The following is a 47,026-nucleotide window of genomic DNA, read 5'->3' as shown; positions in this document are numbered from 1 at the left end:
TCACCCGCGTCGCCTACGGATTCAAAGACCCTCACGCCCTCATCGCCCTGGCCATGCTCTCCCTCGGCGGCTACCGCCCAGCCCTCCCGGGCCGCTAACCCACGGAAACGTCAGGAGAGCCTCATTTGGGGAAGGGCGGCGTCAGCGCAGTGGCGCCGCCGCGGCCGCGGTGCCGTCCTCGGTGCTGAAGGCAACCAGGACCTCCAGGTCAGCACCGCCGGCATCGCCGTCGAGTGGCACGACGACGCTTGTCTTGCCGCCGGACACCTCGGTGCTCAGCGACCCGACGACGTTCTCGCCGTCCCAGACGAACACGTTCGCCTGGCCCGCGGAACTGGTCCGCAACCGAACCGCCGCTTCGCCGCCCTCGATCGACGCCGACTGGACCCGCAGCGCCTTGTCGCCCAAACCTGGCCCGCCGCCGAGCGGAACGCCGTCCTCAGCAGACTGAGCGATGCTCTGCGGCGAGTTGATGCTCTGGGCCGCCTCGTCGGGCAGGATCGGCTCGACGGGGTCGGGGTCGGACTCGGCCAGGCCCGGCAACGTCAGCAGCCCCCACGCGCCCGGATTGGCCTGGACGCCGCCGAACGTCGACCAGCCGATCCGGGTCTGGCCTGTCTTGTCCTGGGTGTCGGAGTCGTAGACCAGGACGTTGAAGCCCATCCGGTCCGGATCGACGGTGTCGGGCAGGACGTCGTACGGGATCTTCGCCTCGAGCGTGTATCCGTCGTACGGCTCCCGCACGACGGAGGCGACTTCCATGCCCGGCGCGGTGATGTCACCCGGACCCTGGTAGTTGTCGGCGTCGCGCCCGAAGCACGGCGGGTTGCCGTTCTCCGGATCGTCGGTGATCGGGAAGATCCCGGCCTTGAACGCCGTCGAGGCGTTCTCCGATGTGCCGCGCGGATCGATGGTGATCTCCACCGAGTCGGTCCGCCAGTGCCGCTTGCAGTCCTCCTGCGTGAGTTTCGTGCCCAGGGCGTCGTCGGTCACGTCGACATACACGTACAGCGCCTCGTCGGTGAAGCTCACCTTGGCGATCGCCGAGACGTCGTCGGCGCCGACTCGCTGGCCCTCCCAGTGCGTCGAAACGTCGAGCTCCTCGCCGGGGTACTCGCCGTCGCCCGCGACGCCGTCGAGGACTGGCTCGTCGTGAAGGTGCGACGCCTCGCTGGTGGGTACGAGCTCGAGGACGGCGTCCTGGACGTCGGTGGTGTCGCCGACCGTGGTCAGCACTTGGAACGGATAGCCGCCGCCTTCGGCGTTGCTGGAGGTCGGCAGCGAGGTGTCGGTGTTGGTGATCTCGAAGGTGACCGACGTGGTCGCTCCCGCCTCGAGCCCGCTGAAGGTCTGCTCGGCCGGAGTCGCGGCGAAGCCGTCGGCCAGGTCGAGCGTGACCACGCCGCTCACGGCGGCGTCGCTGTTGTTGCTGACATCGACCGTCACCTCGGCGCTACGTCCGGAGCCCACCGAGGTGGTCTGGGTGATGAGATTCTCCAGCCTCGGCAGGTTCTGCTCCTGCGTCCACTCGTTGAACAGCGCGATCTCGGGACGGGCGCTGAGCCGGCCGTTGACCTCGTTGACCGTCTCGACGGCGGTCTCGTTGGTGCCGCTTGCGCCGTCACGGGTGGTGAGAGTGGCGGCGAGGGTGAACCGCCGGCCCACCTCAGCGTCCGAAGCGGGGGTGACGACGACGTCCACCGTCGACTCCTGGCCCGGCTTCAGCGTCTTCGGGGGCTGACCCTGGACGTCCACGGTCCAGCCGTCGGGCGCGTCCACCTGCAGCTGGGACTGGATCAGCGGCTTGCGTGCGGCCTTCATCCGCACCGTGGCATCGAAGGACACGCCCGGCAGCACGGTGAACTCGCCGGTGGTGACGGCCAGCTCGGTGCCGAAGGGCAGGCCACCCTCGATCGGCAGGGCGGCACCCTGCACGGCGGCCGTACTTCCGCTGGCCGGCTCGGGGTACGGCGTGCGGCTGTCGATCAGCGTCATCCAGTCGCAGCCGATCCGCTCCGGGTCGTCGGGCGGCGGCGGGAAGACGGCCCAGCCCTGGCTCACGTACTCCCACTGCGCGCGGCGCTCGAGAAGTGCCCATGTCTCGCCCGCCGCCTCGGAGACCCGGCCCTGCCAGGTGCCGAAGACCCGGTCGGAGGTGTCCCGAGGCTCGTACGGCGTGGTCTCGCACGCCGAACCGAGCACGCCGGAACCGGAGGCTCCGTTCTGCAGGATCCGGCCGGCGGCCCAGGGCTCCAGGCCCTCGTCGGTCAGCTGGTGGGGGAAGGCGTCCGGGTCGGCCGCGGCGTAGTAGGCCTCGACCGCCAGCCGGGCCGCTTCCTGGTGTCCGCCGTGGTTGCCGGGTGTGGGGGAGGGGTTCATCGTGACGATGACCTCCGGGCGGGTGGAACGCACCACCCGGACGACGCGCTCGAGCGTGTCGTCGACGGCCTCGCTGTCCCACGCCATCCGGTGCAGGGGTGAGCTGAGCGTGTAGAAGAGGTCGACCTTGTCGAGGTTGTAGACGTTCTGGATGCCGGCGAATCCGACGGCGCGCCGTTCCTCCGCCTCGCGCAGGAGCCCCAGGTCGGGGCCTTCCTCCAGGCCTACGGCGTTGCCGCCGCCTTCGCCGCGCGTCACGGTGATGACGCCGGTGCGGAGCCCGTCGAACTCGTTCCACTGACCGAACGCGGCGAGAGCGCTCGCCTCGTCGTCCGGGTGGGCGCCGACGAAGAGCACGTCGAGGTCGACGGTGTCGCCGGGGCGCGGCTTGGCGGCGTCGGCGGCGCTGAGCGTGGCGGCAGCCGGGATGGAGGGCGCGCTGAGCGCGGATGTGACGGCGAGCGGCGAGATGAGGAGCGCGGCCGCGGAAGCCGCTGCCAGGCTAGTGGGTAATCGCATGGATCCGTCCTATCGGTGTTGGCTGACGGGGACCTGTGCCTTGCCCGCTGATCATGGGAGGTGCGCCCGTGTCCGGGCCGGTGGGGACGATTTGACCATGATCAACACGCGCGCCGGCGGTCCCCGTGACGTGGCGGCCGCGTGGCTCACTTGACCGCGCCTTCGACCATGCCGCGGATGAAGTGCCGCTGCAGGAACAGGTAGACGATGACGACGGGGAGCGCGACGAGCGTCGCACCCGCGGCCAGCAGGGCCGTCCCCGCGGTGTACTGGCCCTGGAAGAACGCCAGCCCGAGGGGAGCGGTGCGCAGGTTCTCGCTGGTGGCCATCACCAGGGGGATGAGGAACTCGTTCCAGGTCCACATGAAGATCAGCACCAGCATGGTGGTGATCGCCGGACGGCCCATCGGCACCAGCACCCGCCACAGCGTGCGCCAGTGACCGGCGCCGTCCAGCCGGGCGGCCTCCACCACCTCACGGGAGCTCGATCGGAAGTAGGCGCGCATCCAGAACGTCCCGAACGCGACGGACTGCGCCACCTGCGGCATCACGATCGCCACCAGAGTGTTCGTCAGCCCCACCGAGCGCAGGTCGAAGTAGAGGGCGACGACGAGCGCCTCCGCCGGCACCATGATGCCGAGCAGGATCACGTAGAAGATGACTTCGGAACCGCGGAACCGCATGGTGCCGAAGGCGTAGCCGGCCATGATGGAGAACAGCGCGGACAGACCCACCACCAGGACCGCGACTATCGCGCTGGTGCGCATGTAGGAGCCGAACCGGCCCTGCGTCCAGGCGTCGGCGAGGTTGCCGAAGTGCAGGCCGCCGGTGTCGCCGATCCGGTCCGGCGACAGCGCCGTGGAGAGGATGAGCAGCACCGGGTACAGCGCGGCGGCAGCGAACAGGACCAGAATGGCATAGCTGAACAGCCGCTCGGTGCGGGAGATCGTCATCGTTGCCCCCTTTCGGCGCCGATCCGGTTCACCAGGACGGTGACCACGAAGACGATCGCGGTGAGCACCAGCGCCAGCGCTGTGGCCGTGCCGACCTCACCGATCAGGAACGCGTGCCGGTACACCTCGAACGACGGGACGGCAGTCTGCCGGCCCGGGCCACCGCTGGTCATGACGTAGACGAGGTCGAACGTCTTCAGCGCGGCGATGATGGTCAGGGTGAGCGCCACGGCCAGTTCGCCGCGGACCGCGGGCAGGGTGATGGAGAAGAACTCCTGCCGGGCGCGGGCGCCGTCCAGCCGGGCCGCCTCGTAGAGCTCACGCGGGATCTTGGCCATGCCGGCCAGGAACAGTACGAAACACAGGCCGGTGCCGACCCAGGTGCCGACCAGGCCGACGGCCGGCAGCGCCCAGGTGTAGTCGCCCAGCCACGGGCGGGCGAGACCGTCCAGGCCGACCGCACGCAGCACCGAGTTCAGCGGCCCCGTCGGCTCGTAGATCTGGCGCCACGCGATGGCGACGACGACCATCGGGACCACCTGCGGGAGGAAGATCAGAACGCGGAACACACCGAGGCCGCGCATCCGGCCGGCCCGCATCATGGTGGCCGCGAGCATCAGCCCGAGCGACACCGGCACGACGGCGTAGAACACGATCAGGACCAAGGCGTGGATGAACGCGCCGCGCAGTGCCGGATCGCTGAAGACCGCGCTGTAGTTGGACAGGCCCACCCATGTGCTCGATCCCAGCCCGTCCCACTCGTACAGCGAGAAGGTAGCGCTGCGGAACAGGGGCCACCCGATGAACAGGACGAACACCAGGAGCGCTGGCAGGATATACAGATAGGCCAGCTTGCGCGGCTCTCCGGGAGGTCCTCCTCGCCGTTTGGCGGCGCGGCGCCCGGTGGCCGGTTCGCCGTGCGTCTCCCCGGCACCGGCACGGGCCGGCTGCGTGCGCTCCATCACCCTCCTTCATTGCCTGCGTCCTGCAAGGCGAGGACGATGACACTCGCCTTGCAGGACGCAAGAACGTCGATCAGCCGTCGACCTGTGCGGTGTACTCCGACTCCAGGTGCTCGAGGAACTCCTGCGGGCTGCGCTGCTCCGCGAGCAGGTCCTGGATGGCGGCGGTGATCGTGTCGTAGAACGTCTCCGTGGCGTAGTCCAGGTAGGGGACCAGCAGGTTCTCGGCGCCCGCCTGTGCCCAGGCGTCGAAGACCTCGGCCTGCAGACCGTCCACGTCCTGTTGCTCGGCGTCCACCACCGGCAGGTTGCCCGTCTCGGTGATGGTCGCCATCGCGTCGGCGCTGGTGATGAAGTCGATGTAGGCAGCCGCGGCATCCTGGTTCTGGCTGCGCGCCGGGATCGACCAGGGAATGCTGATACCGCCGGTCACCAGGTTCTGTCCGCTCGCCCCGGCGGGAGTCAGAAGGAAGCCCACCTCATCGCCCATCGCGTCGGCGAGGTCGGCGACCAGCCAGGTCCCACCGGTGAAGAACACTCCCTCACCCTGAGCGAAGCTCTGCCAGGCCGAGTCGTAGTCGATGCCGCTGAACCCCTCGACGAAATATCCGGTGTCCACCCAGTCGATGATGGCCTCGGCGGCGGCGACGTTGTCCTCCGAGGTCCACGAGGACCCGGGACGGCCGAAGCCGAGATCGCTGATCGTTTCGGCGTCGACGAACTGGTTCTGCACGAAGCCGTACTGGTGGATTCCCGCCCACGGCTCGGAGTTGCCGAACTGCATGGGCACCTCTCCGGCGTCGAGCGCGGCGTCGAAGGCGGCGATGAGGTCTTCGGTGGTGGCCGGCGGGTCGACGCCGAGTTCGTCCAGCTTGGTCTTGTTGTAGAAGAGCCCGACGATCTCGCCCATCTGCGGCAGGCCGTAGAGATTGCCCTCACCGTAGACGGCACCGTCATCGGAGTACATGGCCAGGGCGCGCACCGATTCGGGGAACCGGTCGAACCAGCCGTATTCCTCGGCGTAGGCGTCCAGGGGCGCCAGCATGCTGGAGGCGACGTACTGCCCCATCTCGGCGCGCCCGTTGTTGGCCTGTACGACGTCCGGGGCGTCGTCGCCGGAGAGGGCGAGCCGCAGCGTCGTGCGCAGGTCGTCGGTGGACCGGGAGACCCGGTCGATGGTGATGTTCGGGTAGGCCTCCTCGAACGCGGCGTTGAGCTCCTCGATCTGCTCCGACTGGCCGCCGCGGACCTCCTGGTCCCACACGGTGAGGACGATGTCACCCATCTCGGCGGGGTCGGTCGCCACGTCCTCGGCGGTGGGCTCCGTGCCGTCGCCGCCGTCGTCCCCGTTGTTGTCGTCGCCCGGCGCGCATGCGGCCAGGACGGCGACGGCGGTGGCGGCCGCGGCGAGCCGGGCCCAGGTTCGTGTCCTTCTCATCTCATGCCCTTTCGTGTAGGTGCTGCGGACTCAGCGTCCGGAGCGGAAACCCAAGGTGGCGATGGCGCGTGACACTTCGGGGACGTCGTAGTCGGGAAGGACATCCTCGAGGAAGGTGTACGCGTCACTCAACGCGGGGTCTCTCGAACCAGTCTCCTTCCACCAGGTGGCGATGTCGCCCCACCCGGGGGCGGCCAGCGCGCCGCCGAAGTGCCGCACCGACAGGGCGGCTCCCAGGTTGGCCAGCCGCAGGCGGTGCTCCACCGGCCAGCCGGCGACACTGCCGGTGATCAGGCCGGCCATGAAGACGTCGCCGGCGCCGGTGGGGTCGAGTGCGTCCACCGGCACCGCGGGCGCGTGGACCATCGAGCCGGTCTCCTGGTCGTGGGCGATGACACCGTCGGAGCCGCAGGTCACGACGGCCAGTGGGACGATCTCGGCCAGTTTGGCGAGTGCGTCCTCGGGCGTGTCGGTACGCGTATAGCTCATCGCCTCCATCGCGTTGGGCGAGAAGGCGTGGCAGCCGTTCAGACTCTCGCGCAGGCGCCCGATGTCCCAGCGGTCCTCCGGGTCCCAGCCGAGGTCGGCGAACAGCAGGCCACCCTGGGCGGCGATCGTGTCCACCCAGGGCTGGCGCTCGTGGCCGAGGTCGATGTACGACGCGCGGGACTGCGGCGCATGGGTGACCAGCCGCGACTGGACCTCGGGGACGTGGCCGTGGGTGACCATGGTCCGGTCCTGCTGGTACACCATGGAGACGGTGACCGGCGAATGCCAGCCGGTGACGTAGCGGGAGTAGGCCAGATCGACGCCCTCCTGGATGCCCAGGGTCTGCCGGCAGTAGTCGCCGTACAGATCTTCGCCGAACGCGGCGGCGAGGCTGGTTCGCAGGCCGAGGCGGGACGCGGCGACGGCCAGATTGGCCACCCCGCCGGGGCCGGAGCCCATGCCGGACGCCCAGACTTCGGTGCCACGCTGGGGCGCCGCTTCGAGCCCGAGGAAGATGATGTCGAAGAAGACGGTTCCGGTGAGGAACACGTCGAACTCAGGATCATCGTCCTTGCGCAGGGCGCTCAGCGGATCGTGCTGCGCGCGGACAGGTGGTCCGGGACGCAACGGGTCTCTCGCGGTGCTGGACACGGTTACCTCGGGTGGGATCAGACATGCCTGTTGTCGTGTTGTAAGAACATAGCGGTCGTGTTCAAAGTTGACAAGAGCTGATCGATGGATACGGCCGTGCACGCTATTCCGGCGTCGTTTTGCGCAGCTTCATTCATCAAGGTGGACAAGTTGAGGAAGTTGATTGATATTGTTCACTCGTGCTCGCACAGCGACGGTATGAGTTGATCATGGAGATCCTTCGCTCCGAAGGTCCCGTGGCGGTCGGTGTCCTTTCCGACCGGCTTGGCGTCAGCCAGGCGACCATCAGGCGCGACCTGAACCGGCTGGAGCGCCTCGAGCTGCTCACCCGGGTGCGCGGGGGAGCGGCCGCCAGCACCTCGCTCGAGGAGCCGTTCGCCGAGGTTGCCACCATTGGACAGGAGGCGCGCGACGCCGTGGCGCGGCGAGCGGCCGGGTTGGTGGAGGACGGCGACGTTCTTCTCCTGGACATCGGTACCACTGTGCATCAGCTCTCCACCCATCTGCACGGACGGTCGGTCACGGTGATGACCGCGAACCTCGCGGTGTACGAGGAGCTGGTGCCCGATCCGGAGATCGAGCTGATCCTCCTGGGCGGTGTCGTGCGCCGCAATTACCGGTCCCTGGTGGGCTTCCTGACCGAGGACTGCCTGCGGCAGGTACGTGCCGGCCGGCTGTTCATGGGCACCAGTGGCGTCCGCCCGGACGGCACGGTCATGGACACCACCGCGATCGAGGTGCCGGTCAAGCGAGCCATGATCAGCTCCGCGGACCAGGTGGTCCTGCTGGCTGACGAATCGAAGTTTCCCGGTGGCGGCTTCGCCACCGTCTGTGCCGCCGACGCGTTGGACGTCGTCGTCACCACCGAGGGTGCCGATTCCGGCACCCTCACGACCTTGCGTGAATCTGGAGTAGAGGTGATCGCCGCATGAGGCTGACGATCCTGGGCGGCGGGGGCTTCCGCGTTCCGCTCGTTCATTCGGCACTGGCCGCCGAGCATTCGGGGGTGGAGTCGATCGTGCTGTACGACACCGACGCCGCCCGGGTGCAGGCCGTGCGGGCGGTGCTCGACGAGACCTCACCGGCCGGCGGGCCACAGGTGATCGTCGAGGACGACCTGGCCGCGGCGTTGAAGGGCACCGACTTCGTGTTCTCCGCGATCCGGGTCGGCGGCCTGCGCGGGCGTACGTGCGACGAGCGGTCGGCGCTGGCCGAAGGCGTCCTCGGGCAGGAGACCACCGGTGCCGGGGGCATCTGCTACGGGCTGCGCACCGTCCCGGTGGCGTTGAACATCGCGGAGACCGTGCGCGAGCACGCGCCCGATGCGTGGGTGATCAACTTCACCAATCCCGCGGGCATGGTGACGGAGGCGATGAGCCGGGTCCTCGGGGACCGGGTGATCGGCATCTGCGACTCGCCCGTGGGACTGTTCCGGCGGGTGGCGCGTGCCCTGAACGTGGAGATGTCCGAGGCGTGGTTCGATTACGCCGGGCTCAATCACCTCGGCTGGCTGCGGCGGGTCCTGGTAGACGGGCGCGACGTGCTGCCGGGCCTTCTCGCCGACGACGACGCCCTGGCCGGCTTCGAGGAGGGGCACCTGTTCGGCGGGCCCTGGCTGCGGACTCTGGGCGCCATCCCGAACGAGTACCTGTATTACTACTACTTCACGCAGGACGCGATCGGCTCCATCCTGGGCGCCCCCGCCACCAGGGGCGAGTTCCTGCTCAAGCAGCAGGAGGGCTTCTACGCGGCCTCCGGCGAGCCCGGCGCGGCAGATCGCTGGAACGAGGTGCGGCGGGAGCGCGAGGCCACGTACATGGCGGAGAGCCGTGAGGCCTCAGGCGCGGGTCACCGGCACGCCGACGACCTCGACGGCGGGGGATACGACCGGGTGGCCCTCGCCTTGATGCGGGCCATCGCCGCTGACGAGCAGGCGACGCTGGTGCTGAACGTGCCGAACCGCTCCGCTGTGCCGGGGTTGGACGCCGACGCTGTGGTCGAGGTCCCGTGCCTGGTGGGACGCAACGGTGCCCACCCCATCGCCGGCAGCGCGCTGGATCCGCACGCGTCCGCTCTGGCGGCCAGCGTGAAGGCCGCCGAACGGGCAGCGATCGAGGCGGCTGTGAGCGGCTCGAAGTCCGGCGCGGTGAAAGCGCTGGCGATCCATCCGCTCGTCGGGTCGGTCAAGACGGCCGAGCGGATCTTGGCGCGAGAACTGGAGGCGCTGCCCGAGCTCCGCTCCGTCCTCACCCACTCCTGACCCGCCCCGCCCCCATGATCATTGACGATCGTGCCCCCGATCGGGGCCACGATCGTCAATGATCATGGGAGTGGGAGTGGGAGTGGGGACGGTCAGGCGAGCCGGTACAGGGTGGGCTGGGCCGAGATCCGGTTGGCGGCGAAGTTGGCCAGCACGAATCGGCGGAACGACGGCCGGAAGGCCATGTTCGGGGCGACGTCGCGCAACCGATCCCAGCGGCAGTGGTTGATGATCCCGTAGTCACGTCGCTCGCCGTCGACGGGCGCCAGCACTCGCGAGTTGTCGAGCCCGGTCTTCACGCTCCACCAGCCCGCCGTGTACTCCCAGACCGGCACCAGCTCGCGTTCGTCCTCACCGAAGAAGAAGTTGAACAGGAAAACGCCCTGCCGGGTGAAGTCGACGTCGCCCATGTTGCGTGGGCTCGCGGCCACGATCTGGAAGGTACGACGCGCGCCCGCGCCGACTCTCTCGGCAAGCTGTGCGTAGCCGGCGTTCTGGCGCAGCTTGGCGGCCGCGTCGGGGGTACTGGTCTCGATCAGGACGACGACGTCGTACCTGGCGCGTTCGAAGCCCGCTGACTCGGCCCGGCGGAGCAACCGGTGGTTCTCCCCGAAGGCCAGGTGGGCGAAGCCGCGGAACACGGTGGCGCGCACTACGTCGTCGTCCCGCTCGAGCGCGGCCGCCAGCGTCTTGGCGTGGGCGATGAGCTGGCGCTGGTTGGCGCTGCCGGGCAGGAACATCGGGCGGCGGTCGATCTCGGCGGCGAGCAGCAGGTAGCCGGACTCGCTCGGCGCCAGCAGGGGAGCCGTCGCCGGGTTCAGGTGTTTGTTGACGATGTGCATCGCGCTTCTCCGTTCTGTGGTGGTTGTCGAATGGGATAGGAGGGCTCAGCGGTAGACGAGTCCAGAGAGCCGGTAGGCCAGCCGACGGCGGAATGCCGGGATGCGCCCCAGCAGGCCGAGGACGACGTTGCGCACGGGCCGTTTCGCGGCACTGGCCGTCGCCAGCTTGGTCAGCCGGTCCGCCAGGCTCACGACCTGCAGCGCCACCGGCCGGCGGGTTGCTCCGTAACTGTCGAGCAGCTCGGGGGAGCCGCCGTCCAGGACCTGACGGAGGGATTCGGCGAGGGAGACCGCGTCGGTGATGCCCGCGTTCATGCCCTGGCCCCCGGCGGGACTGTGCACGTGGGCGGCGTCGCCGGCGAGCAGGATGCGGCCGTTCCGGTAACGGTCGGCGACGCGGTGGTGAACCCGGAACCGCGAACTCCAGACGACCTCGCGCACCTCGGCCCGCTCAGCCTGCGGGCCGCGGGTGTCGAGAAGGTTCTGCACGAAGCTCGCGTCCGGCCGCTGCGGCGCCTCGTCGACAGTTGCGACGACGCGGTGCACACCACCGGGCAGGGGAGCGACCACTACCAGGCCGGCTGGCGAGAAGTACAGGATGACCTCGTCGTCCGGCGCTCCGCCGGTGAGGCGGACGTCAGCCAGGACGAAGGACTCCTGGTAGGTGTCCCCGCTGAATCCGATTCCGGCTTGATCGCGCACGGTGCTGTGCATGCCGTCGGCACCGACGACGTACTGTGCCCGGATCTGCTCTCCGGTGGTGAACGTGACCGTGACGCCGTCGTCGTCCTGCGTGACTGAGCTGGCGGAATACGGGCGCCGGACGGTGACACCAAGGTCCGTGAGGCGGTCAAGCAACGCCGCCTCTGTCTGGGCCTGCGAGATCATCAGCGTGTACGGATACGGGGTGGGCAGCCCGTCGAACGGCACCGGCACCAGGACGCGGTCCCGGTCCCGGATGGTGAATCGGGGTGCGTGGATTCCCTCGGCCACCAGCCGGCCAGTCACGCCGTAGGGTGCGAGCGTCTCCAGGGTGTGGGAGTGGACCACTGCGGCGCGGGATGTGTTGTCACCTTGCCCTTGATTGTCCACGACGGTGACGCTCTGACCTGCCTGGGCGAGTGCGACGGCCGTGGTGAGCCCGGCGGGGCCGGCCCCGATGACGACGACGTCCGATGTGGTGGGGAACATGGCATCCTCCAAGTCAACAGTTGTTGGTCAACGTCTGTTGGCATCACTGTAGGCGGCCTTTCAGGGTGATGTCAACACTTGTAGGCAAACGTTCGTTGGCATATGCTGGGAGCATGCGCAGAACATCGGAAGAGACCAAGGCGATCATCCTCACGTCTGCTCGCGAACGGTTCGCGGCTGACGGCTACGAGCGCAGCACCATCCGGGCGATCGCCGCGGACGCGCGGATCGACCCGTCAATGGTGATGAGGTATTACGGCAGCAAGGAGCAGCTCTTCGCGGCTGCTTCGGACTTCGACCTGAAGCTGCCCGAACTGGCCCGAATGCCGCGTGAGCGGGTGGGCTGGCTGCTCGTCGAGCACTTCCTGGAGCGCTGGGAGAACGACGAGGCGCTCATGGTCTTGTTGCGCACAGGCGTGACCAACGACCGGGTCGCCGAGCGGATGCGCTCCATCTTCGCCGATCAGCTGGGGCCGGTGGTCAACGACCTGGAAGCCGACCCTGCGTCGGCCGGTCGGCGGGCCGGGCTGGCAGCAAGCCAGATCCTCGGGCTCGCCCTCTGCCGTTACGTGCTGTGCTTCCCGCCTGTGGTGGACATGAGCCCGGACGAGATCGTTGAGTGGCTGGGCCCGACCCTTCAGCGCTACCTCACGGGACCCGCCGCGTCCCTCCCATGATCATGGGACTGGGTCAGTCGACCGATCGGGTGCCGGTCAGCTGACAGGCGTCCGCCCAGCGCGCCGGGTCCGGTTGGTGCGCTGGTTTCCCGTGCATCCACTCCTGGCAGTCTTCGATCGTTCGGCCGAGGAGCTGGTGCAGAAGCCGGTCCGGCTGGGCGGTGCAACCCTGCGCGATGCCCTCCACCGCGCACCGCACGGCGGTGGGGCCGGCCTGGCGGCGGAAGCCCCGGGGTGTGGGCGGCAGATCGACGGTGAAGGAGCGAGCCCATGCCTCGGCGTGTGGCACTTGTTCCAGTGCGTGCCGGCTCAGCGCGGAGACGTCGTCGCGGGGCCGGCCGTCGAGCTCGGCGAGCACCTGTTCCGATGCCAGAAGGGCCACGGCGAGCACCCGTTGCCGCCATGCCGCGGCCACCGGCAGCGCCGTCGCGGCGGCGCGGCGGGCGATGATCGCGTCAAGGCGCGGATCGTCGTCGTTCAGGCCGATGACGCTCGGGACCAACGACGCCAGCCTGGGCCGGTACTCGTCGGAGACGACGTCGTTGACCTGGCGCGCGAGCGAAGCCAGGAGGGGATGTGTGCACGCCGGGTGATCGCTCCATTTCTCGCCGGCGAGAAATGAGGCGAATTCCATGAAGCAGGCGCCCTTGCGCGGGCGGCGATGCTTGCCCCGGGACAAGATCGGCAGCTGGTCGGGTGTGGCGACGCTGAACGCGGACATGGAGGCACCCCCGCAAATCATCGGACTCGACCCTTCCCAGTGTCGTCCTTTCCGTCCGCATTCGCCAGTGGATTCGGCGTACTTCGTCCCGATCGCGCAGCGGCGTGCCCGATGATGTGGTGGCGCCCACCTGTGTCGATCATGGGCGGATGCCGCTTCAGAGCGTGTCGTGGGGGCGCTCGTCCATGATCGACCCGGGATTGGGAGTATGCCGGTGTGACGACCTTCTTCCTCGTCCACGGTGGCCTCTGGGAGCCAGGCATGGACGCTCACCGCTTCTGGCATGTGCCCGGCATCGTGACCGGCCTGGAAGAACGCCGCTTCGATGTGCTTGCGCCAGACCGGCCGGTGCAGCCTCCGTCGTGGAGCGCCGAAGCCGAGCACCTGGCCGAGCTGCTGCCGGACCGGCCGGTGACCATGCTGGCGGGGTCCAACGGAACGTCCGCGGCGGTGCGGCTGGCGCTCGCCAATCCGGAACGGTTCGATCGGCTGATCCTGGCCTGGCCGGCCACCGCCGGTCACCCGGAGGTCGACGCCCGTACTCGGAGGTCACTCATCGAGCAGGGCGCGGCGGCGGAGATCGCCGACGCCCTGCTCGCCGGGGAGACGTTGCGGGGTGTGGAGGACGCGGAACTGGCCACCCTGACCAGGCCGGTGGGCCTCCTGCCGGCGGTGCCGGAGGACCCGTTCCACCAGCACCACACGGTTGACTCTCTGGAGGAAGCATTGCCGAACACGGTTCGCCTTCCCGGCACCACCGAGCCGCCACGGCCAGACTTCGGTCAGCAGCTGAACCGTTTCCTGGACGCCGTCACCCTCTTCGCTCGGCCATGAGGGCACCTCCGCACTGGCTGAAACAGCCACGACGATCTTCACGACCTGCCTCGGACCTGCTGGAATCGCCACGACGAGCTTCACGACACGCCCCTTTACCGGCCGGAAGTCGCACGGCGATCATCACGGCCGGCCCACCTGGGGTTTTGTATCGGCCAGAAGTCCCACGATGATCTTCACGGTGGGTGTGGGATGAGCCGTGTTTGAATCGCCCGAAAGAGACGTCGTTTTCTTGCACGACTCGGAACACGATCCTCACGGGCGCGGCAATGTCGGCTGCGGTTCGCACGACGCTGCACACGACCGAGCAGCGGCATGCCTCCGTGGCCCCTCCGCACGCACCTTCGCACGTCGAGGCCCCGGCCACGTCGGCTCCCCTGATCCAGGTTCCGGGACTCCGAAGGCTCGGCTCCGGGACTCGGAAGGCTCGGCTCCGGCACAGATCTAGGCTCCGGGACTCTGCTCACGCGGACCCGGCCCACTTGGGTCGAGCGGCTCGGCGAAATGGCAGGCGCTGGGGTGCAAGCCGGCACGCGGCTCCAGGGCTGGTTCAGCCTCTGCGCACACCTCCTGGGCCTTCCAGCAACGGGTGCGGAAGCGGCAGCCCGACGGCGGATCGGCCGGCGACGGTATGTCGCCGGTCAGGATGATTTCGGTCCTCTCCGGCGCGTCCCATGGGCGGGGCACCGGCACGGAGGAGAGCAGGGCCTGGGTGTACGGATGTGTGGGCCGGTCGAAGATCTCCTCGCGGTCTGCCAACTCCACGATCCGGCCCAGATACATCACCGCGACCCGGGTCGAGATGTGCCGGACGACGGACAGGTCGTGGGCGATGAACAGGTACGTCAGGCCGAGATCGCGCTGCAGATCCTGAAGCAGGTTCAGCACCTGAGCCTGAATGGACACGTCGAGCGCAGAGACGGCCTCGTCGCAGATGATCAGTTTCGGGCGCAGCGCGAGGGCACGGGCCACGCCGATGCGCTGGCGTTGCCCACCGGAGAACTGGTGCGGGTAGCGATCGGCATGGTCCGGGTTGAGGCCCACCCGGGCAAGCAGGTCCTTCACTTCCTCGCGCCACCGCCCGCGCGGCACGACGCCGGGGTGGATCTCCCACGCTTCACGGACGATCTCCTCGACGGTGCGGCGGGGATTGAGCGACGAGTACGGATCCTGGAAGATCATCTGAACGTCGCGCCGCACCGACTGCATGTCGGACGTGGACAATGTCGTGAGTTCGCGTCCGTCGAAGACGACGCTGCCGGAGGCGGCCGTTTCCAGTCCGATGATGGTCCGGGCGATCGTCGACTTCCCCGAACCGGACTCACCGACCAGCCCGAGTGTCTCGCCGGGGCGCACGTCGAACGACACGCCCGCCACCGCCTGCACCTGGGCGACGGTACGCCGCAGCAGAGGCGAGCGGATGGGGAACGTGGTGTGCAGGTCCCGCACCGAGAGCAGCGGCTGGGCCCCCTCACCGGGGCGGAGGACGGGTTCAGACGCGCTCACGGTCATCCGTCAGCACCTCCTCGCGGAAGTGGCAGGCCGCCCGATGGGTACCGGGTCGGCTCTCGACATGCAGCAGATCGGGGTCGTCCTGTACGCAAACATCACGTGCGTAGGGGCACCGCGGGTGGAACGAGCACCCTGGGGGAAGATCGAGCAGGTCGGGCGGCGAGCCCTTGATCGGCGTCAGCCGGTCGGATCGGCCGTCGAGTTCCGGGATCGACGCCATCAGCCCCTTCGTGTACGGGTGCGACGCGTACTCGTACACCTCTCTGATGTCGCCGGTCTCCACCACCCGGCCGGCATACATCATTAGTACCCGGTCCGCAGAACTGGCCACCACGCCCAGGTCGTGGGTGATGAGGATCATGGCCATGCCCTCTTCGCGTTGCAACCGGGTCAGCAGCTTCATCACCTGGGCCTGGACGGTCACGTCGAGCGCGGTGGTGGGCTCGTCGGCGATCAGCAGCGTGGGGTCGAGCGCGAGCGCGATAGCGATCATGATGCGCTGGCGCATCCCGCCGGAGAACTGGTGCGGGAAGTCGTCGACCCGTTGCCGCGCGGCGGGTATCCCCACGCGCTCCATCAGTTCGATCGCGGCCTCGCGCGCCTCTGAGCGGGAGTACCCGCGGTGCCGGCGGAACATCTCACCGATCTGGTAGCCCACCCGGAACACCGGATTCAGGGAACTCAGCGGGTCCTGGAAGACCATGCTCATCTCGGTGCCGCGCAGCTTGCGGACCTCCGCGGGCGGTCGGGTCAGCAGGTCGGCGCCTCGGTAGACGATCCGGCCGCCGACGACGCGGCCCGCCGGTTTCGGCAGGATCCCCATGATGGCCTGGGACGTCACGCTCTTCCCGCTGCCGGACTCGCCGAGGATCGCCAGCGTTTCACCAGGTCGCACATCGAACGACACGCCGTCCACGGCGGTCACGACGCCGGCCCGGGTGCCGAACTCTACCCGCAGATCCCGCACGCTCAGCAGCGGCGCATCCTCATCGGGCGGCGTAGGGGTGCTCATCTGCGAGTCTCCTGGTTCGGGCGACATCAGAGGTTCTTCAGCTTGGGATCGAACCGGTCGCGCAGGGCGTCGCCGAGGATGCCGAACGACACCACCAGGACGGCCAGCGCGATGCCGGGAATCGTGGAGATCCACCATGCGTCGGACAGGTAGTTGCGTCCGTTGGAGATCGTGACACCCCAGCTGGGCGTGCTGGTGGGCGTCCCGAGACCGAGGAAGCTCAACGACGCCTCGGCGAGGATGACGCTGCCGATCTCGACCGTCGCCACCACCAGGATCGGCGCGATGCAGGCGGGGAGGATGCAGCGGCGGATCAGGTGCCAGGTCCGCGCTCCCAGCGTGCGGGTGGCGTCGACGAAGTCGCGGCCCTTCGTCGAGAGCACCTGTGCACGTGCCACCCGGGCGAAGGTCACCCAGTTGGAGATGGCCAGGACGATCACCACATTGACCACGCTCGGGCCCAGCAACGCGGCGATGAAGATCGCCAGCAGGATGGACGGGAAGGTCAGCTGGATGTCGGCCAGGCGCATCAGCACGCCGTCGAGCCAGCCACCGAAGTATCCCGCGCTCACCCCGATGGTGACGCCGATGATCCCCGCCAGGAGCAGAGTGGCGACGCCCACCGCAATAGAGATGCGGGCGCCCTGCAAGATCTGGGCGAGCAGGTCACGTCCGACATCATCGGTGCCGAAGATCGCAAGCGAGCCGTCGCTCAGCCGGGAACCGGGCGGCAGCAGGCGGTCCGGTGTGCTGGTGGCGACGGCGTCGTACCTCACCAGCCACGGACCGAACAATGCCGCGAACACGTAGATGCTGACCACAGTGGCGGAGAACCGGATCCGCCCGGAGCCGGGTCGCTTGCCTCCGGTCTTCCTCGGCGGCGGCGTGGCCGGTGCAGTCGGCCTGGTCAGATCACTGACGACATCACTCATGGGTCACCCAGCCAGCCGAACTCGGGGGTCGAGGTATCCGTAGAGGAGGTCCACGACCAGGTTGGTGAAGACGAAGATCGCGGCGATCAGCAGGATCGCGGCCTGGACCACCCCGTAGTCGCGGTGTGAGATGGATTCGATGAGCACCCGGCCGACGCCCGGCCAGGCGAAGACCGTCTCGACGATCACCGCCCCGCCGAGCAGCGCTCCGAACTGCAGACCGATCACTGTCACCACCGGGATGAGCGCGTTGCGGAGTGCATGTGGGAAGATCACGACGCGTTCGCGGAGCCCCTTGGCGCGGGCTGTTTGCACGTAGCCCTCATGGATCACCTCGAGGAGGCCGCTGCGAGTAAGCCGGACCAAGATCGCCAGGAACGGCAACGCCAGCGTGATCGAGGGCAGCACCAGATGCTGCCAGGTTCCCTGACCGTAACTCGGCAGGATCTGCAGGCCGCGGGCGAAGACCAGGATGAACACGATGCCGACCCAGAAGTTCGGCAGCGACTGGGTGGCCAGAGAGAAGACCGAGATGATCCGGTCGACGACCGAATTGGCTTTGAGCGCCGCGATGATGCCCAGCGGAAATCCGATCACCAGTGCCAGGCCCACGGAGGTGAGCGCCAGCTGTGCGGAGTTCGGCACATGATCGAGCACATGCTGCATGGCGTCGGTGCCGAATCGGAACGACGTGCCGAAGTCCAGCTGAACGACGTCGCGCATGTAGATGGCGTACTGAACCAGCATCGGCTCGTCCAAGCCCATCCGCTCCCGCAAGGCCGCGATCTGGCTTGGATTCGCGTCCGGTCCGAGGAGGATGAGTGCTGGGTCGCCGGGCACCAGGCGCAGCACGAGGAAGATCACCGATACCGCACCCCACAGCACGAAGATCGAGAAGAAGAGCCGCCTGGCGACATAAGCCCCCATCAGGCGCCTCGCCGCGTGGCGATCGGCGCGTCCCGCAGCAGGCCGGCTCCGAGCTCGTCGGCGCAGGCGATGACGGCGGCAGCGAACATTCGCACATCGCCAGTGCGAGAGAGCCGGGCCGGCACGGTCACGGCAACGGCCGCGACAGCGAGCCCGTCGTGGTCGAGCACCGGTGCGGCGACCGAGCGCACGTCCGAGGCATACTCACGATCTTCGACGGCGAAGCCGCGGTCGCGGGTCTGTGCGAGCATGCGAAGCAGGCCGTACGCGTCGGTGACCGTTCGCGGGGTGAAATGCTGGAAGGGAGCGCGAGCCACGTGCCGGTCCACCTCGACGCGGGGGCGATGCGCCAGATACGCCTTGCCGAGCGCGGTCGCGTGCATCGGGACCGCTTCGCCCACGGTATCGGCCGACGGGTACGCCTCCGGGTCTCCGGCCACGGCGGTGAAGGTCATCTGGCCTCCGCGCGGTTGGGCGTAGGAAGCGGTGAGACCGGTGGTCCGTCGCAGTGTGCGCAGGGCGGTCGCCACGACCTGTCCGGGGCCCGAGTCGCCACGTGCGGCGCGTGCCAGGTCCAGCGCACCCAGGCCGATGACGTAGCGGTGCGCCTCGTCGCGGCGGACCAGTCCGTACTCGACGAACGTGGCCAGCATCCGGTGGACCGTGCTCTTGTGCAGGTCGACAGCTCCTGCGATGTCGGTCAGCGTCACGGGATGCCCGCGGCGGCTGAGCTCGGTCAGCACCATCAGGGCACGACTCAGCGATTTCATCGGATCCTCACTCGGTAGGCCCCCTCGGCGGGCGGGATGCCGACGGGCGCGGGAGCCTCCGCCAGCACGTACCATTAACGTTAACGGTATCGTTCATTCATGGACGCTAAAGTAACGCCGCAAGGACTGTCAAGGGTGGATTCGACGGACCTTTCTCAGGGCTCGTCCCGGCAGGATCCGCGCAGGTGAAGCGAGCGTTGCCGATGCTGCAACGGCGTCTTGACAGCACTTTGCGTTAACGTTAATGTTCCGACCATTGTTTAGGCGCCGGCACAAGTTCCGCCGACGCCAGACCCAGGAAAGACGAGGTTGGCCGCGGTGACAGGCACGGATATGAAGAATGACTTGAGAGAAGCGATTGTCGCAGCAGACCCGCGGTTGTCGAGATTTCGGCCGTTGCGCAGGATCCTCGCGCATGACGAATTTAACACCGGCACCCATGGATGGTGTGAGCTCATCGGAAATTACGACGGCCGGGGTGATCTCGGCACGGTGGACGATCACATGCGTGATTTCCGTCCGCCACAGCTGAGCGCGTGCAATTTCTTTGATATCGGCACGCACGGTGCGATGAGCGGTACTTATGCGCTGAAGCTGGCCACCAGGCCGATCACCGGGCACACGGCGGTGGCGATCCGCAGGCTGACGATGAGCGGTCGCGGAAAGGTCCAGATCGAGGCGTACTTCACCTTCAAGACCGAGGCCACGCTGGGTGATGATGCGTCGTTGAACACCTTCGGTGACGTGGCCTGGGATGGGAATCTCCACCCGTCGGAGGCGCAGTTCGGTGCTTTCACGGTGGCCACCGACATCTGTGGCGACGGAGGTCTGCGCTACCACACTGTGGCGCGGTATCAGAACACGGATCTGGACAATCGGCTCACGCGGCGATGGATGTACCCGACAGTACCGGAGCCGACGCCCAGAGAGCATTTCGAGGGTAAGGTGAAGTTGCAGTACGGTGCGGACTTCACTGCGCCCAACCCGGAAGACTGGAAGGCGTTCGGCGAGCCGCAGGAATTGTGTTACAACGAGGTTCCCACCAAGGTCAACTGGCATTATCTGCGTTGGCAGCTGGATACCGAGAAAAGGCGCAACGTCGAGCTGCAGATCAACGATCGTATTATGGACATGAGTCACATTCCGGTGCCTCCTTATGAGGAAAGCTATGACTCGCTGGAGAATTTGCTGAACTTCTATTTCAGTGTACGTACGCACACCTCGGTGCGGAATTTCTTGTTCGTCGATTCGGCCTTGATCTCGGTGGATTGGTAGGAATACGGTATGCGTCAATCGATGACGGCGGTGCTCGAACGCAACACCACGTTCGAGGGGGAGTTCGCCACCGAGCCCTATGAAGCGGCTTGGGCGACTGAGGCACGCTGGTTCGTGCAGATCTTGTCGGCCGGGTCCGATGGCGAAGCAGGCTTGCGCGTGGTGACACAGATTTCGCCGGACGGCATCACATGGTGCGATTATGACGACATTGAACACGTCGCAACCGGTGTCGGGGTCACGAGCTGGCCAGTGCGGGAGTTCGGGCACTGGCTCCGGGTCCGCGGCGAGGTCGACACGGCAGGCGCGGCCGTGACGGCGCGCATCTATCTGGCGGTCAAGAGTTAGAGGTGGGGATGGGCGGGACGCATCGGGTCACCCTCAGAGACATCGCGGTGTCTCTGGGGGTGTCCGTCAATACCGTGTCACGTGCGTTGGCCGGTAAGGACAGTGTCAGTGCCCATACTCGCGCATTGGTGCGAGCCGAGGCGGATCGCCTCGGCTATGTGCCGAACACGCTGGCCCGCTCGCTCGTGCTGGGCTCGGCGATGACGCTCGGGCTGGTGATCACCAACCCGTCGAACCCGTTCTACGCACAACTCATCAGCGGTATCGAGCTTCGGGGCCGTGCCCAGGGCTACTCGTTGCTCCTTCTGGTGACAGATGAGAGCGTGGACAACGAGCGACTGGCCACTGACGCGCTGCTGCAGTCCGCCGTGGACGGCGCGATCGCGGTACCAGTGCAGTCGGAGTCAGACCACTGGAAGCGCCTGCAGGGTCCAGGCATCCCGCTGGTCTTCGTCAACCGCGACATTCCCGAGCACGCGTGCGACTTCGTCGGCATCGACAACGAGCTCGGTGCCTACCAGGCGACCAGCCATGTGATCGGCCAGGGTGCTCGCACGGTGTGGGCGCTGGAGGAAGACCTGCCGATCACCACGATCGAGGGCCGCATCGCCGGCTACCGCCGGGCCATGGCCGACGCCGGCCTCCCGGTCAGCTCCGGAAGTGTGATATCGGTACCTACCCGCAGGTACGAGTCTGCCGCGCTGCCGTGGCAGCCGGAGGAGGCCTACCGGCTGGCGCGAGATCTGGTCCGCCGGTCGGACCGGCCGGATGCGGTGATCACCGGTAACGACTACTTCGCCTTGGGGCTCTACCGTGCTCTGACTGAGCACGGCCTGCAGGTCCCGAGGGACATGCTGGTCGCCGGTTACGGCGACCATCCCTATGCCGGGTACCTCGATCCGCCGCTGACCTCCGTGCACCTGCCCGCCCAGGAGGTGGGCGCCGCGGCCGTCGACCTTCTGCTGGGGCGGATCTCCGGAAGCGACGGATCCGGTGAAGACGCCGCGCCGCACAAGCAAGTGCTGGCACCGCGACTGGTCCCTCGCGAGTCAAGCGTCCCCGGCTGACCGGGCGTCCGGGCCGAGTCCGAGGCTCACCAGCCGCTCGATGCCGGCGCCGCTGATCACCAGCCGCTCCTTACGGTTCTGCAGAAGCCGTTGGGTCCAATCCACGGCACCGCCGTCGGAGACCTCGAAGCGCTCGCCTTTGTAGTGTGCGAAGACCTTGAAACAGAATCCGTCATAGTATCCGCGACCGCTCCGGCGGTCGGGATCGTCGACGATACTCGTCGCCGGAGTATCAGCCAGCGTGGCGCGGACGGCGTCCGAGATCTGCTGTGACTGGCCGGTGAAGTCGGTGAGCCGAACTTCCACGGCGTCCGCACCGGCGGCTTGCAGTGCGTCGACGTGGAACCGGCAGTGCTCGGTGAGGGCGGCCGCCTCGAACCGCCGGCCGCCGGTGCTCCGACCTGCGGTGACCAGGCCGAAGAGGAGGAAGTGGGCGAACAAGGCTGGACCGTCGAACGCCTGGGCGCGAACCACGCGCTGGAATGCGCCCAGGCGCACCCAGTCGGCAGCGCGTCGTTGCTCCTCAGTCAGCGCGCCGCGGCGGACGGCAGCCTCCAAGGCGAGCCCATTGGTGGGGTCCGCGGCGACCTCGGTTCCGCGCATCGTGGTGACGACCTTGTGCTGATCCACCGTGGCGACTGCGGCGTGAGTGCCCAGCGGCGCCAGGGGAGCGAGCTCGACTAGCTCCACCTGTCTCGGCAACGCGGAACAGAGCAGCTGACGACACCGGTCCAGGTCTCCTGGCGAGATTCCGGCCGGACGCACGAACCGGTCTCGCCGGTACTGGCGGAGCAGAGACGCGGGGGAGACGGCGGCGGCACGGCGACGGGAAACCTCCAGCATGAGTGTGGAGAGGTCGCTGCCGCTGAGCCGGTCCGCCAGCACATCGACGATGTCAGGCACACCTGTCTTGGCGACGACCCGGCTCAGGGCCGCCGAGCTGTCGTTGACCATCCGCCGAGTCTGACGGGTCACGAAGCGGCGGGGCAACCGACTTTCCACCTGGGATCGTCGCCGCGCTGGTCAGGTTGAGCAGCGGTACCAGCGCGGCGACGATCACCTGGTGGGCCGCCGAACGCGACAACGATCACCCGGGATCAGTCGGCCCCAATAGAGACCGGAGCGAAGTAGGGCCGCCCGTTCGGCGGGAACACGTAACCCTCGACATTGTCTCGGTAGGCAGTGTTGTTGGCCAGGTCGGCCGGGAAGATGCCGACCGCGTCGTCCCAGATGACCTGCGACGCCTGTGCGTACAGCGCCTCCCGCTCGTCCGGGTCGAGCGACGCGCGGGCCTGGGTCAGGAGATCGTCGAGCTTCTCGCTGCAGTAGCCCATCCGATCCGCTGAGCAGACGTACAGGCGCCCGAGGGTAAAGTCGGCATCGCCGGTACCGGTGGCGTTGGTCTGCAGGTTCATGTGCCAGTTCATGTTGCCGAAATCCTCGAGCCACTGGGCGCGTTCCTTCTCCAGCGGCTCAACTGTCACACCGACGTCCGCCCAGTCAGAGACGAACGCTTGGGCCAGACCCCGGATGTTCGGCCCGCCCTCGAGCGGCCAATGGATCTCGGTCTCGAATCCGTCCGGATAGCCGGCCTCGGTCAGCAGTTGCCGCGCGCGGTCCGGATCGTACGGGTAGTGCTCGAGGGCGGGCGCACCGAATACCGCTTGCGCGATCGGGGCACCGGCGAGCGAGGCCATGTCACCGAACAGGTCGTTGACGATGCCTTCGACGTTCACCGCGTGCCACATCGCCTGCCGGACCCGCACGTCGTCGAACGGCTCCTGGTACTGGTTGAACCAGATGAAGTAGTAGGTGAAGCTCGGCCCGGTCTCGTAGACGATGCCGTCCGCGCTGTCCACCTCGCCCACCTGGTCCGGTGGGATGGTCGACATCGCGTCGATCTCGCCGTTGTGCAATGCGGTGATCCGGCTGGACTCCTCCGGGATGGACACGATCTCCACCCGGTCCGGAGTGGCGGGGTCACCCCAGTAGTCCTCGTTCCGGGTGAGCACCACCCGCTCGTCGGGCACGAACCGTTCGACCACGAACGGGCCGGTGCCGATGGGCTGCTGCCAGTAGGCGTCGTCGTCCATCTGCTCGGCTGAGCCGATGAACAGCAGAGAGAGTGTGCTCGGCAGGGTGCCGAGGGGTTGCGATGTGGTGAAGGTGACAGTGGACTCGTCGCTCGCCTCCACCGACTCGACCGGAGCCCACAACGGCGCGAGCGGGCCCTCCATCTCGATCAGCCGCTCCGCTGACGCCTTCACGTCGTCGGCGGTGAGCGGTGTACCGTCGGAGAACTCGACGCCATCGCGGAGAGTGAAGACCCACGTGGTCTCGTCCGGGTTCTCCCACGATTCCGCCAGCACCGGGACCGGCTCGCCATCCTCGAGAGCGACGAGCGGCTCGAGGACTTGCTGAATGGCTGTCTGCACCGCCTCCTCAGCAGGGTATTGGTGGGTGTCGAGCGAGACCGGGAAGAGCCCGGGGGAGTAGCGGAAGACCTGTTCCGTATCGTCGCCACTTCCGGAGTTCCCGCCGCATGCCGCGACTGAAAGCAGGGCTAGGGAACTCAGGATGCAGGCGGCTCTGAGGCGGTTCCGTTGGTGATGCACAACACCCTCCACAATGAGAGTCGGAGACGGGGGTTAATCCGTGGTGACGGAGACCTGATAGAAGTACGGCCGGCCATTGGGGTTCAGCGTGAAGTTCTGGACCCGTTCGCGCTGTGCCACGTTGGAGGACAGGTCCATCGGGAAGATCCCGACGGCTTCGTCCCAGATGTGCTGGCTCACCTGGGCGTAGTAGTCGATGCGCTCGTCCGGGTCGACGGCCTGGCGCGCGGCTCGCAGAAGCCCGTCGAGCTCTTCGCTGCAGTAGCCGTTGCGGTTGGCCTCGCACGTGTACAACCGTCCGAGGGTGTAGTCGGCGTCGCCTGTGCCCACACTGTTGGTCTGCAGGTTCATGTCCCAGTTCAGGGCGTTGAGGTCATCGATCCACTGGGCGCGCTCTTTCTCCAGCGGCTCGACCGTGACACCGATTTCGGCCCAGTCGGAGATGAACGCCTGCGCCAGCGCGCGGATGTTGGCGCCCTGCTCACGGGGCCACTGCAGAGTGGTCTCGAACCCGCCCGGATACCCGGCGTCGGCAAGCATCTGCCGGGCCAGGTCGGGGTCGTACTCGTAGGGTGTCAGCTGTGGCGCGCCGAAGACGTCCTGGGGGATCGGTGCCCGAGCCACCGTGGCCGCGTCGCCGAACAGGTCGTTCACCACGCCCTCGATGTTGACGGCGTGCCACATGGCGCGGCGCACGTCTGGGTCGTCGAACGGTTCCTCGCTCGCGTTGAACCAGTTGAAGTAGTACACGTAACTGGGCGCCAGCTCGAAGACGATGCCGTCCTGGCCTTCCACCGACGAGACCTGGTCCGGTGGCACACCCGTGGTGAGGTCCACTTCACCGGTCTGCAGCGCGGTCAGCCGCCCGGAGATCTCCGGGATGTAGATGAACTCGAGCCGGTCGAGTTCCGGAGCTCCTGCCCAATACTCGTCGTTTCCGGTCAGCACGACCCGCTCGTCGGGTGTGAAACTGTCGAACAGGAACGGGCCGGAGCCGACGGGTGACTGCCAGAACCCCTCCTCACCGATCTGGTCCGCGGGGCCGACGTACAGCAGCGACGCGGTGCTGATCACGGTGCCCATCGGCTCTTCGGTGCTGATCGTGACGGTGTGCTCGTCCGTGGCCTCGATCGACTCGACGCCGGCCCACAGCGGCGCCAGCGGACCATCCAGCTCGATCAGCCGTTCGGCGGAGGCCTTCACGTCTTCTGCCGTCAGAGGCGTGCCGTCGTGGAACTCGACGTCGTCGCGGAGACTGAAGACCCAGGTGAGGTCGTCCGGGTTCTCCCAGGACTCGGCGAGCACCGGGACGAACTCGCCGGACTCCAGGCGCACCAGGGGGTCGAGCACATGCTGCATGATGCCCTGCAAGCCGGACTCCGCCGACTGCTCTCCGTGAGTATCGAGGGATACCGGTGCCACGCTCGTGGCTACCCGTAGGACCTGCTCCTGGCCCGCCTCGCCTCCGTTCGAGCCGCCACCGTCGTCACCTCCGCAGGCCGTCAGGACGAGGCTTGCGGCCAGGACGGCGCCGAGAGCACCGACAGGGCCGCGGGCAAAAGTCCAGCTCCGAGTCATGGTTCTGTCTCCATCCAGCTCAGCGTTGACACATCGGGGGTGATTCAGAGATTTCACGGCCCGCGCAGGTGGCGGCCGGATCGTCAACGTAGCGAGCCCCGGCGAGCGGCGACAACGCCGTTTCGTGCTCTGCAATGGAGAGAGAAGCGCATGGGTAGTCCCGGGCCGCGTGCCCGGGGATGCCGGGCGATCAGGCCAAGGTGTATGTGGCTACCACGGGCTTGTGATCGGAGGGCGCCTGGCCTTCGTAGAAGAAGTCGACCACCTCGGTGGTGCGGGGCCGCAGCGGCCCCCGGTGGTAGATCCAGTCCAGGGCCTTCTGCACAGCTCCAGGAGCCGCCCATCCGCTGCCGGGTTCGACGAGCGGGACGACCGGATGGGTCGGAGGTGAGCTGGCACCCAGCGCCGCGAACGAGTCGGTGAACCCGCCCTGTCGCATGACCCACAACGGGCGGGCGTAGTCGTTGATGTCGACGACGAACATGCACGGCCCGTCTCCGGCCAGCCGGTCGAGCGCGGCCACCGTGTGCCGGGCCTGGTCCACTCTCGGGTTGACGTCGTCGAGGCGCTCCTGCGGATGGCCGGGCCAGGTGAAATGAGCGGTGCTGAAAACCAGCGACGGCAGGTCGTCACGTCCGGCGGGCTTCAGCCTGACCCAGAACAGCCGATTGTGCTCGCCTCGGATGCCGACGTCCTCGGCGCCGTATTCGGTGAGGTGGAACATGTCCCGGTTCCACCAGATGTTGCCGCGGCTACCCCAGCCTGGGAACGCGTCGTCGACCCGGGCATGCCCCGGTAGGGCGTCGTCGATGAGCGCCCGAGATTTGGGATGGAGCTCCTGTACGCCGACGATGTCCGGCTCGCGGACCGCGAACAGCGATTTGAGCGCATCCCTGCGCGCGCGTAGCCGGTGTTCGCCCCAGAGGTTGTACGTCATGGCGACGAAGGTGAACGGAGTCATCGGTGCGGCTCTCCCACGGCGTCCTGGCTGTTCTTCGTCGCTTCGGTCCGGGTGAGGTGGTCGGCGTTGTACCCGGACAGTCTGAACTGCCCAACCTCACCCGTCTGGCCGACGGGGACGGCGAGCACCGTCACCGAGCAGTTGTCCGGCGGGTCGAGGAGACGGTGACCGCCGGGTGGCAGCTGAAGCGCCTCGGCGGTGGCCACCCGGATGGGACCGCCGTGGGTGAAGACGATGGCTGTTGCCTGACCGGCCGGCTCGGCGCCATCGACAGTCCGGCGGGCGATATCCCGCAGCGCCTCGGCCACCCGGGCCCGCATCGCGGCGAAGTTCTCGCCGCTGCCACGAGGAATGTCCTCACCACGGCGGACGGCGGCGATCTGCTCGGGGAAGCGCACAGCGACCTCCGAGGTCAGCAGCCCGGTCCATTCGCCGCTGTCGATCTCGCGCAGCCGTTTGTCCAGCTCCGCGACGCGACCGGCTCGGTCGAGGTAGGGCTGCGCCGTCTGGGTGACCCGCTCTAAGTCGCTGCTGAAGACGCTCGCGGGCTGCGGATACGTGGCGAGCAGATGGTCTGCCACGTCCGCAGCCTGAGTGTGCCCGCGATCGGACAGACCAGTGCCGCCCTGACCTTGAACCCGGCCCTCGGCGTTCCACCATGACTCGCCATGGCGGACCAGGACCAGTTGTGCGGTTCGCCAGGTGTCCTCGTTCGGCTCGTCGGCCGCCCATCGTCCATTCACCCCGACAGCCTCGCACGCGACAGCGCCGGAACCGCAACCCGGTTGCGTTCCCTGCAAGGCGGCCGCATGCGGCCCGGTGAGTGACCCGGCCTCGCTCCCTTTGCAATGCGCACACGCACGCACCGGGGGTGTTGCGTATGTGTGCGCATTGCAAAGGGAGTATCGACAGCCTCCCTGTGGGGGCGATGGTCTCTCGCTCGTCAGCGGCGCAGGACCGCCACCCCACGTGGGTGCAGCGCCAGGGTGCCGTCGGTGTGGGTGGCTGAACCCGCGACGAGCCGGCCTGCGAGATTCGGAATCTCGGCGTGCTCGGACGTGCGGTTGATCAGGAACCAGAACTCCTCGTCCGGCCCGGAGCGGATCGCCAGCTCGACCTGCCCGCGGGCCTGGAGCGGGAGTTCGCTGCCGATACCGGCGGCGGTGAGCAGCTCGCCGAGAATCTCAGCGAGTCCCTGTGCTCCCAGCCGGGTGGAGACGTAGGCGGCGCTGCCGTCGCGTGCCGCACGACGAGTGATCGCCGGACGGCCGGACTGCTCGCCGGAGATGTAGCCGGCGATCACCTTGACGGCTGGATCGACCACGTCGACGCGCTCGGTCCACAGCGTGCCGGTGGTTCCGTTGTCGAGCTGCACGGCCTGGCCGGAGAGCAGCGGCGCGAACTCCTCGACCCGGATACCCAGCAGTTCGCGCAGAGCTCCGGGGTAGCCGCCGAGCCAGGCGTGGTCGTTCTCGTCGACGATCCCGGAGAAGTACGTCGTGACCAGGTGGCCGCCGTCGTCGACGTAGCGCGTCAGCCGGGCGGCGAGCTCTGCCGGGACGACATGCAGGATCGGGGCGACGACGAGCTGGTACGAAGACCAGTCGGAGGCGACTGGGACGACGTCGGCGCGAACCCCCGTGGCGAGCAGCGCGGAGTACCAGTCCAGCGCCTCCTGGTGGTACCGCAGCTCAGAATTGGGGTGCGCGTCCTGCTCACTGGCCCACCAGGAGTCCCAGTCCATGAGGATCGCCACCGGGGCAGGCTTGCGCACCGAACCGGTCACGGGCGCGAGCGACTCGAGCGTGGCGCCGAGCTCGACGACACCGCGGAAGACATCGCTTTCGGGGCCCGCATGCGGAACCATCGCCGAGTGGTACTTCTCGGCCCCGGCGGCGGACTGCCGCCACTGGAAGAAGCAGACCGCGTCGGCACCGTGCGCAACGTGGGTGAGGGAGTCCCGGGCCAGCTCACCGGGCTTCTTGGCCAGATTGACCGGTTGCCAGTTGACCGCGCTGGTCGAGTGCTCCATGAGGAACCACGGGCGGCCTCCGGCGAGGTTCCCGGTCAGGTTCGCCGAGAAGGACAGCTCGTCGAACGCCTGCGGGCCGGGCAGGACGTAGTGGTCGTTGGAGACGAAGTCGACCTCACTCGCCCAGTCCGCGTAGTCCATCCCCTTCGTCTGCCCCATGACCATGAAGTTCGTGGTCACAGGAAGGTCGGGGGTGAGCTCGCGCAGCACCTCGCTCTCCGCCCGCAGGTACTCCTTGAGTGCATTGGACGAGAACCGCTTGAAATCCAGGTGTTGGGTAGGGTTCGGGTGCGATGCCGCCAGCCGCGGCGGCAGAATCTGTTCCCAGTCCGAGTAGCGCTGCGACCAGAACGCCGTTCCCCACGCGTGGTTCAGCGCGTCCAGGTCGCCGTAGCGATCTTGCAACCAGCCCCGGAACGCGTGGGCCGCGTCGTCGGAATAGTCGTAGACGTTGTGGCAGCCTAGCTCGTTCGAGACGTGCCAGGCCGCCAGCGCGGGATGGTGCCCGTACCGCTCGGCGAGACGGCGCACCAACCGCAGGGCGTACTCGCGGAACACCCGTGACGTCGGCCGCCAGTGCTGGCGGGCACCGGGCCACACCACCTCCCCGGCCAGGGTCACCGGCAGGACCTCCGGGTGCTTGGCAGTCAGCCACGGAGGCGGCGACGCCGTCGCGGTGGCGAGGTCCACCGCGACGCCGTTCGCATGCAGAAGGTCGATCACCTCGTCGAGCCAGCCGAAGTCCCAGCTGTCCTCGTCGGGCTGAATCCGGGCCCAGGAGAAGATCGCCAGCGACACGATGTTCACGCCGGCCTCGCGCATGAGGCGCACGTCCTCGTCCCATACCTCCCGAGGCCATTGCTCGGGGTTGTAATCCGCGCCGTAAGCCAGGCGCCGGCCGGACGTACCGGTGGGCCAGCGTAGCCATCGGTGGGAGGCGGGTTGGTGGTTCATCGTGGCGTTGCTCCTCATGCGCGGCATGCCGCGCGTATGCGTGTGTGCAGTCGTGTCTGTGCTGGTCGTGGGGTTACTGGTTGACCGAGAACCCCTGGTCGTTGCCGAACGTGACCAGCGCGTCCTGCCAGGCCTGGAGACCTTCGGTCAGGGAGGTGCCGGAGATGTACGCCTGTCCGACCGTGTCGCTGAAGATCGAGTTCGCGTAGACCTGGAACGGCAGGTAAGACCAGCCTTCTGGCACGTTGGCCGCGGACTCGGCGAAGACCTGGTTCGCCTGCTGGCCGTCGAAGTACTCGAACTCGGCGTTGAGGAACTCCTCATCCGCCAAGTGCTCTGACGTGCCCGGGAAGAGACCTTGATCGATCTTGGTCTGCACGCCGGGTCCTGCGTTGGCGTATTCGAGGAAGGCGTAGGCGAGCGCTTCGTTCGAGTTCTCGCCGTTCGCCATGATGGCCAGTGCACTGCCGCCGTTCTCGGCGCTCGACGTAGCCCCCTCCCTCCACTGCGGCAATGGCGCGGCGCGCCAGTCGCCGGACGCACCGGGAACGCCTGACTCGAAGTTGGCCGGCATCCAGGCGCCGGCGGCCAGGGTCGCGATGGTGCCGTCGGCCAAGCCCTGGTACCACTCGTCGGTCCAGCCGGTGATCGGCGCCACCAGCTCTTCGTCGATGAGCTGCTGCCAGGTCTCGGCCACCTTGACGGTGGCTTCCTCGGAGAAGTCGATGGTCACGTCGGTGCCCTCAACCTGGAACGGCTGCGCGCCCGCCTGCCACATGAGGCTGGTGATGAACCCGGCCTCGCCGGTGTCGTTCGCGATGTAGACGTCGGGATCGGCCGCTTGCAGGTCGCGGCCCGCCTGAACATATTCGTCCCACGTGGTGGGCACGTCGATGCCATGCTCGTCGAAGACAGTCTGGTTGTAGTACAGGGCCATCGGCCCGGAGTCCATCGGCAGCCCGTAGACCGCGCCGTCCTGGTTGACCGCGTTCCACGGCCCGGGTGTGTAGGTTCCGTCGAGCTCGCCGGCGCCAAACTGAGACAGGTCGACCAGCGCCTCCGAAAGCGCGAACTGGGACAGCGCGAAGTACTCGATGTGGGCGAGGTCCGGGATTCCGGAGCCCGCGCTGATCGCGTTCTGCAGGGCGGTGTACTGATCGTTGCCGCTGCCGGCGTTGACCAGATCGATGCTGACCTGTGGATACTCCGCTTCGAAGTCCTGCACCACCTGGTCCAGGGTCGGCTCCCACGCCCAGATGGTCAGTTCGCCACCTTCCTCGAGGACGTTCTGGACCTCTTCGGCGGCCTCACCGTCGGTGGGTCCGGAGTCATCGGAGCCGCACGCGGCCAGGGTCAGTGCGACGGCCCCCGTTAGTGCGGCCGCGCTCATTGCGCGACGTCGTTGCATGGTCATGAAGGTTCCTCTCGCTTCGTTGTCAGAACGGATGGGGCTGGTCTTGGTCTCGCCCGGCCCCGGACGAACCGGCGGTCATTTCACGCTTCCAGCGGTGAGGCCGGATCTCCAGTACCGCTGGAGCAGCAGGAAGGCGGCGATCAGCGGAACGATGGTCAGCAGCGAGCCGGTGATCACCAGATTGAAGATTGCTTCGCCACCCACGGTGGAGGCCTGCGAGTTCCAGGCGTTGAGACCGAGTGTCAGTGGATACCACGACGAGTCGCGCAGCATGATCAGCGGCAGGAAGTAATTGTTCCAGGTCGCCACCATCGTGAAGAGCAGAACCGTGACGATGCCCGGACCGAGCAGCGGCAGGCTTATGCGGAAGAAGGTGCTGAACTCACCGGATCCGTCTACGCGGGCGGCTTCCAGCAGTTCGGTGGGGATCGCGGACGACGAGTACACCCACATCAGGTAGAGGCCGAACGGCGAGATGAGCGACGGGATGATCACGGCCCACGGAGTGTTGGTGAGGCCCGCCTCGCTGAACATCAGGAAGGTGGGAACAGCCAGGGCTGTCCCGGGCACCGCCACCGCGCCGATCACGATCGCGAAAACGCCCCGTTTGCCTGGGAAATCGAAGATGGCCAGGGCGTAGCCGCCGAGAACCGCGAGGAACGTGGCGCCGCCGGCGCCGAGCACCACGTAGAAGACGGTGTTGAGCAGCCAGCGCACGAAAATGCCGTCGTCGTAGCTGAGCGTGTCGGCGACGTTGCTCCAGAGCGCGAAATCGTCGCTGAACCACAGGCCGAAGGACCCGAACAGACCCGCCTGGGTCTTGGTGGAATTGACGAACAGCCAGATGAGCGGGACCAGGCTGTAGAGGAGCACGATGCCGGTGAGCGCGGTGAGGAGCGGGCTGCGCCGCGGACGCTCCACCGTGTAGTGGCGAGACGCCCGGCGGCTGGCGGCCAGCGTGACCTGCTTGCGTCCGGGTCTCGTCGACGTGCCCTGAGGGGTGGGAGCGGACATCGACTCAGCCTTCCTTCCGCATGCCGCGCAGCTGGACGACGTAGGCGATCACCATGGTGATGAGTCCCATGACGATCGCCACCGTGGCCGCGTAATTCTGCTGCTGGCCGGAGAAGGACAGCGAGAACGCGTACATGTTCGGGGTGAAGTAGGTGGTGATGGCGTTGGGCGCCAGGCTCTGCAGGATGCTCGGCTCGTTGAACAGCTGGAAGCTGCCGATGATGGAGAAGATGGTGGCGATCACCAGCGCGCCGCGGATCGCGGGCAGCTTGATGGCTGTGATGACCTGTCGCTGGCTGGCGCCGTCGATCTCGGCCGCCTCGTACAGCGACGGCGGGATCACCCGCAGCGCCGCGTAGAAGATCAGCATGTTGTAGCCGACGAACTCCCACGTGACGATGTTGCCGATCGAGGCGAGGATCAGGTCGGGGGAGAGCGGGTTGGGCAACGAGATGCCGAAGGCGTCGTTGATGTTGCCCACCAGGCCGAACCGGGTGCCGTACATGAAGCCCCACATCAGGCTGGCCACGACGGCCGGCACCGCGTACGGCAGGAAGATCGAGATGCGGAAGAAGCTCTTGCCATACAGCCGCCCGCTGTCGATCGCGAGCGCCACCAGGAGGGCGATGCACAGCATGATCGGGACCTGGACCGCGAGGAAGATCGACACCCGGCCGAGCGCCGACCAGAACTGCGGGTCGCCGACCGCCCGCTCGTAGTTCTCGAGCCCCACGAACGACGTGCCGCCCACCATCTGGTCGCGATAGAGGCTGAGGTAGATCGAGTAGGCGATCGGGGCGAGGAACACCAGGGCGAAGACCACCATGAACGGCCCCATGAAGCCCCAGCCGATCCACGATCTCCGCGCACGCGGCCGTGGCGCGGGCACGCTGGGCCCAGATCTCACGGCAGGTCCTGACAACGTCGTCATCGAAAGTCCTTGCTGCTGGCGTAGTGGCTTTCCACGGACAGCCGGCCCACGCGCGCTGGCGCTGGTCCTGGCCGATGGTTACGTGAACATCTCGCCTCGCGAACACGTAATGTTTACGTAACCATGGATTAGCGTGATGGTGTCACCAGTGCGTAAGGCGCGTCAAGACTTGCCCGAAGATGCACCCGAGTCGTTACCGGTGGACACAGAGACGTCGACAGAGGGGCGCCGGCAAATGAGCGAGAGTCCGGAAGTCGTGGCCAGGCGGCCGCGACGGGTATCGATGGCCGACGTGGCCCGGCACGCCGGTGTGTCGTCGCAGACCGTCTCCCGGGTGTCCAACGGGTATCCCGGAGTCGTCGACGCCACCCGGCAGCGGGTGCTGTCGGCGATGAAGGAGCTCGGCTACCGCCCCAACAGCGCCGCACGCGCGCTGAAGAGCGGAGAGTTCCGCACCGTCGGGGTCATCCTGTTCACCCTGGAGACCACGGGAAACGTGCGCACGCTCGAGGCGATCGCGACGTCAGCCGCCGCGGAGGGCTACGCCATCACGTTGATCCCGGTCGCCGTGCCCACCCAGGACGGTGTCTACGGCGCGTTCACCCGGCTCGATGAGATGGCCGTCGACGCGGTGATCGTGATCATGGAGGTGCACTTGCTCGACGCGGTCACCGTGTCGCTGCCTCCAGGGGTGCCGGTAGTGGTCGTCGACTCCGACGCCGGAGACCGCTACAGCGTCGTCGACACCGATCAGGCCCACGGCGCCCGGGAGGCGGTCCTGCACCTGCTCGACCTCGGCCACCGGACCGTCTGGCACGTGGCCGGGCCTGACGAGTCGTTCTCCGCGCAGCGTAGGGCCGCGGCCTGGCGGGCTACGCTCGAGGCCAACGGGAGAGAGGTACCGCCGATACTGCCCGGCGACTGGAGCTCGGAGTCCGGGTACCAGGCGGGTCTGCGTCTGGTCGGTGAGCCCGACTGCACGGCCGTCTTCGTGGCCAACGATCAGATGGCGCTCGGTGTCTTGCGTGCCATGCACGAGGCGGGCAGGCGCGTGCCGGGTGAGATCAGCGTCGTGGGGTTCGACGACATCCCGGAGGCCGGCGCGTTCATGCCCCCGCTGACCACTGTGCACCAGGACTTCGCCGAGATGGGCCGTCGCTGTGTGGCGTCAGTGCTTCGCCAGATGCGCATGGACGCGCCTGAACGCGGCACTACTCTCGTGCCCACCTGGTTGGTGCACCGCGACAGCACGGCGCCGCCTTCGGCCTGACGGACACGGCAAGGGTTTCCGGTTCACCAGGGTGCCGGTGTCCACAGCTGGCAGTCCGTCGCCGGTCGTCGGTGGCGGGACTTGCGGCAGCAGCTTCTATTAGACCGACAAGGGCGCTGGTACGAGAGCTTGAGCTGGGGAGGTAGATGCGCGAACGTGGGTACCTCTGTCACCCACCGTGCTGAGGGCAGTCGTGTGTCTGAGTCCGCTGAAGATCGACCCGCGTTGTTGGCGGCTTCACGTGTGCAGGTCAGTTTGGGCGAGCGTCAGCTTCTTGCTCCGACTGACCTGACCGTCGAGGCTGGAGAGAGTGTGGCGGTGCTGGGCCCGTCAGGGTCGGGAAAGACGACGTTTCTGGCGTGCCTGGCCGGTTTGCGTGCCCCGACATCGGGCTCAGTGCGGTTGCTCGACCACGAACTGACCACGCTGAGTTCCACGCAACGAGCACGGGTCCGGCTGGACTCGATCGGCTTCGTCTTCCAGCACGCGGATCTGCTGCCGGAGCTGAGCCCGGTGGAGAACATCATGCTGCCGGGGCTGCTCAAAGGCGGCGACCCGGATGGAGTGCGCGCTGAGGCCGATTGGCTGATCGAGGACCTCGGCGTCCGGACGACTGCCGAGACGGCTCATCTGTCCGGTGGTGAGGCGCAACGGCTGGCGCTGGCGCGGGCGCTCATCACCCAGCCCTCGTTGCTGCTGGCAGACGAGCCGACCGGCGCGCTCGACCGCGCCACCCGCGACGAGGTCCTCGAAGTGATGTTCGCCAAGATCCGATCCGAGCAGATGGGCGCCGTGATCGTCACCCACGACGAGGAGGTCGCCGCCGCGGCCGACCGGACCATCGAACTGGCGGCGGTGCGACCGGCCGAGGCGACGTGACCGCACCCGCACCCCACAAGCCCGTGTCGTCGCGGCAGCCACGGCGGCAGCTGCAGCGCAACCTGCTCACGATCGGCCGGCGCAGCACCTCACTGCGCGGAGTCAACGGGTTCGGCGCGGTCCTCGCGCTGCTGGCCTTCGTCGCGATCTCGCTCGGAGCCGCGGCCGCGGTGCTCGCCAGTGCCGTCTATGACCACCGCGACGACGTCGGCCGGGCCCGAGTGCCGGTCGAGGACCCGCGGCCCGGGCGAGTGGCGCCGCTGTTGTGGGGCCTTGATCTTGTCTATGTCGGGGTCGAGCAAGTGCCGGTGGTCTTCCTCCAGCGGGCTGGGGCTGCTGACCCGCCTTTACCGCCGGGGGTGCCCGCACTGCCGGAGCCCGGTGAGGCGCTGGTCAGCCCGGCCCTGCGTGAACTTCTCGACGAGCATGGATTGCCGGACCGGTTCGGCCAGGACACAGGGCTGGTCGGCCCGGACGGCCTCGTCTCGGCCACCGAGCTGTTCGCCTACGTCGGCACCGATGCCCTCGCCGACCGCGACCCGATGCAGATCAGTGCCTTCGGTGTGGCACACGATCCCTACTTTCAGCGCGTCGGTGAGGAGATCTACGACCGGGACGTCCAGGAGTTCTGGTCGATGGCCGGATTTCTCTGCGTCCTGCCAGGGTTGATCGCGCTCGCCTCCGCAGCGAGAGTGGCCGACGACGAGACCCGGCGCCGGCACCGCCTGCTCGTGCGCATCGGCGTGGATCGACGAGCCCGCGCCCGGATCGCAGCACCGCGGACCCGGCTCGTCGGCACGGTCTCCCTCGCCCTGTGCCTGACGCTGCTGGCCTGGGTAGCCGCGGCCGACATGACGCTGCCGCTCACCGGCTATGTCCTGCAAGCCGACGTGGTGCGGCCCGTCGCGTGGCTGCTCGCTCTCGTGATCGTCGGCGCCCACGTCATCGCCGGGGCCACGCTGAACCGGATGACCGCCGGAACGCTCGGCCGCAAAGACAATCTGGAGGCATCCCGGCTGGAAGTCCCTGCCGATCAGCCGGCCTGGCGCCGGACCATCGTCCTCCTCGTGGTCCTGGCGGTGCAGCCGTGGATCATCGTCTTCTCCGACAACCAGGTCGTCCAGGCGCTGTCCACCCTCGCCGCCGCCGGCCTCGCGGTGATCTGCCTGCCCGCGGCCCTGGCGACGCTTCTGCGACTGATCGCCCGGCGGCGCGGAACGATCATGCTGCAGCGCCGCGGCATCGGTGCCTTCCTGGGCTGGCGGATCACCGGATACCGCTCACGCGCTGTCGCCCGGCTCACCGGGACGGTGACGTCGCTGGTGATCGTCGTCGCTCATGCCGCCGTTGTCCTGACCCTGTTCACCGCCCCCGCCGAGGTGCTCAGCCCCGCTTCAGAGCGGATCGGCACCGCGGCACTGAACGTCCACGCCGACGTGGACCGCGTCAGCGATGTGCTCCGCTTTGCCAGCGACCAGAAGGTCGCCGCCATCACCGTTCACGAACACCCCGAGTGGGACGAACCGACCGTCGTCAACGGCCAATGCGCCGACCTGCAGGCCTTCGGCGCCGCTTGCGCGCAGGCCACCCTCATGCCAGCCGAGCTACCGCCCCGCCTGGCCGAGGTCCTGGCTCGGACCGGCACGAGCTTCCTGATCCGCCCCACCTCACCTGAGAACGCCGAGCGACTCTCGTCGGGATCCATGCTCACCATCGTTCTCGCCAGTCACGACGGCACCGACCTGAACGACGTCGAACTCGGCCGGGACCTCGAGCGCGCCACCGGCTTCGATGCCAGCCTGGAACGTATCGGCATCGGCGGGATCGCCGGCGCCCTCGACCTGCAGAACAAATCCCGATGGATCTACGTCTTCGGCGTCCCCGGCGTCCTAACCCTGCTCCTAGTCGCCGCGCTGACCTGGGCCGCCGTCGTCATCGAAGAAAGCCGCGGCCTGGTCCGCAACCCGCTGCTCGTCGGCCGCCACGACGTCTTCGGAGCCATCGCCACCGTCCGGCTGGCCTGGCCCATCGCCATCGGCGGGATCGGTGGTACCGCCGTCACCGCATGGCTCCTCGCGCCGCACCTCACCAACAACGCCTTCGATTTACCTACCGGCTTCCTCGTCAGCGCCACGCTCGCGGCCATCGTCATAGCTGTGATCAGCGGGAGCATCGGAGGACGCATCCTCGCGAACGCGTCAAGAGACCGGTGGTGAGTAGTTCGCCACTGACGTTCTCATTCGCTGCGTGCTCGGGGTGCGCGCAGCGAACTCATGGAGCCGAGGACAGCGCGTAGCTTCGTTGCACGATCAGAAACGGCATTGCCTGGGCTGTCGTCGTCGCTCAAGGGTGTGAGGGCATCGCCCACCTGTCGATCGATCGTGGACGAGCGGCCCCTACACCCCTGGAGGACGCCGTTCGACCTGTCAACCGGAGGAGGTGATGCGTCTGTCACGCAAGGCAAGCCGAAGGGATGCCCATGCCGCGTTATCGACCTCTGACAGCCACGATTCTGGCGACGGCGGTGGTGGCCGCACCCGTCCTGGTGCTGCCGACCGTCGCCGCGCCAACCGTCGCCGCGCCGACGCCTCCGGAAGCGGAGGTGCTGATCAGTGAACTGGCGAACGGAGGGCCGGGCGGGAGCAACGACAGCTTCATCGAGCTCGCCAACTTCGGTGCCGACCCGGTGGATCTGAACGGCTGGCGGATCTATCACTGCGGTGCCAGCGGCAGCCGGGGCGGCAGCCCGCTGGTGCCGCCGCTGTCGGGCGTGACCCTGGATCCCGGCCAGACGTTCGTGATCGCGCACCGGAACTCCACGATCGCTGATCTCGCCGACGCCACCTTCTCCACCGCGCTCGCCGACGATGCCTTCGGGGCGTGGCTCGAAGACGGTGACGCCACCTTGATCGACCGGATCGCGGTGTCGCCCGCGTCCCGCGACAGCATCTGCGGTCCGCCGGTGCCCAGCAACCTCGACTACCACCGTGGCCAGTCGTATCAGCGCACGACCGTCACCGGGGACGTGACCGCGGACTTCATCCGCGCGGGCCGGACACCGCAGGCGCCCAACGTCGACAGCACCGACCCGGGCGTTCAGCCCGGCGGCGTCGCTTTCACCGAGATCGCCGGCGGCGGACCCGGCGGGGACGCCGACGAGTTCGTGGAGCTCGCCAACCTCGGCGACGACGAGGTCGACGTCAGTGGGTGGCGGCTGTATGTGTGCACGCCGCTCGGGGCGCGAAACAGCGACGGGCTGCTCGCGACGATCCCCGGGGGCACGATGCTCCGGCCGGGTGACCCACTCGTCGTCGCTCATCAGTCGGTGGACGTTCCCGACGGGGTCGCCACGCTCACCTACGACGACGCCCGGCTCGCCGAAGAGGGCTTCGGCGTGCTGCTCGAGGATGCCGAGGGGGTGGTGACCGACGCCGTGGGCATCTACGAGACCGACGCGGTCTACGAGCCCGCCAACGACAGCCCGTGCACGCAGGGTGAGGCGCTGCCCAATCGCTTGGACTACGGTTCGGACCACACCTACCAGCGGACCGGGCGGACCGGTGACAACGCGGCTGACTTCGTGATCTCCACGCGCACCCCCGGTGACGCCGAGGCCGGCCCTGAGGCCGAGCCGCCGGCTGAGTCGCGCGAGACGCCCGTCCGACTGAGCGAATTCGCCCACGGCGGTCCCGGCGGAGACACCGACCAATTCGTCGAACTGGCCAACCATGGGGCCGAGCCGGTCGCGATGGACGGCTGGACCATTGACCAGTGCCTGCCGAACGGGCGGCGCGCGTTGACTCCGCTCCTGGAGATCGGCACGGCCATCCTGGACCCGGGGGAGACGTTTCTCGCGGTGCTCGACGGATCGGCCCTGTACGACGAGGGGGGTTACGACGCCGTCTACGGCACCGCGCTGGACCCGGACGGCTACGGCCTGATCGTCCGCGATGGGCAGGACCGCGTCGTCGATCGGGCCGGCGCCTATTTCGCCACCTACAGCCCGTGCACCGACGGCGTCTCCCTGATCAACTTCCTGGAGACGGCCAAGGGAGACAGCTTCCAGCGGCACCAGGACACCACGGACAACGTCAAGGACTTCGTGCCGGCCGACCGGACTCCGGGCGAGCTCGCCGAGGGTCTGCGCGCCCCGCACGACATCCCGGCCGAGGACCTGGAACCGGTGGACGTGGCGCCGGACGCGCGGCCGGAGGCGCCTGCCCTGCTCGCGCCGGAACCCGGATCGGATGCCCCGGGGAACGAGGTGGACCTGTCCGCGCTGGCCGGGCACACCGCGGGCGAATCCGTCGACGTGTCCTTCCGTGGCGGTGCCCGGCTTGCCGTGGTGGAGAACGCCGCGAACGTCTTCTCCGGCGTGAGCGACGAGGCCCCTCCCGCGGCGCGGCGCCTACCCGGTGAATCCCGGATGCCGGGTGCCGCGCTTCTCCGTGGCGACGTCGTCGATCCGATCGTGTCGGAGGCGACCGAGGGCTTCCCGTACCAGCGGTTCGAGGTGGTGGTTCGAGGCAGCGTGCCGGACACGTTCGACGTCGCGTGGAGCGGCTCCTCCACCAGCGCCAACGAGCTGCAGCTCTACGTGTGGAACCATGCCGAATCCGGCTGGGAGCTCCTGGACGCGGCGGCCGGCCGGGACGGCGGCGACATCACGCTCACGGGCACGGTCGACGCCTCGTCGGCGGCCCGGGGGCGCGTCATCAACGTGCTGGTCCAGGACGGACCGGCCACCCGGCCGGCGTTCGGTGACGACGGCGCGGAACCGGACCACGCGTTCGCGGACCCGGGGGAGTACGACTTCGCGCTCGGTATGCTGCCCGATCCGCAAGAGCTGACCCAGCACTACCGGGATGTCCACGCGGACAAGATCCAGTGGCTGGTGCAGAACCAGGACGCCCGCAAGATCGCCTACACCGCGCACGTGGGTGACATCGTGCAGAACTGGATGTGGGGCACCCACATGGAAGGCCGGGGCCGCGACGAGTTCCAGTTCGCCTCGGACATCATGGCGGTCCTCGAGGACGCCGGGCACCCCTACGGCATCCTGCCCGGCAACCACGACAACAAGTGGGGCCGCGACTCAGCCCTCTACAACGAGTACTTCCCGCCGTCCCGGTTCGAGGAGTTCCCCTGGTACGGAGAGTCCTGGCGGCCGGGAGACAATGCCAGCCACTACGACGAGTTCGAGGTCCAGGGCGCGAAGTTCTTGGTGGTGAACATCGGCTACGTCCACTACTTCGACCGTGACGAGGTGCTGGGCTGGGCGCACGACGTGATCGCCGCGCATCCGGAGCACAACGTCATCGTCTCGGCGCACGAGTACCTCAACCGGGCCGGCGTCCCCACGAATCCGGAGAACGACCGCTGGACCTCGCTGGGGGAGCGGATCTGGGACGAGGTGGTCCGGCCGAACGAGAACGTGTTCTTCGTGATGGCCGGGCACGTGGTCGGGGTCGCGTACGCGGTCAAGCACGACGTCGACGGTGTGGAGGGCCGGATGGTGACCGAGATGCTGGCGAACTACCAGGGTTACGCGAAGGACGGGGAGCGCAACACCGGCTTCCTCCGGCTGCTGCAGATCGACATCGACAGCAAGACGATGGCGGTCAACACCTATTCGCCCACACTCGACCAGCACAACGCGGGCGAGTACTGGCCGCAAGGCGGGTACACGGACGGGGACGACGAGTTCATCGTCCCGTTCGCGATGAACGACGTCTATGCCAAGCGGGTATCCACCAGTGCCTTCGGGCTGGCATCGGTGGGGCGGGAGCCGATCGCGACGGTGCGTTCCGCCGCCGGTGAGACGGCGACCGCGACGTGGTCAGGGCTGGAGTCCGGTACCCGGTACCTGTGGTTCGCCGACGCGGAGGACACCGCTGGCCGTAGCGCCCGGTCGGGGCTCGGCGGATTCACCTCGTAGCGGGCGCGCGTCGCAGTGTGGTCCACTCCGTGTCCTGCATCCGGCTGGAAGCCGCAGGACACGGAGTGGACCGCCGCGGGCCTGGACGTGATGGGACGCCGATCACACGTCATAATAGTTGCTTGATACACCTATTCAGGTGTTGACTGTGGGGGTGCAAGCTCAGAAGCCTGACTCCGATGGCTTCCTCTCACATCGACAGATACTGATCGTTCTCGGCGGCCTGATGGCCGGGATGTTCCTCGCCGCACTCGACCAGAGCATCGTCGGCGTGGCGCTACCACGCATCGTCAGCGAGCTCGGCGGTCTCGACCACTTGTCGTGGGTGGTCACGGCCTATCTGCTGACGACGACGGCCTCGACACCGCTGTGGGGGAAGATCTCGGACCTGTACGGTCGCCGGCCGGTCTTTCAGGCTGCGATCGTGACCTTCGTCGCCGGTTCGACGGTGGCGGCCCTCGCCGGCAGCATGGGTGTGCTGATCGGCGGCCGTGCCATCCAGGGACTGGGTGGCGGCGGCCTGATGGCGCTCGCGCTGGCCATCGTCGGCGATGTCATCCCGCCGCGCGAGCGAGGCCGCTACCAGGGGTATTTCGGCGTGGTGTTCGGCTCGTCCAGCATCGCAGGGCCGCTGCTGGGAGGCTGGTTCACCGACGGGCCGGGATGGCGGTGGATCTTCTGGATCAACCTGCCGATCGGCGTCGCCGCGCTGGTGGTCACCTCCCTGGCACTGAAGATGCCGAAGGTGCGGCGCGAGCACACCATCGACTATTTCGGTGCCGCGCTGGTGGTCGGATCGGTGAGCAGCATCCTCCTCTACACCGCATGGGCCGGTGGCGAGTACGGCTGGGGTGACCCGTTCTCCCTCGCCCTGCTGGGGTGCGGCCTGCTGGTGGCCGTCGTCTTCGTCTGGTGGGAGTCACGGGCCAAGGAGCCGATCATCCCGCTGCGCCTGTTCCGCAACCGGGTGTTCACCCCGTCGGTGATCTTCAGCGTGATCATGGGTGTGGCGATGTTCGGGGGGCTGATCTACCTGCCCATCTACCTGCAGGTGGTACAGGGCATGACGCCCACCGAGTCAGGACTGGCGCTGCTGCCGGCCATGGTCGGCATCTTCACCACCTCGATCGGATCCGGGCAGCTGATGACCCGGACCGGGCGGTACAAGCCGTTCCCGATCCTCGGCGCTGCCATCACCGGGATGTCCATGCTGCTGCTCTCCACGCTGACCACGACGACGCCGTACTGGCAGGTGGGCCTGTACGTGTTCGCTTTCGGCTTCGGACTCGGGTTCACGCTTCAGGTCCTGGTGACCATCGTGCAGAACTCGGTGGACCGGGCCGACATGGGCGTGGGGACCTCGAGCGTGGCCTTTTTCCGGTCGATGGGCGGCGCGTTCGGCACCGCGATCTTCGGCGCCGTTCTCAACGCGCGGCTGTCGCGATATCTCAGCGAGGCGCCGGCCGGGGCCATTCCGGCCAGTGTCGACGAGGCGAGTGTCGCGAACAACGTGCAGGCGATCCAGGAGCTGCCGGAGCGCACCCGGGTTGTGGTGACGGAGGCGTGGGTGCATGCGCTGAACGACGTGTTCCTGACCGCGATCCCGTTCCTCGTCGTCGCGTTCGTGGCGGCTCTGCTGATCCCGGAGATCCCCCTGGGCACTCGTCGCCCCGCGCCCGAGTCGGAGAAGCCCGCCCTCCACTCTCCGTAACCTCCTCCCAGCCCCTGGCATGGGTCGGGGTCGTTATTGCACCCGATTTGTCCGATTTATGGGACCACAACCCATGCCAGGGGCTGAGAATGTGTCAGGGAGTGACGGCGAGGGCGAGCAGGACGAGCGACTGGCTGGCGGCCTGGACGGCGACGAATCGCCGCACCGACGGCCGCAGGGCCGCGCGCTCGACAGCGGTGTCCCACGGGACGACGGCCGCCAGCGCGGCGAGCGTGTGCGTGGCGTGGATACCGAGCACGGCCGGCGCAGCCCACCACGACATGCCGGGTTCGTTCACCAGCACGAGGAACGCGGTGAGGCCGAGGTAGAAGGTAGCGGCGTGGGAGTCCGGCCGGACGACCGTCGCCACAGCCACCAGCGCCAGCAGGACCAGCGCGAAGGCGTTCGGCTCGGTCCACAGCACCGTGGCGGCCGCCGTCACGCAGCATGCCAGTGCCAGCACGCACCGCAGCTGCCAGGAACGCAGGGTCGGTCCGACCATGCCGGGGTCGAGGCGTGCACTCATCGATGCCTGCTCCTCCTCGGCGCCCGGGCGAGCCTGGCCAGGTTGAGCGCCAGCTGAGCGGGATCGGCCGGCGACACGGCGACGCCATGCCCGGTCAGCGTGGCCAGCCGTTCCTCCCGCTCCGCGAGAACGACGCGCAGCGCCAGCGCCATCGGCCTGCCCGCGGTGCCGACATGCAGAGGGGTTGGCAAGACGTCGACCGCCAGCACCGGGTGGCCCGCACGGCGCCATCCGGCGGCCAGATCGGTCACCGAGTCGTCGAGGAACACCGACGTGACGACGATGATCGCACCCGGAGGGAAGGCCGGGATCCGATAGGCCAGGCGGGTGACGTCCCCGGAGCTGGGCCGGCGAGTGTTGTGGGCAAGATGGTTGCGCAGCCGGATCAGGTGCCGGCTGCCGCTGCCGGGGCGGACCATCCCGGCAGGCATGGCGAGATCGAGCATCCCCACCCGGTCACCGTGTGCCAGGTAGGCCGCGGCGACGGAGGAGACCGTGTCGACCGCGATGTCGATGCTGGTGCGGCCCATCTCGTGGATCGTCTCCGGCGACACCTCGGTGGTGACGGACCACCGCTCCACGTCGGCCGGCAGATCGAAGCGGTTGTCCATGCAGCACATGACGTCGGCGTCGGCGTCGACCAGCGTGCGCCGGGTATAGAGCGTCTCGTACGGCCCGGATTGGCGAGCGGTGACTCTCCAGTCGACTCGGCGCAGGCGATCGCCGGGCACGAACGGTGTGATCTCGTGCAGTTCTGTGCCGTCGCCCGGCCTACGCGTGCGATGGGAGCCGACCATGCCCGCGGGCCGTGGCGGGAGGGGGCCCGACGGCAACCGCCCAGTCACCGCGGGCAATACCTGAGTGGTGAATGGCTCTCCTTCGACCGGCCCTGCCACCCACAGGGCGTCGGCGCCCGCCGTCAGGTGGTGGGGCCGGCCGAGCTCGTGGGTGCCCCAGGTGGTGATCTCCATCGCGGTGACGATCTGCCGGCGTTCGGCGGAGCGCGAGGGTGCGAGTATGGCCACGCGATCGCCGTGGCCGTCTTGTACATCGGCGGGGAGCAGCACCGTGACCAGCTGTCCGTCCGACGGCGGGACGGTGGTGGCCAGGCGGACGTGGCTGCCGGAATCGGCCTGCCGCGGCCCGGTGATCGTCACCCGGGGCGGGTCGCCGAGCGCCGGCTCGTGGCTGAACTCGCGGGCGAACGAGGTGTGCCGGCCGTGTGCCAGAGCCGCGGCCAGCGCAAGGGGCAGGCCGAGGAGGAAGAGCTCGACCCGTCCCAGGATCAGCGCCGCCGCCGTCAAGATCACTGGAAGAGCGACGGCCCGGCTGAACGCCGGAGTGGGCCGCCACACATGCCGGACGGAGTACGGTCTCATGCGCGTACCCGGGGTCGTGTGCCGGACGGCGTCGGCGACGTGTCCAGGCGCTCGATGGCATCGATGATCACTTCGACGCCGTTCAGGCCCGGACGGAACTGTTCGGTGGTGAGCGCTTCGTGGACGTCCGCGCCCAGCATCCGCGCGGCCCGCGGATCGTCCCATTGGACGCCGAGGCGGTGCAGTCTGGCGGCGGCGAGCTTGCGCAGCCGGTACTGAAGGCCGGGGTCCGTCGTGTCGTGGCGCGTCGCCTGTCCGGCGATGGTGCGCGCGAGCCGGGTCACTTGATGTGAGCCGCCTCCGCGCAGGCGGTTGCCGGCGAGCGGCCAGGCGAGGTAGGTGCCTTCCGGCCAGTACCGCCTGGCCCAGAGCAGCAACGACGTGATGACCACGCCGATGAGGATCGGGCGCCAGCTCTGCACGCCGAAGGCGAAGGCGCCGGCAGCGGCCGCGACACCGGCGAGGGGCGCCAGTACGTACCAGCGCTTCATGGCGCATCCGCCCGGTCTGGTGTGCCCAGCGTGTCGAGGATCGAGGTGAGCGCTTGCCGTGCGGAGGTGACGTCGGCGCCGGACACGTGCGGATGGGCGGAGTACCGAGCCCGGAGGTAGAGGCCGCGCAGGAGCGTGACGGAGCCGGCGTCCGCGTGGTGCTCCCGCAGGAGCCGATCGGTGAACTCCGTAGGCGTCTGGGAGGGCCGGCGCGGGGTGCCCGACGACGACGCGGCGGCCTCGAGTGCGAGCCACGCCTCGATGACGGCGTCTGGCCCGGCGGTGCCTGTCCGGTCGAGTGCGGCGCTGGCGGCGTGCACGCCCCGGCGCAGCTCGTCGGCGGCATCGGGCAGATCCTCGAGTTCCCCGCCGACGACGCTGCTCCGGTTGCGGGAGCGCAGGGTCCACGTGGTGCGGCGGGCGAACATGACGACGGCGGCGATGATGACGACCACCAGTACCGCCATGGCGATCTCCCATGGGATGGAGATCCCCGGAAGCTCGGTCTCGGGAGGGTTCTCCGCGCCACCCTGCGGCAGTATTCCGGGTTCCATGGTCGGGGGTGTCGCGAGCGGCTCGGCCGGCTGCGACCCGCCCTGCCATTGCGGGGTGACGACCGATATCCGGCCCATACCGACGATCCCGACGACGAGCAGGGCCGCGGCCGCGAACACGGCGAGGGCCGGCAGGCGCGCGCCGATCTTGCGTTCCGTTGCCCCGCCGACCCTGCTCACAGTCACGATCCTGGCACATTTTCGCCGCTGTCCGGCGTTCGGGCACTTTCGCCGTGATGAAGTACGTTAGGTAGAGCGGCGAAGGCCCGCGGAACAACCCTCAGGCGGATAGCGATGACCACACGAACACCAGCGGAGAGCCAGTCCCACGACGTGGAGCCGGCGCTCGGCGCCGACGCGGCTGACGACGAGCTGCTGGATGACGAGCTGCTGGATGACCCGGAGCTGCTGGACCCCGTCGAGCGCACGGAACGGCCGGCGTCAAGGCTGGTGACCGGCTGGGTACTCCTGATCGGTGGTCTGATCGGACTGATCGGGTCGGGGACGCTGGCGATCGAGCGGGTCCTGCTGGCGGCGGACCCGGACTACATTCCCTCTTGCAGCTTCAACCCGCTCATCAGCTGTGGTCAGGTGATGGAGAGCTGGCAGGGCAAGCTCTTCGGCTTCCCCAACCCCTTCATCGGCGTGGCGGCGTTCCCGGTGGTCATGACGTTCGGCGTCATGCTGCTGGCCAAGCTGCGCCCCCCGCGCTGGATGATGCTCGGCCTGTGGGCAGGAACGGTACTGGGAGCCGCGTTCGTCACCTGGCTGTTCACCCAGAGCGTCTACGTGATCGGCGCGTTGTGCCCGTACTGCATGGTGGTGTGGGTGGCGATGATCCCCACCTTCGTCTACACCACGGGCTTCGTCCTCTCCGAACGGCATCTGCCCGCGCCGGCCGGCCTCCGCCGGGCCGTCGTCGACAACCGGGCGCTGATCTCCGTGGTCTGGCTGCTCGCGATCGCCATCTTCATCACCGTCGAGTTCTGGGACCGCTGGTACCTGGTCTTCTAGGAGGCC

Annotated in this window: 40 protein-coding genes; 14 read left to right on the top strand and 26 right to left on the bottom strand. The window is 68.0% G+C overall.

Annotated elements, in window-relative coordinates:
• Window positions 1–98 (top strand): hypothetical protein (locus G1H11_RS27300; RefSeq protein WP_343074912.1); only part of this gene is annotated, 98 nt, incomplete at its 5' end.
• 43 nt (window positions 99–141) lie between these two features.
• Here G1H11_RS27300 and G1H11_RS23305 read toward each other — a convergent pair.
• From G1H11_RS23305 to G1H11_RS23285, 5 genes are all read right to left on the bottom strand, one after another.
• Window positions 142–2,898: a sugar-binding protein gene (locus G1H11_RS23305; protein ID WP_163821015.1), complete on the bottom strand. Its 2,757-nt coding sequence runs from the start codon at window positions 2,896–2,898 to the stop codon at window positions 142–144.
• Between the two features lie 146 nt (window positions 2,899–3,044).
• Entirely contained in the window at window positions 3,045–3,851 is an 807-nt protein-coding gene (locus G1H11_RS23300; RefSeq protein ID WP_163821014.1) for a carbohydrate ABC transporter permease, read from the bottom strand.
• Window positions 3,848–4,813, bottom strand: a complete 966-nt coding sequence (locus G1H11_RS23295; RefSeq protein WP_163821013.1) for a carbohydrate ABC transporter permease — start codon at window positions 4,811–4,813, stop codon at window positions 3,848–3,850. Before G1H11_RS23295 ends, G1H11_RS23300 begins: the two co-directional genes overlap by 4 nt.
• 73 nt (window positions 4,814–4,886) lie before the next feature.
• Window positions 4,887–6,251, bottom strand: coding sequence for an extracellular solute-binding protein (locus tag G1H11_RS23290; RefSeq protein WP_163821012.1), 1,365 nt, complete (start codon window positions 6,249–6,251; stop codon window positions 4,887–4,889).
• A gap of 30 nt (window positions 6,252–6,281) precedes the next feature.
• Window positions 6,282–7,391 carry a PfkB family carbohydrate kinase gene (locus G1H11_RS23285; RefSeq protein WP_216844066.1) on the bottom strand — a complete coding sequence of 370 codons (1,110 nt, stop codon included), beginning with the start codon at window positions 7,389–7,391 and terminating at the stop codon, window positions 6,282–6,284.
• A 179-nt stretch (window positions 7,392–7,570) separates the two neighbouring features.
• On the opposite strand from G1H11_RS23285, the gene G1H11_RS23280 reads away from it, so the two are divergent.
• Together G1H11_RS23280 and G1H11_RS23275 are read left to right on the top strand one after the other, a co-directional pair.
• On the top strand, window positions 7,571–8,323 hold the full coding sequence (locus tag G1H11_RS23280) for a DeoR family transcriptional regulator (RefSeq protein WP_163821011.1): 753 nt from the start codon (window positions 7,571–7,573) through the stop codon (window positions 8,321–8,323).
• Window positions 8,320–9,651, top strand: a complete 1,332-nt coding sequence (locus G1H11_RS23275; protein WP_163821010.1) for a 6-phospho-beta-glucosidase — start codon at window positions 8,320–8,322, stop codon at window positions 9,649–9,651. Before G1H11_RS23280 ends, G1H11_RS23275 begins: the two co-directional genes overlap by 4 nt.
• 92 nt (window positions 9,652–9,743) lie before the next feature.
• Here the strand turns inward: G1H11_RS23275 and G1H11_RS23270 are convergent, their stop codons facing one another.
• Together G1H11_RS23270 and G1H11_RS23265 are read right to left on the bottom strand one after the other, a co-directional pair.
• On the bottom strand, window positions 9,744–10,493 hold the full coding sequence (locus G1H11_RS23270; protein WP_163821009.1) for a hypothetical protein: 750 nt from the start codon (window positions 10,491–10,493) through the stop codon (window positions 9,744–9,746).
• Window positions 10,494–10,538: 45 nt separating this feature from the next.
• On the bottom strand, window positions 10,539–11,684 hold the full coding sequence (locus G1H11_RS23265) for an FAD-dependent oxidoreductase (RefSeq protein ID WP_163821008.1): 1,146 nt from the start codon (window positions 11,682–11,684) through the stop codon (window positions 10,539–10,541).
• Window positions 11,685–11,797: 113 nt separating this feature from the next.
• On the opposite strand from G1H11_RS23265, the gene G1H11_RS23260 reads away from it, so the two are divergent.
• Window positions 11,798–12,361 carry a TetR/AcrR family transcriptional regulator gene (locus G1H11_RS23260; protein ID WP_163821007.1) on the top strand — a complete coding sequence of 188 codons (564 nt, stop codon included), beginning with the start codon at window positions 11,798–11,800 and terminating at the stop codon, window positions 12,359–12,361.
• A gap of 13 nt (window positions 12,362–12,374) precedes the next feature.
• Here the strand turns inward: G1H11_RS23260 and G1H11_RS23255 are convergent, their stop codons facing one another.
• A complete protein-coding gene (locus G1H11_RS23255) occupies window positions 12,375–13,082 on the bottom strand; it encodes a hypothetical protein (protein ID WP_216844065.1) in 708 nt (235 codons plus the stop codon).
• Window positions 13,083–13,298: 216 nt separating this feature from the next.
• On the opposite strand from G1H11_RS23255, the gene G1H11_RS23250 reads away from it, so the two are divergent.
• Window positions 13,299–13,916 carry an alpha/beta fold hydrolase gene (locus G1H11_RS23250; RefSeq protein WP_163821006.1) on the top strand — a complete coding sequence of 206 codons (618 nt, stop codon included), beginning with the start codon at window positions 13,299–13,301 and terminating at the stop codon, window positions 13,914–13,916.
• 444 nt (window positions 13,917–14,360) lie between these two features.
• Here the strand turns inward: G1H11_RS23250 and G1H11_RS23245 are convergent, their stop codons facing one another.
• Genes G1H11_RS23245 through G1H11_RS23225 form a run of 5 tightly spaced genes read right to left on the bottom strand, consistent with a single transcriptional unit; the run spans window position 14,361 to window position 19,069 of the window.
• On the bottom strand, window positions 14,361–15,428 hold the full coding sequence (locus G1H11_RS23245; RefSeq protein ID WP_163821005.1) for an ABC transporter ATP-binding protein: 1,068 nt from the start codon (window positions 15,426–15,428) through the stop codon (window positions 14,361–14,363).
• A complete protein-coding gene (locus G1H11_RS23240) occupies window positions 15,409–16,440 on the bottom strand; it encodes an ABC transporter ATP-binding protein (RefSeq protein WP_163821004.1) in 1,032 nt (343 codons plus the stop codon). Before G1H11_RS23240 ends, G1H11_RS23245 begins: the two co-directional genes overlap by 20 nt.
• Window positions 16,441–16,466: 26 nt before the next feature.
• On the bottom strand, window positions 16,467–17,372 hold the full coding sequence (locus tag G1H11_RS23235) for an ABC transporter permease (RefSeq protein WP_163821003.1): 906 nt from the start codon (window positions 17,370–17,372) through the stop codon (window positions 16,467–16,469).
• A 3-nt stretch (window positions 17,373–17,375) separates the two neighbouring features.
• Entirely contained in the window at window positions 17,376–18,299 is a 924-nt protein-coding gene (gene nikB / locus G1H11_RS23230; RefSeq protein ID WP_163821002.1) for a nickel ABC transporter permease, read from the bottom strand.
• Window positions 18,299–19,069 carry an IclR family transcriptional regulator gene (locus G1H11_RS23225; RefSeq protein ID WP_163821001.1) on the bottom strand — a complete coding sequence of 257 codons (771 nt, stop codon included), beginning with the start codon at window positions 19,067–19,069 and terminating at the stop codon, window positions 18,299–18,301. The genes nikB and G1H11_RS23225 overlap by 1 nt, the downstream gene beginning before the upstream one ends.
• Before the next feature lie 309 nt (window positions 19,070–19,378).
• Here G1H11_RS23225 and G1H11_RS23220 point away from each other — a divergent pair, with 309 nt between their 5' ends.
• The 3 genes from G1H11_RS23220 to G1H11_RS23210 are packed head-to-tail and all read left to right on the top strand — an operon-like array spanning window position 19,379 to window position 21,759.
• The gene (locus tag G1H11_RS23220; protein ID WP_343074911.1) at window positions 19,379–20,344 is read left to right on the top strand and encodes a DUF6772 family protein; all 966 of its coding nucleotides are present in this window, start codon (window positions 19,379–19,381) and stop codon (window positions 20,342–20,344) included.
• 9 nt (window positions 20,345–20,353) lie between these two features.
• Window positions 20,354–20,692 carry a hypothetical protein gene (locus G1H11_RS23215; RefSeq protein ID WP_163821000.1) on the top strand — a complete coding sequence of 113 codons (339 nt, stop codon included), beginning with the start codon at window positions 20,354–20,356 and terminating at the stop codon, window positions 20,690–20,692.
• Between the two features lie 8 nt (window positions 20,693–20,700).
• The gene (locus G1H11_RS23210; protein ID WP_163820999.1) at window positions 20,701–21,759 is read left to right on the top strand and encodes a LacI family DNA-binding transcriptional regulator; all 1,059 of its coding nucleotides are present in this window, start codon (window positions 20,701–20,703) and stop codon (window positions 21,757–21,759) included.
• On the opposite strand, the gene G1H11_RS23205 is transcribed toward G1H11_RS23210, so the two are convergent.
• The 9 genes from G1H11_RS23205 to G1H11_RS23165 form a co-directional block, all read right to left on the bottom strand.
• Window positions 21,742–22,713, bottom strand: a complete 972-nt coding sequence (locus G1H11_RS23205) for a hypothetical protein (protein ID WP_216844063.1) — start codon at window positions 22,711–22,713, stop codon at window positions 21,742–21,744. The two genes, G1H11_RS23210 and G1H11_RS23205, sit on opposite strands and share 18 nt — an antisense overlap.
• Before the next feature lie 143 nt (window positions 22,714–22,856).
• On the bottom strand, window positions 22,857–24,374 hold the full coding sequence (locus tag G1H11_RS23200; protein ID WP_163820998.1) for an ABC transporter substrate-binding protein: 1,518 nt from the start codon (window positions 24,372–24,374) through the stop codon (window positions 22,857–22,859).
• Between the two features lie 33 nt (window positions 24,375–24,407).
• Window positions 24,408–25,952, bottom strand: coding sequence for an ABC transporter substrate-binding protein (locus tag G1H11_RS23195; RefSeq protein WP_163820997.1), 1,545 nt, complete (start codon window positions 25,950–25,952; stop codon window positions 24,408–24,410).
• Between the two features lie 190 nt (window positions 25,953–26,142).
• Window positions 26,143–26,913 carry an endonuclease/exonuclease/phosphatase family protein gene (locus G1H11_RS23190; RefSeq protein WP_163820996.1) on the bottom strand — a complete coding sequence of 257 codons (771 nt, stop codon included), beginning with the start codon at window positions 26,911–26,913 and terminating at the stop codon, window positions 26,143–26,145.
• On the bottom strand, window positions 26,910–27,656 hold the full coding sequence (locus G1H11_RS23185) for a histidine phosphatase family protein (protein ID WP_163820995.1): 747 nt from the start codon (window positions 27,654–27,656) through the stop codon (window positions 26,910–26,912). Before G1H11_RS23185 ends, G1H11_RS23190 begins: the two co-directional genes overlap by 4 nt.
• Before the next feature lie 200 nt (window positions 27,657–27,856).
• Window positions 27,857–29,899: a beta-galactosidase gene (locus tag G1H11_RS23180; RefSeq protein ID WP_163820994.1), complete on the bottom strand. Its 2,043-nt coding sequence runs from the start codon at window positions 29,897–29,899 to the stop codon at window positions 27,857–27,859.
• Window positions 29,900–29,972: 73 nt separating this feature from the next.
• Window positions 29,973–31,313 (bottom strand): ABC transporter substrate-binding protein, encoded by a 1,341-nt coding sequence (locus tag G1H11_RS23175; RefSeq protein WP_163820993.1) that lies wholly within the window; start codon window positions 31,311–31,313, stop codon window positions 29,973–29,975.
• Window positions 31,314–31,388: 75 nt separating this feature from the next.
• Window positions 31,389–32,327, bottom strand: a complete 939-nt coding sequence (locus tag G1H11_RS23170; RefSeq protein ID WP_163820992.1) for a carbohydrate ABC transporter permease — start codon at window positions 32,325–32,327, stop codon at window positions 31,389–31,391.
• 4 nt (window positions 32,328–32,331) lie between these two features.
• On the bottom strand, window positions 32,332–33,258 hold the full coding sequence (locus G1H11_RS23165) for an ABC transporter permease subunit (protein WP_163820991.1): 927 nt from the start codon (window positions 33,256–33,258) through the stop codon (window positions 32,332–32,334).
• Window positions 33,259–33,493: 235 nt separating this feature from the next.
• Between G1H11_RS23165 and G1H11_RS23160 the strand changes: the two genes are divergently transcribed.
• The 5 genes from G1H11_RS23160 (at window position 33,494) to G1H11_RS23140 (ending at window position 43,056) form a co-directional block, all read left to right on the top strand.
• Entirely contained in the window at window positions 33,494–34,528 is a 1,035-nt protein-coding gene (locus G1H11_RS23160) for a LacI family DNA-binding transcriptional regulator (protein ID WP_216844062.1), read from the top strand.
• Window positions 34,529–34,771: 243 nt separating this feature from the next.
• Window positions 34,772–35,407: an ATP-binding cassette domain-containing protein gene (locus G1H11_RS23155; RefSeq protein ID WP_163820990.1), complete on the top strand. Its 636-nt coding sequence runs from the start codon at window positions 34,772–34,774 to the stop codon at window positions 35,405–35,407.
• On the top strand, window positions 35,404–37,623 hold the full coding sequence (locus G1H11_RS23150; protein ID WP_163820989.1) for a hypothetical protein: 2,220 nt from the start codon (window positions 35,404–35,406) through the stop codon (window positions 37,621–37,623). Before G1H11_RS23155 ends, G1H11_RS23150 begins: the two co-directional genes overlap by 4 nt.
• A gap of 263 nt (window positions 37,624–37,886) precedes the next feature.
• Entirely contained in the window at window positions 37,887–41,345 is a 3,459-nt protein-coding gene (locus tag G1H11_RS23145; protein ID WP_163820988.1) for a lamin tail domain-containing metallophosphoesterase family protein, read from the top strand.
• Between the two features lie 148 nt (window positions 41,346–41,493).
• Window positions 41,494–43,056: an MDR family MFS transporter gene (locus tag G1H11_RS23140; protein ID WP_216844061.1), complete on the top strand. Its 1,563-nt coding sequence runs from the start codon at window positions 41,494–41,496 to the stop codon at window positions 43,054–43,056.
• A 94-nt stretch (window positions 43,057–43,150) separates the two neighbouring features.
• Here G1H11_RS23140 and G1H11_RS23135 read toward each other — a convergent pair whose 3' ends face one another.
• Genes G1H11_RS23135 through G1H11_RS27295 form a run of 4 tightly spaced genes read right to left on the bottom strand, consistent with a single transcriptional unit; the run spans window position 43,151 to window position 46,192 of the window.
• Window positions 43,151–43,582, bottom strand: a complete 432-nt coding sequence (locus tag G1H11_RS23135) for a hypothetical protein (protein ID WP_163820987.1) — start codon at window positions 43,580–43,582, stop codon at window positions 43,151–43,153.
• On the bottom strand, window positions 43,579–44,961 hold the full coding sequence (locus G1H11_RS23130; RefSeq protein WP_163820986.1) for a DUF58 domain-containing protein: 1,383 nt from the start codon (window positions 44,959–44,961) through the stop codon (window positions 43,579–43,581). The genes G1H11_RS23135 and G1H11_RS23130 overlap by 4 nt, the downstream gene beginning before the upstream one ends.
• Window positions 44,958–45,452: a hypothetical protein gene (locus G1H11_RS23125; RefSeq protein ID WP_163820985.1), complete on the bottom strand. Its 495-nt coding sequence runs from the start codon at window positions 45,450–45,452 to the stop codon at window positions 44,958–44,960. Before G1H11_RS23125 ends, G1H11_RS23130 begins: the two co-directional genes overlap by 4 nt.
• Window positions 45,449–46,192 carry a DUF4129 domain-containing protein gene (locus tag G1H11_RS27295; RefSeq protein ID WP_163820984.1) on the bottom strand — a complete coding sequence of 248 codons (744 nt, stop codon included), beginning with the start codon at window positions 46,190–46,192 and terminating at the stop codon, window positions 45,449–45,451. Before G1H11_RS27295 ends, G1H11_RS23125 begins: the two co-directional genes overlap by 4 nt.
• A gap of 108 nt (window positions 46,193–46,300) precedes the next feature.
• Between G1H11_RS27295 and G1H11_RS23115 the strand changes: the two genes are divergently transcribed.
• Window positions 46,301–47,020, top strand: a complete 720-nt coding sequence (locus G1H11_RS23115; protein ID WP_163820983.1) for a vitamin K epoxide reductase family protein — start codon at window positions 46,301–46,303, stop codon at window positions 47,018–47,020.
• Window positions 47,021–47,026 lie beyond the last annotated feature (6 nt).

The sequence above is a fragment of the Phytoactinopolyspora alkaliphila genome (assembly GCF_010550695.1).
Classification (GTDB): Bacteria; Actinomycetota; Actinomycetes; order Jiangellales; family Jiangellaceae; genus Phytoactinopolyspora; species Phytoactinopolyspora alkaliphila.
The sequence above is the reverse complement of the archived record's forward strand: the minus strand, read 5'-3'. Positions and strand labels throughout refer to the sequence as shown.

Bases quoted from the DNA above. Each gene is read 5' to 3' on its own strand.
- G1H11_RS23305 (WP_163821015.1), bottom strand. From the start codon at position 2,898: ATGCGATTACCCACTAGCCTGGCAGCGGCTTCCGCGGCCGCGCTCCTC.
- G1H11_RS23300 (WP_163821014.1), bottom strand. From the start codon at position 3,851: ATGACGATCTCCCGCACCGAGCGGCTGTTCAGCTATGCCATTCTGGTC.
- G1H11_RS23295 (WP_163821013.1), bottom strand. From the start codon at position 4,813: ATGGAGCGCACGCAGCCGGCCCGTGCCGGTGCCGGGGAGACGCACGGC.
- G1H11_RS23290 (WP_163821012.1), bottom strand. From the start codon at position 6,251: ATGAGAAGGACACGAACCTGGGCCCGGCTCGCCGCGGCCGCCACCGCC.
- G1H11_RS23275 (WP_163821010.1), top strand. From the start codon at position 8,320: ATGAGGCTGACGATCCTGGGCGGCGGGGGCTTCCGCGTTCCGCTCGTT.
- G1H11_RS23270 (WP_163821009.1), bottom strand. From the start codon at position 10,493: ATGCACATCGTCAACAAACACCTGAACCCGGCGACGGCTCCCCTGCTG.
- G1H11_RS23265 (WP_163821008.1), bottom strand. From the start codon at position 11,684: ATGTTCCCCACCACATCGGACGTCGTCGTCATCGGGGCCGGCCCCGCC.
- G1H11_RS23260 (WP_163821007.1), top strand. From the start codon at position 11,798: ATGCGCAGAACATCGGAAGAGACCAAGGCGATCATCCTCACGTCTGCT.
- G1H11_RS23255 (WP_216844065.1), bottom strand. From the start codon at position 13,082: ATGTCCGCGTTCAGCGTCGCCACACCCGACCAGCTGCCGATCTTGTCC.
- G1H11_RS23245 (WP_163821005.1), bottom strand. From the start codon at position 15,428: ATGACCGTGAGCGCGTCTGAACCCGTCCTCCGCCCCGGTGAGGGGGCC.
- G1H11_RS23240 (WP_163821004.1), bottom strand. From the start codon at position 16,440: ATGAGCACCCCTACGCCGCCCGATGAGGATGCGCCGCTGCTGAGCGTG.
- G1H11_RS23235 (WP_163821003.1), bottom strand. From the start codon at position 17,372: ATGAGTGATGTCGTCAGTGATCTGACCAGGCCGACTGCACCGGCCACG.
- nikB (WP_163821002.1), bottom strand. From the start codon at position 18,299: ATGGGGGCTTATGTCGCCAGGCGGCTCTTCTTCTCGATCTTCGTGCTG.
- G1H11_RS23225 (WP_163821001.1), bottom strand. From the start codon at position 19,069: ATGAAATCGCTGAGTCGTGCCCTGATGGTGCTGACCGAGCTCAGCCGC.
- G1H11_RS23215 (WP_163821000.1), top strand. From the start codon at position 20,354: ATGCGTCAATCGATGACGGCGGTGCTCGAACGCAACACCACGTTCGAG.
- G1H11_RS23210 (WP_163820999.1), top strand. From the start codon at position 20,701: ATGGGCGGGACGCATCGGGTCACCCTCAGAGACATCGCGGTGTCTCTG.
- G1H11_RS23205 (WP_216844063.1), bottom strand. From the start codon at position 22,713: ATGGTCAACGACAGCTCGGCGGCCCTGAGCCGGGTCGTCGCCAAGACA.
- G1H11_RS23195 (WP_163820997.1), bottom strand. From the start codon at position 25,952: ATGACTCGGAGCTGGACTTTTGCCCGCGGCCCTGTCGGTGCTCTCGGC.
- G1H11_RS23190 (WP_163820996.1), bottom strand. From the start codon at position 26,913: ATGACTCCGTTCACCTTCGTCGCCATGACGTACAACCTCTGGGGCGAA.
- G1H11_RS23180 (WP_163820994.1), bottom strand. From the start codon at position 29,899: ATGAACCACCAACCCGCCTCCCACCGATGGCTACGCTGGCCCACCGGT.
- G1H11_RS23175 (WP_163820993.1), bottom strand. From the start codon at position 31,313: ATGACCATGCAACGACGTCGCGCAATGAGCGCGGCCGCACTAACGGGG.
- G1H11_RS23170 (WP_163820992.1), bottom strand. From the start codon at position 32,327: ATGTCCGCTCCCACCCCTCAGGGCACGTCGACGAGACCCGGACGCAAG.
- G1H11_RS23165 (WP_163820991.1), bottom strand. From the start codon at position 33,258: ATGACGACGTTGTCAGGACCTGCCGTGAGATCTGGGCCCAGCGTGCCC.
- G1H11_RS23160 (WP_216844062.1), top strand. From the start codon at position 33,494: ATGAGCGAGAGTCCGGAAGTCGTGGCCAGGCGGCCGCGACGGGTATCG.
- G1H11_RS23145 (WP_163820988.1), top strand. From the start codon at position 37,887: ATGCCGCGTTATCGACCTCTGACAGCCACGATTCTGGCGACGGCGGTG.
- G1H11_RS23135 (WP_163820987.1), bottom strand. From the start codon at position 43,582: ATGAGTGCACGCCTCGACCCCGGCATGGTCGGACCGACCCTGCGTTCC.
- G1H11_RS23130 (WP_163820986.1), bottom strand. From the start codon at position 44,961: ATGAGACCGTACTCCGTCCGGCATGTGTGGCGGCCCACTCCGGCGTTC.
- G1H11_RS23125 (WP_163820985.1), bottom strand. From the start codon at position 45,452: ATGAAGCGCTGGTACGTACTGGCGCCCCTCGCCGGTGTCGCGGCCGCT.
- G1H11_RS23115 (WP_163820983.1), top strand. From the start codon at position 46,301: ATGACCACACGAACACCAGCGGAGAGCCAGTCCCACGACGTGGAGCCG.